At 35.3% G+C, this 57,671-nt stretch carries 55 protein-coding genes (1 of these 55 only partly in view); 48 read left to right on the forward strand and 7 right to left on the reverse strand.

What is annotated here, in order from left to right:
- The first annotated feature begins 31 nt into the window (after nt 1-31).
- The 17 genes from JF76_RS03280 to whiA all read left to right on the forward strand — a co-directional run bounded on the left by JF76_RS03280 (nt 32) and on the right by whiA (nt 20,883).
- A complete protein-coding gene (locus JF76_RS03280) occupies nt 32-1,315 on the forward strand; it encodes a helicase-related protein (protein WP_045927790.1) in 1,284 nt (427 codons plus the stop codon).
- Nucleotides 1,312-2,001: a ComF family protein gene (locus JF76_RS03285; protein WP_045927791.1), complete on the forward strand. Its 690-nt coding sequence runs from the start codon at nt 1,312-1,314 to the stop codon at nt 1,999-2,001. Before JF76_RS03280 ends, JF76_RS03285 begins: the two co-directional genes overlap by 4 nt.
- A 93-nt stretch (nt 2,002-2,094) precedes the next feature.
- Nucleotides 2,095-2,643 (forward strand): ribosome hibernation-promoting factor, HPF/YfiA family, encoded by a 549-nt coding sequence (hpf, locus tag JF76_RS03290; protein WP_034977454.1) that lies wholly within the window; start codon nt 2,095-2,097, stop codon nt 2,641-2,643.
- A 130-nt stretch (nt 2,644-2,773) separates the two neighbouring features.
- Nucleotides 2,774-5,173: a preprotein translocase subunit SecA gene (gene secA, locus JF76_RS03295; RefSeq protein ID WP_045927792.1), complete on the forward strand. Its 2,400-nt coding sequence runs from the start codon at nt 2,774-2,776 to the stop codon at nt 5,171-5,173.
- 79 nt (nt 5,174-5,252) lie between these two features.
- Nucleotides 5,253-6,369 (forward strand): peptide chain release factor 2 gene (prfB, locus tag JF76_RS03300; RefSeq protein WP_122052151.1). Its coding sequence is split into 2 segments (ribosomal slippage): nt 5,253-5,324 and nt 5,326-6,369, totalling 1,116 coding nucleotides; the frame shifts between segments, so codons are not numbered across the junction.
- Between the two features lie 8 nt (nt 6,370-6,377).
- The gene (locus JF76_RS03305; RefSeq protein ID WP_045927794.1) at nt 6,378-6,653 is read left to right on the forward strand and encodes a hypothetical protein; all 276 of its coding nucleotides are present in this window, start codon (nt 6,378-6,380) and stop codon (nt 6,651-6,653) included.
- A gap of 17 nt (nt 6,654-6,670) precedes the next feature.
- Nucleotides 6,671-7,633: an HPr(Ser) kinase/phosphatase gene (gene hprK, locus JF76_RS03310; RefSeq protein ID WP_045927795.1), complete on the forward strand. Its 963-nt coding sequence runs from the start codon at nt 6,671-6,673 to the stop codon at nt 7,631-7,633.
- Nucleotides 7,630-8,466, forward strand: coding sequence for a prolipoprotein diacylglyceryl transferase (gene lgt, locus JF76_RS03315; RefSeq protein ID WP_045927796.1), 837 nt, complete (start codon nt 7,630-7,632; stop codon nt 8,464-8,466). The genes hprK and lgt overlap by 4 nt, the downstream gene beginning before the upstream one ends.
- A gap of 30 nt (nt 8,467-8,496) precedes the next feature.
- The gene (locus JF76_RS03320; protein WP_045927797.1) at nt 8,497-9,516 is read left to right on the forward strand and encodes an NAD(P)H-dependent glycerol-3-phosphate dehydrogenase; all 1,020 of its coding nucleotides are present in this window, start codon (nt 8,497-8,499) and stop codon (nt 9,514-9,516) included.
- A 57-nt stretch (nt 9,517-9,573) separates the two neighbouring features.
- Nucleotides 9,574-10,509 carry a thioredoxin-disulfide reductase gene (trxB, locus tag JF76_RS03325; RefSeq protein WP_045927798.1) on the forward strand — a complete coding sequence of 312 codons (936 nt, stop codon included), beginning with the start codon at nt 9,574-9,576 and terminating at the stop codon, nt 10,507-10,509.
- Between the two features lie 127 nt (nt 10,510-10,636).
- The gene (locus JF76_RS03330) at nt 10,637-12,361 is read left to right on the forward strand and encodes a phospho-sugar mutase (protein ID WP_045927799.1); all 1,725 of its coding nucleotides are present in this window, start codon (nt 10,637-10,639) and stop codon (nt 12,359-12,361) included.
- A 100-nt stretch (nt 12,362-12,461) separates the two neighbouring features.
- Nucleotides 12,462-14,504, forward strand: a complete 2,043-nt coding sequence (gene uvrB / locus JF76_RS03335; RefSeq protein ID WP_034977480.1) for an excinuclease ABC subunit UvrB — start codon at nt 12,462-12,464, stop codon at nt 14,502-14,504.
- Nucleotides 14,494-17,346 carry an excinuclease ABC subunit UvrA gene (uvrA, locus tag JF76_RS03340; protein ID WP_045927800.1) on the forward strand — a complete coding sequence of 951 codons (2,853 nt, stop codon included), beginning with the start codon at nt 14,494-14,496 and terminating at the stop codon, nt 17,344-17,346. The genes uvrB and uvrA overlap by 11 nt, the downstream gene beginning before the upstream one ends.
- Before the next feature lie 29 nt (nt 17,347-17,375).
- Entirely contained in the window at nt 17,376-17,939 is a 564-nt protein-coding gene (locus tag JF76_RS03345) for an HdeD family acid-resistance protein (protein ID WP_255358030.1), read from the forward strand.
- Nucleotides 17,940-18,032: 93 nt separating this feature from the next.
- Nucleotides 18,033-18,911 carry an RNase adapter RapZ gene (gene rapZ / locus JF76_RS03350; RefSeq protein ID WP_045927801.1) on the forward strand — a complete coding sequence of 293 codons (879 nt, stop codon included), beginning with the start codon at nt 18,033-18,035 and terminating at the stop codon, nt 18,909-18,911.
- 4 nt (nt 18,912-18,915) lie between these two features.
- Nucleotides 18,916-19,941 (forward strand): gluconeogenesis factor YvcK family protein, encoded by a 1,026-nt coding sequence (locus JF76_RS03355; protein WP_045927802.1) that lies wholly within the window; start codon nt 18,916-18,918, stop codon nt 19,939-19,941.
- Between the two features lie 6 nt (nt 19,942-19,947).
- Nucleotides 19,948-20,883 carry a DNA-binding protein WhiA gene (whiA, locus tag JF76_RS03360; protein ID WP_045927803.1) on the forward strand — a complete coding sequence of 312 codons (936 nt, stop codon included), beginning with the start codon at nt 19,948-19,950 and terminating at the stop codon, nt 20,881-20,883.
- A 31-nt stretch (nt 20,884-20,914) separates the two neighbouring features.
- Here the strand turns inward: whiA and JF76_RS03365 are convergent, their stop codons facing one another.
- A complete protein-coding gene (locus JF76_RS03365) occupies nt 20,915-21,697 on the reverse strand; it encodes a DeoR/GlpR family DNA-binding transcription regulator (protein ID WP_045927804.1) in 783 nt (260 codons plus the stop codon).
- Between the two features lie 338 nt (nt 21,698-22,035).
- Here JF76_RS03365 and JF76_RS03370 point away from each other — a divergent pair, with 338 nt between their 5' ends.
- From JF76_RS03370 to JF76_RS03390, 5 genes are read left to right on the forward strand one after another with little or no spacing between them, the layout of a single operon-like run.
- Entirely contained in the window at nt 22,036-22,503 is a 468-nt protein-coding gene (locus JF76_RS03370; protein ID WP_045927805.1) for a PTS sugar transporter subunit IIA, read from the forward strand.
- Nucleotides 22,504-22,514: 11 nt separating this feature from the next.
- Nucleotides 22,515-22,832: a PTS sugar transporter subunit IIB gene (locus JF76_RS03375; protein WP_045927806.1), complete on the forward strand. Its 318-nt coding sequence runs from the start codon at nt 22,515-22,517 to the stop codon at nt 22,830-22,832.
- 19 nt (nt 22,833-22,851) lie between these two features.
- Nucleotides 22,852-24,396 (forward strand): PTS galactitol transporter subunit IIC, encoded by a 1,545-nt coding sequence (locus tag JF76_RS03380; protein ID WP_045927807.1) that lies wholly within the window; start codon nt 22,852-22,854, stop codon nt 24,394-24,396.
- A gap of 15 nt (nt 24,397-24,411) precedes the next feature.
- Nucleotides 24,412-24,672: a hypothetical protein gene (locus JF76_RS03385; RefSeq protein WP_045927808.1), complete on the forward strand. Its 261-nt coding sequence runs from the start codon at nt 24,412-24,414 to the stop codon at nt 24,670-24,672.
- Nucleotides 24,673-25,416 (forward strand): class II aldolase/adducin family protein, encoded by a 744-nt coding sequence (locus JF76_RS03390; protein WP_045927809.1) that lies wholly within the window; start codon nt 24,673-24,675, stop codon nt 25,414-25,416. It begins immediately after the preceding gene.
- A 110-nt stretch (nt 25,417-25,526) separates the two neighbouring features.
- Here JF76_RS03390 and clpP read toward each other — a convergent pair whose 3' ends face one another.
- The gene (gene clpP, locus JF76_RS03395) at nt 25,527-26,111 is read right to left on the reverse strand and encodes an ATP-dependent Clp endopeptidase proteolytic subunit ClpP (protein WP_034977497.1); all 585 of its coding nucleotides are present in this window, start codon (nt 26,109-26,111) and stop codon (nt 25,527-25,529) included.
- Between the two features lie 160 nt (nt 26,112-26,271).
- On the opposite strand from clpP, the gene JF76_RS03400 reads away from it, so the two are divergent.
- From JF76_RS03400 to JF76_RS03435, 8 genes are all read left to right on the forward strand, one after another.
- Nucleotides 26,272-27,978 carry an SH3-like domain-containing protein gene (locus JF76_RS03400; RefSeq protein ID WP_045927810.1) on the forward strand — a complete coding sequence of 569 codons (1,707 nt, stop codon included), beginning with the start codon at nt 26,272-26,274 and terminating at the stop codon, nt 27,976-27,978.
- Between the two features lie 524 nt (nt 27,979-28,502).
- Nucleotides 28,503-29,477, forward strand: coding sequence for a zinc ribbon domain-containing protein (locus tag JF76_RS03405; RefSeq protein ID WP_045927811.1), 975 nt, complete (start codon nt 28,503-28,505; stop codon nt 29,475-29,477).
- A gap of 23 nt (nt 29,478-29,500) precedes the next feature.
- Nucleotides 29,501-30,910 carry a zinc ribbon domain-containing protein gene (locus tag JF76_RS03410; RefSeq protein ID WP_045927812.1) on the forward strand — a complete coding sequence of 470 codons (1,410 nt, stop codon included), beginning with the start codon at nt 29,501-29,503 and terminating at the stop codon, nt 30,908-30,910.
- 91 nt (nt 30,911-31,001) lie between these two features.
- Nucleotides 31,002-31,493, forward strand: coding sequence for an SLAP domain-containing protein (locus JF76_RS03415; protein ID WP_045927813.1), 492 nt, complete (start codon nt 31,002-31,004; stop codon nt 31,491-31,493).
- A gap of 70 nt (nt 31,494-31,563) precedes the next feature.
- Nucleotides 31,564-31,992, forward strand: a complete 429-nt coding sequence (locus JF76_RS03420; protein ID WP_045927814.1) for a GtrA family protein — start codon at nt 31,564-31,566, stop codon at nt 31,990-31,992.
- Nucleotides 31,993-32,327: 335 nt separating this feature from the next.
- Nucleotides 32,328-33,491 carry a hypothetical protein gene (locus JF76_RS03425; RefSeq protein WP_156962747.1) on the forward strand — a complete coding sequence of 388 codons (1,164 nt, stop codon included), beginning with the start codon at nt 32,328-32,330 and terminating at the stop codon, nt 33,489-33,491.
- Nucleotides 33,488-34,447, forward strand: coding sequence for a glycosyltransferase family 2 protein (locus JF76_RS03430; protein ID WP_045927815.1), 960 nt, complete (start codon nt 33,488-33,490; stop codon nt 34,445-34,447). The genes JF76_RS03425 and JF76_RS03430 overlap by 4 nt, the downstream gene beginning before the upstream one ends.
- Nucleotides 34,448-34,501: 54 nt before the next feature.
- Nucleotides 34,502-35,554, forward strand: coding sequence for a hypothetical protein (locus JF76_RS03435; RefSeq protein WP_156962748.1), 1,053 nt, complete (start codon nt 34,502-34,504; stop codon nt 35,552-35,554).
- Nucleotides 35,555-35,894: 340 nt separating this feature from the next.
- On the opposite strand, the gene JF76_RS03440 is transcribed toward JF76_RS03435, so the two are convergent.
- On the reverse strand, nt 35,895-36,341 hold the full coding sequence (locus JF76_RS03440) for a Fur family transcriptional regulator (protein WP_244267922.1): 447 nt from the start codon (nt 36,339-36,341) through the stop codon (nt 35,895-35,897).
- Between the two features lie 79 nt (nt 36,342-36,420).
- Complete coding sequence (locus JF76_RS03445; protein WP_045927818.1) at nt 36,421-37,863, reverse strand: APC family permease; 1,443 nt, start codon at nt 37,861-37,863, stop codon at nt 36,421-36,423.
- 164 nt (nt 37,864-38,027) lie between these two features.
- Here JF76_RS03445 and JF76_RS03450 point away from each other — a divergent pair, with 164 nt between their 5' ends.
- From JF76_RS03450 to JF76_RS03510, 13 genes are all read left to right on the forward strand, one after another.
- Nucleotides 38,028-39,554, forward strand: coding sequence for an LBA0864 family S-layer associated protein (locus JF76_RS03450; protein ID WP_045927819.1), 1,527 nt, complete (start codon nt 38,028-38,030; stop codon nt 39,552-39,554).
- 245 nt (nt 39,555-39,799) lie between these two features.
- Nucleotides 39,800-40,792: an ornithine carbamoyltransferase gene (gene argF, locus JF76_RS03455; protein WP_045927820.1), complete on the forward strand. Its 993-nt coding sequence runs from the start codon at nt 39,800-39,802 to the stop codon at nt 40,790-40,792.
- Between the two features lie 422 nt (nt 40,793-41,214).
- Nucleotides 41,215-42,246 carry a sugar-binding domain-containing protein gene (locus JF76_RS03460; protein ID WP_045927821.1) on the forward strand — a complete coding sequence of 344 codons (1,032 nt, stop codon included), beginning with the start codon at nt 41,215-41,217 and terminating at the stop codon, nt 42,244-42,246.
- A 63-nt stretch (nt 42,247-42,309) separates the two neighbouring features.
- Entirely contained in the window at nt 42,310-43,326 is a 1,017-nt protein-coding gene (gene gap / locus JF76_RS03465) for a type I glyceraldehyde-3-phosphate dehydrogenase (RefSeq protein ID WP_034977515.1), read from the forward strand.
- Between the two features lie 106 nt (nt 43,327-43,432).
- Nucleotides 43,433-44,644: a phosphoglycerate kinase gene (locus JF76_RS03470; RefSeq protein ID WP_045927822.1), complete on the forward strand. Its 1,212-nt coding sequence runs from the start codon at nt 43,433-43,435 to the stop codon at nt 44,642-44,644.
- A gap of 24 nt (nt 44,645-44,668) precedes the next feature.
- Complete coding sequence (gene tpiA, locus JF76_RS03475; protein WP_045927823.1) at nt 44,669-45,424, forward strand: triose-phosphate isomerase; 756 nt, start codon at nt 44,669-44,671, stop codon at nt 45,422-45,424.
- Between the two features lie 156 nt (nt 45,425-45,580).
- Nucleotides 45,581-46,159 carry a hypothetical protein gene (locus JF76_RS03480; protein WP_045927824.1) on the forward strand — a complete coding sequence of 193 codons (579 nt, stop codon included), beginning with the start codon at nt 45,581-45,583 and terminating at the stop codon, nt 46,157-46,159.
- 135 nt (nt 46,160-46,294) lie between these two features.
- Nucleotides 46,295-46,936 carry a hypothetical protein gene (locus tag JF76_RS03485; RefSeq protein WP_045927825.1) on the forward strand — a complete coding sequence of 214 codons (642 nt, stop codon included), beginning with the start codon at nt 46,295-46,297 and terminating at the stop codon, nt 46,934-46,936.
- Between the two features lie 124 nt (nt 46,937-47,060).
- On the forward strand, nt 47,061-47,666 hold the full coding sequence (locus tag JF76_RS03490) for a hypothetical protein (protein WP_045927826.1): 606 nt from the start codon (nt 47,061-47,063) through the stop codon (nt 47,664-47,666).
- A gap of 65 nt (nt 47,667-47,731) precedes the next feature.
- The gene (locus JF76_RS03495; protein WP_045927827.1) at nt 47,732-48,301 is read left to right on the forward strand and encodes a GDSL-type esterase/lipase family protein; all 570 of its coding nucleotides are present in this window, start codon (nt 47,732-47,734) and stop codon (nt 48,299-48,301) included.
- Between the two features lie 82 nt (nt 48,302-48,383).
- Nucleotides 48,384-49,238: an aldo/keto reductase gene (locus JF76_RS03500; protein WP_045927828.1), complete on the forward strand. Its 855-nt coding sequence runs from the start codon at nt 48,384-48,386 to the stop codon at nt 49,236-49,238.
- A gap of 12 nt (nt 49,239-49,250) precedes the next feature.
- Nucleotides 49,251-49,616 carry a MerR family transcriptional regulator gene (locus JF76_RS03505; RefSeq protein ID WP_045927829.1) on the forward strand — a complete coding sequence of 122 codons (366 nt, stop codon included), beginning with the start codon at nt 49,251-49,253 and terminating at the stop codon, nt 49,614-49,616.
- 216 nt (nt 49,617-49,832) lie between these two features.
- Nucleotides 49,833-51,401: an ATP-binding cassette domain-containing protein gene (locus JF76_RS03510; protein ID WP_045927830.1), complete on the forward strand. Its 1,569-nt coding sequence runs from the start codon at nt 49,833-49,835 to the stop codon at nt 51,399-51,401.
- A 57-nt stretch (nt 51,402-51,458) separates the two neighbouring features.
- Here JF76_RS03510 and JF76_RS03515 read toward each other — a convergent pair whose 3' ends face one another.
- Both JF76_RS03515 and JF76_RS03520 read right to left on the reverse strand, forming a co-directional pair.
- Entirely contained in the window at nt 51,459-51,980 is a 522-nt protein-coding gene (locus JF76_RS03515; RefSeq protein WP_045927831.1) for an LURP-one-related/scramblase family protein, read from the reverse strand.
- Between the two features lie 10 nt (nt 51,981-51,990).
- Nucleotides 51,991-52,866: a Cof-type HAD-IIB family hydrolase gene (locus tag JF76_RS03520; protein ID WP_045928916.1), complete on the reverse strand. Its 876-nt coding sequence runs from the start codon at nt 52,864-52,866 to the stop codon at nt 51,991-51,993.
- A gap of 196 nt (nt 52,867-53,062) precedes the next feature.
- On the opposite strand from JF76_RS03520, the gene JF76_RS03525 reads away from it, so the two are divergent.
- From JF76_RS03525 to tsaE, 3 genes are read left to right on the forward strand one after another with little or no spacing between them, the layout of a single operon-like run.
- Nucleotides 53,063-53,758, forward strand: a complete 696-nt coding sequence (locus tag JF76_RS03525) for a uracil-DNA glycosylase (RefSeq protein ID WP_045927832.1) — start codon at nt 53,063-53,065, stop codon at nt 53,756-53,758.
- Between the two features lie 11 nt (nt 53,759-53,769).
- Nucleotides 53,770-54,768: a phosphate acetyltransferase gene (gene pta / locus JF76_RS03530; RefSeq protein WP_045927833.1), complete on the forward strand. Its 999-nt coding sequence runs from the start codon at nt 53,770-53,772 to the stop codon at nt 54,766-54,768.
- A complete protein-coding gene (tsaE, locus tag JF76_RS03535; RefSeq protein ID WP_045927834.1) occupies nt 54,758-55,231 on the forward strand; it encodes a tRNA (adenosine(37)-N6)-threonylcarbamoyltransferase complex ATPase subunit type 1 TsaE in 474 nt (157 codons plus the stop codon). Before pta ends, tsaE begins: the two co-directional genes overlap by 11 nt.
- Before the next feature lie 75 nt (nt 55,232-55,306).
- On the opposite strand, the gene JF76_RS03540 is transcribed toward tsaE, so the two are convergent.
- On the reverse strand, nt 55,307-55,840 hold the full coding sequence (locus tag JF76_RS03540; protein WP_045927835.1) for a 3'-5' exonuclease: 534 nt from the start codon (nt 55,838-55,840) through the stop codon (nt 55,307-55,309).
- A 98-nt stretch (nt 55,841-55,938) separates the two neighbouring features.
- Here JF76_RS03540 and murB point away from each other — a divergent pair, with 98 nt between their 5' ends.
- Both murB and cdaA read left to right on the forward strand, forming a co-directional pair.
- Entirely contained in the window at nt 55,939-56,838 is a 900-nt protein-coding gene (murB, locus tag JF76_RS03545; protein ID WP_045927836.1) for a UDP-N-acetylmuramate dehydrogenase, read from the forward strand.
- A 43-nt stretch (nt 56,839-56,881) separates the two neighbouring features.
- Nucleotides 56,882-57,671, forward strand: the 5' portion of a protein-coding gene (gene cdaA / locus JF76_RS03550) for a diadenylate cyclase CdaA (protein WP_045927837.1). 56 nt of this gene lie beyond the right edge of the window; the window shows 790 of its 846 coding nt (coding positions 1-790); the start codon lies at nt 56,882-56,884; the stop codon falls past the right edge of the window.

Here is a 57,671-nt window from a genome sequence, read left to right on the forward strand (position 1 = left end):
CTTTTTTGCGTATTTATTATTGGAGGACAAAATGGAAAGTATTTCAAATCTTGCAGGCCGCCAATGGGTTAGTAGTCAAATGGATTTTAGCACAAAGGCTGGCTTAACCAAAATCGAGGCAATTAAAAATGGTCGCTGCTTGCGCTGCAATGCCAGGGCTTATGCCAAACTGCCAAGTGGCAAAAAATATTGCAGAGCTTGCATTGGTCTGGGAAGAATTGTGGAAGGCGATTATTTGATTCGCAATAAACAAAAAATAAATTTTTCGATAAAAGCAAATGGTGGATTAACGTGGAAGGGTAAACTAACCTCACTACAAGCTGAAATTGCACGTAAATTAGTTGAAAATTATATCAACGGTCAGGACTCACTAGTTCATGCGGTAACTGGTGCAGGTAAAACAGAAATGCTTTTTCCTTTAATAGCACACTGTTTAGCAGAAGGAAAAAGATGTTGTATATCAACTCCAAGAATTGACGTTGTAAACGAGTTGTATCCTCGTTTTCAAAATGCTTTTAGTGAAATTAAAATCGGTAAATATCATGGCCGTGAGTACCAAGAGCCAGGCCTAGAACAATTAACTATTTGTACGACACACCAATTATTAAAATTTTTTCATGCTTTCGATTTACTTATAATTGATGAGGCTGATTCTTTTCCCTATGTCCATAATTCAGAATTACATTTTGCAGCGAAAAATGCGATTAATGATAAGGGACAAAGGGTCTACTTAACAGCAACGCCTACTATAGATTTATTAGCATCCGTAGAAAAAGGTAAATTGCAGATACTAAAATTGAAAAGAAGATTCCATGGAAATCTTTTACCTGTACCAAAAGAAAAATTATTTCTCCGTCCATTTCTGCATCAAAACAAAATTAATGTTAATCTCCTTAAAGAAATTATAAAAGTTGTAGAAGCAGGCCACCCTTTATTGCTTTTTGTACCTCGTGTTGATCAAATAAATCTTTATATTGATGCCTTAAAAAAGGATCCAAAACTTAGTAAGATTGAGATTTCTGGGGTTCATGCAAACGATACAGATAGAATTAAAAAAGTTGAAAAGTTTCGAGCAGGAAAAACTCGGCTATTAGTGACAACTACAATTTTGGAACGAGGGGTTACTTTTAATCATGTCTGGGTAATTGTTGTTCAAGCGGATGATAAAATTTATTCTGCTTCGAGCTTAGTGCAGATAGCCGGTAGGGTCGGAAGAGACAAAACTGATTCCAGTGGTTTGGTTTTATTTTGTTATCATAAATATACCAACAGCATTCGTAATGCAATGAAACAAATTCGCGAGATGAACAAATGAGAAGGTGCTTACTGTGTGGGCAGCTTTTTGTTGCTAAAGTGTCATTTATCCAATTATTTTCTTGGCACAAACAGGAAACCAAATGTATTTGCTCTAATTGTCAAAGTAAATATATGCGCATCCCTGACAAACATTGTCCAAATTGTTTTGGTAAGTTGAGCCAAAATAAATTTTGTTTAGATTGTATTAATTGGCAGAAAATCTATGGAAAAAAATTACTAAAAAATCATTCCTTATATTTATATAATGAAGCTTTTCATGATTTAATGGTTAATTATAAGAGGTATGGTGATTATGCTTTGCACAAAGTATTAGAGGAATTATGTCGGGAAGATTTAACTAAACGTCAAGCAGACCTCTATGTTCCTGTGCCCACTTCTCCAGAGCATCTTGAACAAAGACAGTTTGATACTATCAGTTCAATTTATAGTAATCTGGTTTCATTAACCTGTGTATTGGGTAAAAAAGCAGGGCTAAGTGCACAAGGAGAAAAAAATCGCGCTGAAAGATTAAGAAGTGAGCAAAGTTTTTTTGTTAAGAAAAACTTTACGATTAATTTGAAGAAATACAAGATACTTTTATTAGATGATATATATACTACGGGCAGAACGCTTTATCATGCACGGGATGCGTTGGCAGAAGTTTTTCCTAATGCAAAAATTAGTAGTTTTACCTTATGCAGATAAAACTAAATTGTTCAGCGCTTTCATGTTTTGCTATAATTTTGCTATAATATAGGTAACATAAGACTGCATAAGCAGTTGAAAGGAGAATCTCATATGTTAAAGTATAATGTCCGTGGTGAAAATATTGAGGTAACTGATGCTTTAAGAAGTTACGTAGAAAAACGCCTAAAAAAATTAGAGAAGTATTTTGATTTGAATCAAGATATGATTGCACATGTAAATTTAAAGGTGTATCGTGATCACAAGGCTAAAGTCGAGGTAACTATACCACTGCCATACTTAGTATTGAGAGCTGAAGAAACAACTGACGATATGTACCGCAGTATTGATTTTGTTTCAGAGAAACTTGAAAGACAAATTAGAAAGTATAAGACTCGAGTGAATCGTAAGAGTCGTGAAAAAGGATTTAACGACTTCTTCGTTGAAAGTGCAGAAGAGGATTCTAAAGATAAAGAGGTCAATGAGTTTTCTATTGTGCGCAATAAGCAAATAGGTCTGAAACCGATGAGTCCTGAAGAAGCCATTTTGCAAATGAATATGCTTGAACATGATTTCTTTGTTTTCCAAGATGGTGAAACTAACGGTACAAGTGTTGTCTATCGCAGAAATGATGGCCGTTATGGTTTGATTGAAACAAAATAAAAATAGTATTATCAAGCAAGGGCCCCACATTTAGTGTGAGGTCTTTGTTTTGTTTATTTTTCATTTAGCGTCAATCATGGTAAAATTATTATGTGTTTTTATACTTTAACTACATATAAGGATCGATTAAATGGTAAACATTTTAAAGAAACTATACAATAATGATAAAAGAGAACTGAAAAAGTTTGAAAAAATTGCTAGTAAAGTTGAAAGTCATGCAGAAGAGTATGGCCAACTTTCTGATGAAGAATTGCAGGCAAAAACGCCTGAATTTCGTGATCGGCTAAAAAATGGTGAAAGTTTGGATTCACTTTTACCAGAAGCTTTTGCAGTTGCTCGTGAAGGTGCCAAAAGAGTTTTAGGACTCTACCCATTTCATGTTCAGGTTTTAGGTGGTATTGCGCTGCATTATGGTAATATTGCTGAAATGATGACCGGTGAAGGCAAGACTTTGACTGCAACCATGCCGGTATATTTGAACGCACTAACAGGAAAAGGTGTTCATGTTGTTACTGTCAACGAATACTTATCTAGTCGTGACGCAGAAGAAATGGGTCAGCTATATAAATGGTTAGGCTTAACTGTTGGTCTTAATCTTAATGCAATGTCGCCAGATGAAAAACGGGAAGCTTATAATTGTGATGTAACTTATTCAACTAACTCTGAACTTGGTTTTGACTATTTACGTGATAACATGGTTGTTTACAAAGAACAAATGGTTCAACGAGAGCTTAACTATGCTATTATCGATGAGGTCGACTCAATTTTAATTGATGAAGCTAGAACGCCATTGATTATTTCGGGTGAAGCCGAACAAGCTAATGGTGATTATATTCGTGCAGATCGTTTTGTCAAAACCCTTAAAGAGGATAAGAGTGATGATGATGCAGATGATGACAAAGACTATGGTGATTATAAGATTGACTGGCCTACTAAGACTATTTCGCTAACCAGAACAGGTATCCAAAAGGCTTGTGATCATTTTGGACTTAAAAATTTATACGATGTTGAGAATCAAAAACTAGTACACCATATTGATCAGGCTCTGAGAGCAAATTATATTATGCTTAAAGATATTGATTACGTTGTTCAAGATGGTGAAGTCTTAATTGTGGACTCGTTCACTGGTCGTGTTATGCAGGGACGGCGCTATTCTGATGGTTTGCACCAAGCTATTGAGGCAAAAGAAGGCGTTAAGATTCAAGAAGAGTCCAAGACTCAGGCTACAATTACCTACCAGAACTTCTTTAGAATGTATAAAAAACTTGCTGGGATGACTGGTACAGCTAAAACGGAAGAAGAAGAGTTTCGTGAAATTTACAATATGCAGGTTATTACGATTCCAACTAACCGCCCGTTAATTAGAAAGGATAATCCTGATATTCTTTACCCAACTTTGTCATCTAAGTTTGCGGCTGTTGTCAATGAAATAAAAGACCGTCATTCTAAAGGTCAACCAGTTTTGGTCGGTACTGTTGCGGTTGAAAGTTCTGAAAGACTAAGTAAACTGCTTGACCAAGAAGGAATACCGCATGCAGTTCTGAATGCTAAAAACCATGCTAAAGAAGCTCAGATCATTATGAATGCTGGTCAACGCGGTGCCGTAACTATTGCTACTAACATGGCTGGTCGTGGTACTGACATTAAATTAGGGCCCGGTGTCAAAGAATTAGGTGGACTGTCTGTTATTGGTACTGAGCGTCATGAATCTCGTAGAATTGATAATCAGCTCCGTGGACGTTCTGGTCGTCAGGGTGACCCTGGTGTTACACGTTTTTATCTTTCACTTGAAGATGATTTGATGAAGCGTTTTGGTGGTGACAGGGTAAAAGATTTTCTTGATCGTTTATCAGATAATGACGATGATAAAGTGATTGAGAGTCGTCTGATCACCAGGCAAGTTGAGTCAGCTCAAAAACGGGTTGAAGGTAATAACTACGATACTCGTAAGCAAACTCTGCAATATGATGATGTTATGCGTATTCAACGTGAAATTATTTACGGTGAAAGGATGCAAGTTATCGGCGAAGAAGATTCCCTTAAGGATGTTTTAATTCCGATGATTCGTCGTACTATTAACAGTCAAGTAGATATGTTTACGCAAGGTGATCGCAGCAAGTGGCGCCTTGATTCTTTGCGGGACTTTATTTCTTCCAGTTTAACCAACGAAGAAGAGACAGATGCAATTGACTTCAAAACAATTACAGTATCTGACTTAAAGCAAAAACTATATGATCTTGTTGAAGCTAATTACGAAGAAAAAGAAGAAATTTTAGCTGATCCTTCAGAAATGCTTGAATTTGAAAAAGTAGTTATATTGCGAGTAGTTGATGACCGCTGGACTGATCATATAGATGCAATGGATCAATTACGGCAATCAATTAGTTTGCGTGGTTACGGTCAACTTAATCCGTTGGTTGAATACCAGGATTCTGGTTACAACATGTTTGAAGAAATGGTTTCAAATATTGAATTTGACGTAACTCGTTTATTTATGAAAGCTGAAATTAGACAAAATCTTAGTCGTTAACAGTTAAGATTGAAGAGAAAGCAGCTGCTTTCTCTTTTTTACTGAAATTTTATTAAGAATAAAGGTGTTATGCTTAAAAATGGAAATAAGTGAAATTCAAAATGAATTAGATAGTTTAAAAAAGCGGTTAGACCACTTTAGGGGGTCTCTTTGACTTAGATTCAATTACTGAAAATATTATTGTTAATGAAAACAAGATGCAAGATCCCTCTTTTTGGGATGATCAAGAAAAAGCCCAAAGCTTGATCAGTGAAACAAATTTGTTAAAAGAGAAACGCGATTCTTTTGATAAATTAAAGTCTGATTATGAAAATGAAATAACTGCAGTAGAGTTGCTGAGAGAAGAGTCAGATAATGATTTACAAAAAGAAGTTGAAGCAGATTTACAACAGTTGCAGACTGAATTTCATGATTACGAATTAGATTTGCTCTTATCTGGTAAATACGATAGTCATAATGCGCTTATTGAAATTCACCCTGGTGCTGGTGGTACTGAGGCTATGGACTGGGGGCAAATGCTTCTTAGAATGTATCAGCGTTATGCTGATATTAGGAATTTCAAGTTTGAAATTAATAATTATGAACCTGGAGAAGAAGCTGGTCTTAAAAGTGTCAGTGCAAAAATTACTGGCAAAAATGCCTATGGTCTAATGAAGTCGGAAAATGGGGTTCACCGGTTAGTTAGAATCTCACCATTTGATTCAGCTAAAAGAAGACATACGTCTTTTGCGTCTGTTGAGGTTATTCCGGAAATTGATGACAGTATTAAAGTTGATATTAATCCTAAAGACCTTCGTATTGATGTCTACCGTTCAAGTGGTGCAGGGGGACAACATATTAATAAAACTTCAAGTGCCGTTAGAATCACTCACTTGCCCACAGGAATTGTAACAACATCTCAGGCACAGCGATCCCAGCTGCAAAATAGGGAAACCGCGATGAATGAATTGCGAGCAAAATTGTTTCATTTAGAAGAAGAAAAGAAACGTAAACACAAACAGGAACTTAAAGGTGACCAAAAAGAAATTGGCTGGGGTTCTCAAATTCGGTCTTATGTTTTTCATCCTTATAATTTGGTTAAAGATTTGCGTACAAGCTATGAAACTTCTGATACAAATGGTGTAATGAATGGTAAGCTGCAACCATTTGTTTATGCATATTTGCAGTGGCTTTTAAGTCAGGAAAATCCAGAGTAGGTGATTAGATGAGTTTTTGGGGAATTATTGGTTTAGTTTTACTTGCAGTAGTCATTTTGAGTATTATTTACGCCATGTTTCATGTCTTTATTTTGTTATTGCCCGCAGCCCTAGTAATAATTGGCATTATATGGTTGATTAACCATTTTACTAAAAATGATGAAAATAAGAGCGGACACTCAGGGTCTAGTTCCTATAACTGGGACAACTGGAGCCAAAATAATGAAGCCAGACCAAAACGTAAAAAAGTACGTGATGCTAAAACTAAAGATGTCGACAAGTAAAAAGGGGCAATTTAAAAATGACAAATGCGGTCAAATTAAAGAATTTAATTCGTGATAATAAAATTGTCCACGTTGTGCACGGAAAACAATATATTAACGATAAAGAAATTATAGTATCCGATATTTACAGACCAGGGTTGGAATTGACAGGATACTTTGATTTTTATCCGCGCCAGCGTATTCAGTTATTGGGTAGAACAGAAATTTCTTATGCTGCCAGGTTAGATCACGATAGCTTGGTCGATGTTTTTACTAAGCTTTGTACACCTGATACGCCCTGCTTTTTTGTGTCACGTTCTCTGCGTGTACCGCCTGAATTAGTTAAAGCTGCTGATGATGCACAAATTCCAATCCTTTCTTCACCTGAATCAACCACTTATGTTTCTAGTATATTAACGGAATATTTGCGAGAACGTCTGGCCGTTCGCGATACTATTCATGGTGTTCTGATTGAAGTCAAGGGCATGGGTGTCCTTTTGACTGGTGATTCTGGTGTTGGGAAATCTGAAACTGCCTTGGGTTTGATTCATCGTGGTCATCGTTTAATTGCCGATGATCGGGTTGATGTCTATCAAAAAGATGTTGAAACGGTGATGGGCGAAGCTCCGGAAATATTAAAACACCTAATGGAAATTCGTGGTATTGGTATCATTGATGTCATGGATTTGTTTGGTGTTGGTGCCGTCAAAAGCCGTGAAAGTATTCAACTAGTAATCAAGCTTGTTAATTGGGATAATAAGGCAAATTACGATCGTTTAGGCTTTGAAGAGAGCAAACGTGATATTTGCAATGTTGAAGTGCCACAAATTACTATTCCAGTTAAAGTAGGCCGCAACATGGAAGACATTATTGAAATTGCCACAATGAATTTCCGTGCCAAAAGGAGTGGATACAACGCCACGAAAACTTTTGATAATAACTTAACGAAGTTAATTAAGAAAAACTCTAAAGAAGATTCAGCAAAGGATAAGAATAAATGACATTGACCATTAGTCCAGTAGCATTTAAATTAGGAAACCTAAGTGTCAAATGGTATGGCGTCATCATGGCAGTGGCAATTATTTTAGCCGTATCAATGGCAATTGTTGAGGGACGCAAACGGCAAATTGAAAGTGATGACTTCATGGATTTGCTGTTATGGGCTGTTCCGATTGGATATGTTGGCGCACGAATTTATTATGTTATCTTTGAGTGGAATTATTATTCCCAGCATCTCGATCAAATAATTGCTATTTGGAATGGTGGCATCGCTATCTATGGCGGCTTGCTAGCAGGCTTGGCAGTTCTTTTGGTATTTTGTTATAAAAGAATGCTGCCGCCATTTTTGATGTTGGATGTTATTACCCCGGGTGTAATGGCAGCTCAGATATTAGGACGCTGGGGGAATTTTATTAACCAGGAAGCCCATGGTGAACCAACAACCTTAGCATTTTTACAAAGCTTACATTTGCCTAATTTTATCATCAGCCAAATGAAAATTGGTGGAATCTACTACCAACCGACTTTTTTGTATGAATCTTTTTTTAATTTGATTGGTTTGTTAATAATATTGTTTTTACGGCATAAAAAGCATTTATTCAAACAGGGTGAAATATTTATGCTTTATTTGGCATGGTACTCTGTGGTGCGTTTTTTTGTGGAAGGGATGCGGACTGATAGTCTTTATTTAATGGGTTCAATTCGAGTTTCACAAATGCTTAGTGTAATATTGCTAATTGTAGTTATTTGTTTGTTTATCTATCGCAGGCGCGTGGTTAAACCGAAATGGTATCTTGACGGCAGCGGCTTGAAGTATCCTTATAGTCGAGACTAATAAATTGTTTTAAATGAAAGAGAGTTAGAAATGACAAAAATTGCAGTTTTAGGAGCAGGTTCATGGGGCACGGTTCTGGGATCGATGCTTGCTGATAAAGGCTATGAAATCGTATTGTACGGTAATAACGCAAAAGTTAATGATGAAGTTAATCAACACCATACTAATGAACATTACATGAAGAATTGGCAGGTAAATCAGACGGTTACTGCAACGGGTGATTTAAATCAAGCACTAAAGGATGTAGAAATCGTTTTATTTGTTCTGCCTACTCAGGCTATTCGCAGTGTTGCTCAAAATGTAAGCAAGGTGTTACAAAAGACTAATGCTAAGCCACTTATTGTGACAGCGACTAAGGGTATTGAGCCGGGATCTAAAAAATTGATTTCTGAAATATTGACAGAAGAAATCTATCCAGATGATGAGGACAAAATTGTAGCAATCTCAGGACCGAGTCATGCAGAAAGCGTTGCTCAAAAAGATTTAACTGCAATTTCATGTGCCTCAACAAGCAGGGAAAATGCGCAAAAAGTCCAGCAATTATTCTCAAATGATTATTTCCGCTTATATACTAACAATGACTTAATTGGCGTTGAAGTGGCAGGAGCAGTTAAAAATGTTATTGCCATTGCGGCTGGTATTTTAGTAGGAAAACATTATGGTGATGATGCAAAAGCAGCTTTAATGACTCGTGGCTTAGCTGAAATTACTCGTTTAGGAGTTAATTATTTTGGTGCCGACCCAATGACTTTCAGTGGACTTTCAGGAATAGGTGATTTAATTGTTACCTGTACTTCAGTTAATTCGCGTAATTGGCGTTGTGGTAAGCAATTAGGAGAAGGAAAGAGTCTTGACTACATATTGCAGAATATGGGTCAAGTTGTAGAGGGTGCTACAACGGTAAAAGCTGTGCATGAATTATGTCAGGAAAAGCAAATTGATATGCCAATCAGTGAAGCAATTTATCGCGTTTTATACCAAAATTCCAACGTTGATGATGAAATTACCAAGATGATGGGCAGGAGTCCTAAACAAGAAATTAGACTTTAGCGATCAATTCGTTGTAACATTACTTACGAAAAATAAGAAAATACTGGGGGTAAAACTATGACGGAAAAATATGATGTGATCATTATAGGAGCAGGACCAGGTGGGTTAACTGCCGCTCTTTATGCTTCTCGTGCAAATTTATCAGTTCTAATGCTTGATCGTGGCTTGTATGGCGGGCAAATGAATAATACCGATGCGATTGATAATTATCCTGGTTTCAGTGAAATAAAAGGACCTGAACTAGGTGAAAAAATGTATAATTCAATCATGAAATTTGGTACAAAATTTGAGTATGGCGATGTTCAAACAGTAACTATAGACGGAGACCAGAAAATCGTAAAAACAGACACTGGTGAATATAGCGCTCCTGCATTAATAATCGCTACCGGAGCTGATCATCGTCATTTAGGAGTTCCGGGTGAAGAAGAATATTCCGGTAAAGGTGTTTCTTATTGTGCAGTCTGTGATGCTGCCTTTTTTAAGGACGAAGACATTGCTGTTATAGGTGGTGGTGATTCAGCTATTGAAGAAGGAATTTATTTGGCACAAAGTGCTAAATCAGTCACGGTTATCCATCGTCGCGATCAATTACGGGCTCAGCCGACTTTACAAAAACGTGCTTTCGCCAATTCCAAAATGCATTTCATTTGGAATGGCTTGACCGAATCTATTGATGGCGATGGCAAAAAGGTTACGGGAGTGACATACAAAGATAAAGAAACAGGAGAAGAAAAACATTTGCAAACTCGCGGTGTCTTTATCTATGTTGGGGTTATTCCTCAAACAGCACCATTTAAAGACTTAGGCATAACTGATGAAAAGGGCTGGATCCCAACTGATGAACATATGAGAACTAAAGTTGATGGCATCTTTGCCTTAGGTGATGTGCGTGCTAAAGACTTGCGTCAGATTGCTAATGCAGTTGGTGATGGCAGCATTGCTGGTCAAGAAGCTTATAATTATCTCCAAGACTTAAATGATCGTCAAATATAAAGATTAAAAAAAGAATTCATTTAAATTGAATTCTTTTTTTGTTTTTACGGCTAGCAATAATGATAAATGCTAGAATAGAATCTATGAAACCGAATTTATTGCTAGAAAAAAGGGGTACTTTAGTGAAATGAATGCAGAAGAAAAATTTCGAGAATGGCAAAATGCACACAATATGCCAAATTACTTGCAAGAACAGTTAGCAAAGCTAAGTCAGGATCCCAAATGGATTAAGGATGCATTTGGCCAGGATATTAACTTCGGTACTGCTGGAATGCGTGGCAGACTTGAGCCTGGGACCAATCGTATTAATTTATATACTGTGGGTCGAGTGACAGAAGGATTGGCCCGACTGATCGATGAAAAAGGTGCAAAAGCTCAAAAAAGGGGCGTGGTAATTTCTTTTGATTCCCGCTACCATTCTCGTGAGTTTGCGGAGCATGCAGCACAAATCCTTGGAGCCCATAATATTCATGTTTATCTCTTTGATGATTTAAGACCAACTCCTGAACTTTCATTTACAGTAAGATACTTGCATTCTTATGCAGGAATTAATATCACTGCTTCTCATAATGCCAAACAGTATAATGGGTATAAAGTTTATGGTGCTGATGGTGCTCAAATGGGTCCTGAAGATGCAGAACGGGTTTTTGAATACTCCCAAAAGGTAACTAATATATTTACAGTTAATACTGCATCGGTAGCTCAACTTCGTGCTCAGGGAATTTTACAGTTAATTGGAGAAGATATTGACGAGGCATATTTGGCAGAACTGAAAACGGTAAATGTTAATGCTAAACTTATAGAGCAAAATGCTGACAGGCTAACAATTATTTACACTCCTTTGCATGGCACAGGCAAAATACTTTATGAACGGGCTTTTAGGCAAAATGGTTTTAGTAAAGTAATACCCGTTCCCAGTCAGGCAATCATCGATCCGGAATTTCCCACTACTAAAAAGCCAAATCCAGAATACCGCGATGTTTTTGATCCAGGGATTAAGCTGGCAAATGAAAAAAATGCCGATTTAATCATTGCAACTGACCCTGATGCAGATCGTATGGGTGCTTGTGTGCGAACAAAAGATGGTGGCTTTCAAGTTTTAACAGGTAATCAGATCGCTACGTTGATGATTTACTATTTATTAGTTAATTTGAAAAATAATGGTCAACTCATCAGTGATTATGAATTGATTACTTCAATAGTTTCGAGTAGTATGCCACTTAAAATTGCTGATGATTTTGGTATCAAAACAAAATCAGTTTTGACAGGTTTTAAATTTATTGGCGAAGAAATTGACCGCATGAATAAAATGCATGATGGCAAATTTTTAATGGGATTTGAAGAAAGTTATGGTTACCTTTTTAAACCATTTGCTCGAGATAAGGATGCTATGCAAGGAGCGCTAATGTTTGCTGAAGTAGCCTCTTATTATGCCTCAAGGAATATGACAGTCTTAGATGGTTTGAGTGAAATCTGGCAAAAATATGGCACATCGTATGAAATTACCCAAGCTATAGAAATGCCAGGAATTGGTGGACAAAAGAAAATGGCCGAATTGATGGCGAAATTGCGTTCTGAAAACTTACAACAAATAAATGGGATCCCAGTCGTTAAAATTCAAGACTTTTTAAAGCAACAGGAATCTAATGAAGATGGCACTAAACCAATGAGAGACTTACCTAAATCAAATGTATTAAAATACTTTTTAGCCGATGAAACTTGGCTGGCTTTGCGGCCCTCAGGTACAGAACCAGTAATTAAAGCTTATGTTGGAGTAAATAAACCAGATATTGCTACTGCACATGAAGCTGCTGAAAGTTATCAAAAAGCATTGGCAAAACTGTTAAAATAAAACAAAAATGATGCGAAAATACGTTCGAGAGTGTAAAATATAATAAGTCAAAATAAGAGTTGGGCTGTTTTGTCCAACTTTTTCTACGAGAGGTTTTTCGATGATTAAACGACAAGAAGAACGTAAATTTGATCTGGTTTCAAAATTTAATCCAGCAGGTGATCAGCAACAAGCTATCGACAAATTAGCTACTGGTTTTAAAAAAGGCTATAAGGAACAGATCTTAGAAGGTGCTACTGGTACAGGTAAGACTTTCACAATGGCCAATATTATTGCAAAATTAAACAAACCCACTTTAGTTATTTCTCATAATAAGACTTTAGTTGGCCAATTATATGGTGAATTTAAGGAATTTTTCCCTCACAATGCTGTTGACTATTTTGTGTCATACTATGATTATTATCAACCTGAAGCTTATGTGCCTCAATCCGATACTTATATTGAAAAGGACTCGGCAATTAATGATGAAATTGACCAGTTGCGTCACCAAGCTACCAGCGATTTAATGGAACGTAATGATGTCATTGTCGTTGCTTCTGTTTCGTGCATTTATGGTTTAGGTGATCCTAAAGAATATGCTGCAAGTGTGATTACAGTTCATGAAGGCGAAGAATATAATAGAAATACTCTGTTGCGTGATTTTGTTAATATCCAATATGATCGTAATGATATTGACTTTCAGCGTGGTCGTTTTCGCGTTCGTGGAGATGTTGTAGAAGTTTTTCCTGCAGGTAATTCTAACCATGCCTATCGGATTGAATTTTTTGGCGATGAAATTGACAGAATTGTAGAAGTTGATGCTTTAACTGGTGAAGTAATTGGTGAAAGAGAAAGTATATCTCTGTTTCCGGCTACTCACTTTATGACCAATGAAGAACAGATGAGAAGGGCTCTTAAAGCAATTTCACAAGAAATGAAAATTCAAGTGAAAAAGTTTGAGGGTCAAGGTAAATTGCTAGAAGCCGAACGTATCAAGCAACGTACGACTTTTGACATGGAAATGATGGGCGAAGTCGGTTATACCAATGGTATTGAAAACTATTCTCGCCATATGGAAGGACGTAAAGAGGGAGAACCGCCGTATACTTTGCTGGATTTCTTCCCTGATGATTTCTTGATTTTAATTGATGAGTCTCATGCTACAATGCCGGAAATAAGGGCAATGTACAACGGAGATCGTAATCGCAAAAAAACATTGATCGATTATGGTTTTCGTTTACCGTCTGCTCTTGATAACAGACCTTTGCAACTCGCTGAATTTGAGAAGCACGTTAACCAAATTCTTTATGTTTCGGCAACTCCAGGTGATTATGAATTGCAGAGAACAAATCACAAAGTCGAACAAATTATCAGGCCGACAGGTTTGCTTGACCCTAAGATTGAAGTAAAACCGGTTGAAGGACAGATTGATGATCTTGTTGCCGAAATTAACAAACGAATTGAAAAGAATGAACGTGTTTTTGTTACTACTTTAACGAAAAAAATGGCAGAAGATTTGACGGATTATTTGAAGGATCTAGGCATCAAAGTGCAGTATCTGCATTCAGATGTTAAAACGTTGGAACGTATGCAGATATTGCGTGATCTGAGAACCGGTAAATATGACGTTCTAATTGGTATTAACTTGCTGCGTGAAGGCATTGATGTACCGGAAGTATCGCTGGTTGCAATCCTTGACGCAGATAAAGAGGGATTCTTGCGTTCATACAGACCTCTCGTTCAGACAATGGGTCGTGCTTCTAGAAATTCTGATGGTGCAGTAATAATGTATGCTGATACGATTACTGATTCAATGCGACAAGCCATTGAAGCAACGCAGAGAAGACGTAAATTACAGATTAAGTTTAATGAAGAACACGGCATGAAACCGAAAACCATTGTTAAGCCTATTAGAGATGTGATTTCTGCCACAAAAGTTGCTGATGAAGACGCTCAAACTGACAGTTTTGCCGATTTGAATTTTGATGAATTAACTGCTAAACAAAAGAGAACTATGATTAAAGACTTGCGTAAACAAATGCAGGAGGCTGCTAAGAAACTTGACTTTGAAGGAGCCGCTACTTTACGGGATGCGATCATGGAATTGGAGAGCTCAACTAGAAGCCCAATTAAGAAAAAAGGAAAAGCATTAAATGGTAAATGATAAGATTGTTATTCGGGGTGCCCGTGAACATAATTTAAAAGACATTAACCTGTCAATTCCTAAGGACAAATTGGTCGTTATTACTGGTTTGTCAGGTTCTGGGAAAAGTTCTTTAGCTTTTGATACATTATATGCTGAAGGACGCAGAAGATATGTTCAGTCATTATCAAGCTATGCACGGCAATTTTTGGGTCAAATGGACAAACCTGATGTTGATTCTATTGATGGTTTAAATCCTGCGATTTCAATTGATCAGAAAACTACCTCACATAATCCCAGGTCAACAGTTGGCACAGTGACTGAAATCAATGACTATCTGCGATTATTATGGGCTCGAGTTGGGCATCCGGTTTGTCCAAATGATGGCACCTTAATTGAGCGCCAGTCAGTCGAGCAGATGGTAAATCGTATTTTAGCTTTACCTGAGCGAAGTCGTATACAAATCTTGGCACCAGTAATTAGATCTAAAAGAGGCGCTCATAAAGAAGTTTTTAAACGGGTACAACGCGCCGGATATGTGCGTGTCATTGTCGATGGCACTATGCATGAGATTGGTGAAGAATTCGATTTAGAAAAGAATAAACGTCATTCGATTGATATCGTTGTCGATCGTTTAATTGTTAAAGAAGGTATTCGCTCGCGACTTTTTGATTCAGTAGAAGCTGCTTTGCGTTTATCGGACGGTTATATGAATGTTGATGTTATCGGTGGTGATATGATCAATTTTTCAGAGTACTATGCTTGTCCTAAATGTGGTTTTACTGTAGGTGAAATGGAACCGCGTCTATTTTCTTTTAACGCACCATTTGGAGCCTGTCCTGATTGTGATGGCTTGGGTGTGAAGTTATCAGTCGATGAAGATTTAGTTGTCCCAGATAGAAATAAAACTTTGGCAGAAGGTGCAATCGCACCATGGAAGAATTCGAAGTACTATGGGGAAATGCTTGAACAAGCTTGTGCAGCGTTAAAAATTCCCCTAGACAGACCTTTTGGAAAATTAACTAAAAAGCAAAGAGAGACGATTTTGCATGGCTCAACTAAGAAAATTAAATTTCATGTAACTGGTGATTTTGGCGTTAATGACACTACTGCACCTTTTGAGGGTGCCATGGAAAATGTTGAAAGACGCTATTACCACCCAATGTCCAAATTCATGCGTGATGTTATGGGAAAATATATGACTGAGCTGACTTGTTCAACCTGTCATGGCAAGCGGTTAAATCGTAAAGCCCTGGCTGTCAAAGTCAATGGCAAAGACATTGCTGAAGCTTCTGATTTGGCAATTAGTCATGCTCTTGAATTTTTCACAGATATCAACCTTGACGAGCAGGAGTCAGTAATTGCAAAACCGATATTAAAAGAAGTGCGCGATCGACTCAATTTTTTGAATAGCGTAGGCTTAGATTACCTGACACTGTCACGTTCTGCTAACACTTTGTCTGGTGGCGAAGCTCAAAGAATTCGACTCGCAACTCAAATTGGTTCTAATCTTTCAGGTGTTATGTATGTTCTCGATGAGCCTTCAATCGGTTTACATCAGCGTGATAATGACCGGCTGATAGCTGCTTTGAAGCGCATGCGTGATTTAGGTAATTCCTTAATTGTAGTTGAACATGATGACGAGACTATGAGACAAGCCGATTACCTGATCGATATGGGTCCGGGTGCTGGGACTTACGGCGGTGAAGTCATGGCTGCTGGTACGCCAGAAGAGGTTGAAGAGAATGACAAGTCTTTGACTGGACAATATATGGCAGGTAAAAAGTTTGTTCCAGTTCCGTTAAAAAGGCGCAAAGGCAATGGTAAAAAAATTACAATTACCGGTGCAGCTGAAAATAATCTCAAAAATTTAAAGGTTGAATTTCCTTTAGGCAAATTAATTGTGGTTACCGGAGTTTCCGGATCCGGCAAGTCAACTTTAGTTAATATGATATTAAAGCGTGCCTTGGCACAGAAATTAAATAGAAATCAAACCAAACCCGGCAAATATAAGAGTATTAGCGGCTATCAAAATATTGAAAAAATTATTGATATTGACCAAAGCCCAATCGGACGCACTCCACGTAGTAATCCCGCCACATATACAAGCGTTTTTGATGATATTAGAGCGCTGTTTGCTCAGACAAATGAAGCCAAACTTCGCGGCTATACCAAAGCACGTTTTTCATTTAATGTTAAAGGTGGTCGTTGTGAAGCCTGTCATGGCGATGGTATTATTAAAATAGAGATGAACTTCCTACCAGATGTTTACGTTCCATGTGAAGTATGTCATGGCAGTCGCTACAACTCTGAAACTTTAGAAGTTACATACCGTAAGAAGAACATTGCACAAGTATTGGATATGACAATCAGTGAGGCTTGTACCTTTTTCAAAAAAATTCCTAAGATTGCTCGTAAATTGCAGACAATCGTGGATGTTGGCTTAGGCTACGTAAAATTGGGTCAGTCTGCTACCACTCTTTCTGGTGGTGAAGCTCAAAGAATGAAGCTGGCTGCTGAACTGCAAAAGTTGTCAACGGGAAAGAATTTCTATATTCTTGATGAACCTACAACTGGATTACATACTGATGATATCAAGCGTTTATTGGAAGTATTGCAAAGATTGGTTGATCAAGGAAATACCGTTTTAATAATTGAACACAATTTAGATGTGATTAAAAATGCTGACTGGCTGATTGACCTTGGACCCGAAGGAGGGGAAGCTGGTGGCAAAATTGTTGCTACCGGAACCCCAGAGCAAGTAGCCAAAGTTAAAGAAAGCTACACGGGACAATATTTAAAACCAGTGTTAAAAAGGGATACAGCATTAACTAAAAAGGCTAGTGAAAAACCAGGTAAATAGTATTAATTATTCACAATAAAGTGTACAATATAGCGCAAGGAGGAATAAAAATGGATAATTTTTCTAGTTACAGAGGAAATCGCGGGTTTAACTGGGCCGCATTCATTTCCGGTATATTAATGATAATTGCTGGACTATTTTTATTGCGTCATCCTGGTAAAGCACTACATGCCTTTGTTTTGCTTTTTGCTATCGTTTCCATTGTCCAAGGTTTTGTTTGGTTAGTATTTTACAGTCGTTTTAGGTATTTTATCCCTTCTAGCTGGTTGTCAATAGTTTCAGGAGTGCTTGATATTATCGTAGGAATTTTATTTCTCTATTCCTATGATGCTGGTGGACTAACTATTGCATATTTATTTGCATTTTGGTTTCTATTTGACTCAATCTCTGGCATTATTTTTTCTTGGAATATGAGAAAGGTTTCTACCTTTTTCTTTTGGATAAACATTATTTTAAACATTTTGGGATTGTTAATAGCAATTAGTTTGATGTTTAATCCGGCATTATCCGCATTAACCTTGATTTGGCTAGTGTCCTTCTGGCTGTTGATCTTTGGAATTAATGAAATTATTGCTGCATTTGTCAATAGATAATGTATGAAAAAGTTCAAATGAACTTTTTTTTTACCCAAAAAAGTAAGGGAACACCTGGTATGTTATAATTTTAGTAATAGGAGGTCAGCAAAAATGGCTAAGCAAAAAAAGCAGCTACTGATTGTTACTGGAATGAGTGGTGCAGGAAAAACCGTAGCTTCTCATGCTTTGGAAGACATGGGCTATTTTGTAGTAGATAATTTGCCTCCAACGCTTTTGCCAAGTTTTTGGGACTTGATCGTGAATTCAGATGGTTTTACCAAAGTGGCCGTGGTAATTGATTTACGTGTTAGGCGGTTCTATAAGGATTTGGATAATGAAATCAATTCATTGGAAGATAACGGCAATGTCCAAACAAGAATAGTTTTTTTAGATGCGACAAATAATACTTTAGTAGCACGTTATAAAGAAACAAGGCGTGTACCACCTTTGGCCAATAATGGTCGTTTACTTGATGGTATTTTAGAAGAGAGACGAATTTTAACCGGCATCAAAAGTCGTGCAAATGACATAATTGATACTTCTAATTTAAGTCCAAAAGAATTGAAACAAGAAATGGCTAATAGATTTAGCGAACAGCATAAACAACCCTTTTCAATTGAAGTATTATCTTTTGGCTTTAAATATGGCATGCCGATTGATGCTGATATTGTGATGGATGTCAGATTTTTGCCTAATCCATTTTACATACCGGAATTGCGACCATTTACCGGTCTTGATAAGAGAGTTTTTAATTATGTGATGGAGAAAAAAGAAACTCGCAGCTTTTATCAGAAATTTTTGGATTTATTAAAAGATGCTTTACCAGGATATATCAAAGAAGGTAAAAGCAAGTTAACTATTGCGATTGGTTGTACAGGTGGACAACACCGCAGTGTAGCAATCGCACGCCAATTAGCAAAAGATTTGGCTGAAGATTACACGGTTGACATCACCCATCGTGAAATTAGTCGTTACGCTAGAAATAGGTGATTATATGACATTTGATGAAAAAGCAATTCGTACTACGAAAAGCAGGAGACCTAAGGTTGTAGTTATCGGTGGCGGTACAGGGTTGCCGGTTGTTTTAAATGCGCTCAAAGAGAAAAATGCTGATATCACAGCGATAGTGACAGTATCAGATGACGGAGGTTCTTCTGGTTCTATTCGCAATTTTATTAATGTTGTTCCACCTGGTGATATCCGCAATGTTTTAGTTTCGTTAAGTGAAATTTCCCAAGAAGAAAAAGATGTCTTCCAGTATCGCTTTGATTCTTCCGATTCATTTTTCTCTGGTCATGCCATTGGTAACTTGATTATTGCTGCTTTGAATGAAATGCACGGCAACATTTTTGATGCCGTACAGTCTTTATCTACAATGATGAGAGTGGACGGACATGTTTTTCCAGCCTCTAATGAGCCCTTAACTCTTAATGCAGAATTTGTTGATGGTTCTATTCAAGATGGTGAAAAAGAAATTACTGATAAAGACAAAAGAATTAAACGAGTATGGGTTACAGATACAAATTCCAAGTCTGAACCACAAGCTGTACCGCCAGTTTTGGAGGCAATAAAAAATGCTGATGCTGTAGTCTTAGGACCAGGAAGTTTGTTTACATCAATCTTGCCTAATCTAATGATTCCTAATTTAGGAGATGCCGTCAAAAAAACTAATGCAGAGGTAATTTATATATGCAATATTATGACCCAATTAGGTGAGACCGATCATTTTTCAGATTGTGATCATGTAAGAGTAATCAATGCCCATCTTGGCGGATACTACATTAATACGACTTTAGTTAATGGTGCCAAAATAGATATGTCTAAGTTCAATCCTAAAGATTATGATGCCTACCTTGAACCTGTTAAAAATGATTTCAAGGGATTACGTGAGCAGGGGTGTCGCGTGATTACTGATGATTTTATTGACCAGCATAGTGGATTGGTTTTTCATGATGGTAAAAAAGTAGCTGAGGAAATCATCAACTTGGCATATGCCGCAATGTCTCGCAGGAAGGAATAACAAACAATGGCAAGCTATGCAAGTAATGTGAAAAAAGAGTTGACCTCATTACCTATTCATCCTGAACATGCTAAAGCAGAATTGGCTGCTTTTTTGCGCATGAATGGTGTCTTAAATTTTCACGAGCATCAGTTTAGCCTTGATATAACTACTGAAAATCCTGCAATTGCTAGACGTATATTTTCTTTAATAAAAACTGCATATAAAGTTGAGCCACAATTAATAGTTTCACGCAAAATGAAGCTTAAGAAAAATAATCAGTATTTGGTACGACTGCAAAATCATGTCAAAGAAATACTGAATAATTTAGAAATTTTAACACCCTCGTTAAATTTAATCACCAGAATCCCAGACCGAATAATTAAGTCACGTGAAGGAGCAATGTCATATCTTAGGGGTGCGTTTTTAGCCAGTGGCAGTGTGAATAATCCCAATACGAGCAGGTATCATTTAGAGATTTATTCTATTTATCAAGATCATAATGATGATTTACTTAAGATTATGAATGTTCGTTTTAATTTGAATGCTAAAAGTACGAAAAGACGACGAGGTTATATTGTATACCTAAAAGAAGCTGAAAAAATTGGTGACTTTTTACATATTGTTGGAGCTTTAAATGCTATGCTGTCTTTTGAAGATCTGCGTATTATGCGTGACATGCGGAATTCTGTGAACCGGCTTGTTAATTGTGATACAGCTAATTTAAAAAAGACGGCAAATGCTGCAGCGAAACAGGTTGAAGACATTGAGCTAATTGATCGCAAAATTGGCTTAGAGAATATTCCTGAAAAATTGCGGGGTTTGGCTAGACTAAGATTAGATGAACCGGAACTTTCACTCAAAGAAATAGCACAGCAAGTTCCGGATGGTCCGATATCAAAATCAGGAGTCAATCATCGTTTTAAAAAAATTCATGATATAGCAGAAAACATAAAGAAATAAAAAAGAAACCCATCCATGCGGATGGGCTTTTTTATTGTGTTGAAGTGACAATAAGGTCTATGCCGCTGCTAGTTATATTTTTAGCAATAGCAGTAGATGGAGTCTTATCAGTAATAATGGTCTTAATTTTTTTTGAATTGAAATCCGATAAAAGAATATAATCTTTTTTTCCAAACTTCGTATGGTCAATTAGTAATATTGTCTTCTCTGATTTTGCAATGGCTGCTCTCTTCATGTATGTTTGGCTTTCGTCAGCCATATATATCCCATTTTCATCAATTGAACTACAAGAGATGAAGTTTAAATTTGGTCGATAATTATTGTTAAGATCATAGATTGCTTTTGGACCTAGTATTGAATTGGAGCGATTAGAAATTTGTCCTCCCAACACAGAGATGTCAATATTCCTTAATTGTGTAACTTCATCGACAATATTTATATTATTTGTAATAATATGCAGATTTTCTTTTCCAGCAAAATACTTGGGCAAAAAAGTTAAGGTTGAAGACCCATCCAAAAATATAGCAGCTCCATTAGTAATCAAATCTGCTGCATATTTACAAAGCTTATTCTTAACTGCCACATTTTCACTTCTTCGAGTTGCATAAGCGATTTCTACGTTGGAATTTTCAAGCAAACTGACATAACCATGTGTTCTGCTAATTGTATTTGTTGCTTGTAGACTTATTAGATCTCTTCTTAAGGTTGAAATACTTATTCCTAATTTTTCTTGCAATTCTTTTGTACTTATTCTTTTATTTTTAGCTAAAATTTCGATTATTTGCTGTAACCGATCTGCTTTTGAAACATTCAACTTTGCTCCTCCTGTTTACCCAATAATACAAATATCATATTATCAAAAGAAAATGAATATGAAGATAATAAAGATTTTTTATAGTTTTCGATTTGAACAAAATTGCTGATAAATTATATATATCTTAACAGCTTTCATTATAACGTTTACAAGGCTTGAACACTTAGAAATATATTTTACATATTCTTTTTAGTCCGAGTTCATAAATTTGAACATTTGTGAACAAATAACATATTTTTTTCAAAAAAAACTTGAAATGCTCATGAAAGCGTTTTATAATCATACTTGTAAAATAAAAGTTCAAAAATGTTCGAACAAATGAACAAAGGGAGGATTTAATGAGTAGTTATTCTGATTTATTTGACCGTAATCTCGTATTCTGGGACGTAAATGCAAGCAATTGCACTGAATTATATCAAAAAATTGCCAAAGAGCTTGAAAAATTCAATGTAGTTGAATCAAGTTATTTTAAAGCTTTAACCGAAAGAGAAAAGGAATTTCCTACTGGTTTGAATACCCAGTATTTACCAATTGCACTACCACATGCTAATCCTGAAAATGTCAAAAAAGCATTTATAGCTGTTGTGAAAACGGCAGGTAAAGTCAAGATGAAGCAAATGGGAACTAATGAAGATATGGAAACGAATTATTTCTTCTTTTTAGGAATTGTTAAAGAAAAGCAAGATTTACAAGTCAAGTTATTGCAAAGATTTATGCAGCTGATGAATGATGAAAGTTTCGTTAGCTCATTTAAAAAACTGTCAAAGCCAGAAGAAGTTTATGAATTTTTAGTAAATAGATTTTAAAGGAGTTTATTATGTTAAAAATTGTTGTTGCGTGCGGCAGTGGTATTGCTACTAGTGAAACAGTTGTAGGGACAGTGAAGTCATTTTTAGAGGATCATTCGGTAAAGGGAGTTGATGTTGAAGCAACAGATTTTAAGCAACTAGCCAGTGTGTTACCTAATTATGATATCTATGTATGGCTAGCAAAACCTACACCAGAAATTCATGATATTTGCAAAAAAGAGGGAATTCCGGAAGTAAACGGAGTTGATATTTTGACAGGGTCAAAAGGTGACAACACTTATTTAGAACTAGTTAATGCCATGATGACATTAAAAAACAGGTCATAAAGAAAGGGAGTGATTCTAAATGGAAATATTAAAAAACGTAGTCAATTATGTTCTTAACTTAGGAGCAGCGGTCTTTGTACCATTGATTATGTTCGTCATCTCTATCATAGCAAGATTAAAGTTGAGTAAAGCAGTTAAAGCTTCCCTTACTTTAGGTGTGGCCTTTAGTGGAATGACTTTGGTTGTTAATTATATGACTGATTCAATTTCGCCGGCTGCCAAGGCAATGTCAAAGATGTTACACTTAAGTCTTAACGCTATTGACCAAGGATGGCCTGGTGTTGCTGCAATCACCTGGTCATACAAAGCAGCATTTTTGTTCTTTCCGTTCTTGTTACTAATTAATTTTGTCATGCTGACATTTAATTGGACAAAAACTTTGAACGTAGATATGTGGAATGTATGGAACAAGATTTTCACTTATGTTGTAGTCTTATACTTTACCCATAATGCCATTTATGGGTTCATTGTTGCCGGCATTCAAATCATTTTAGAACTAAAAGCAGGGGACATGTGGCAAAGACACATTCAAGACCTGACAGGAATTCCGGGAGTTACTGTTCCTCATTTCGTGACCTTATTTGCAGTTGTACTAATGCCACTTAATAAATTGTTAGATTTTATTCCAATAATGAATAAACCAGCTGATGCTAATGCTATCCAGAAGAAAATTGGTATTTTTGCTGATAACTCAGTAATGGGAGCAATTATTGGATTGTTACTAGGTTTTGGAGCAGGTTATTCTGTTTCGGGTTCCTTAAAACTTGCCATTGAAGCCGCCGCAGCCATGACAATGTTTCCCATGATTTCAAAATTGTTCATGGAAGCATTAAATCCAATTGCTAATGCTATGAATGAAATGATGAAGAAACATTTCAAAGGTAGGCAAGTATTTATTGGCTTAGATTGGCCAATTCTCGCAGGAAGAAATGAGTTATGGGTAACAGTAATTATTTTAGTACCAGTAATGCTAATTATGGCCATGATATTACCGGGCAACACTGTCTTACCGTTCGCTGGAATAATTAATCTTTCATTTGTAGTTGCAGCCCTGTTACTAACTGGAGCTAATCTGTGGAGAATGTTGACATTAGGCATAATTACTACCCCAATTTTCTTATACGGTGCTACTTATTTTGCTCCAGTAATCACAAATCTCGCAAAGTCTACAGGAGCAGTACATGTTAATCCTGGTCAACAATTATCTTGGTCAACTTTTGAAGGCCCAGATTTTAGATTATTTTTTGCACAAGCCTTTAATGGCAAGTGGTGGGCAATAGCTGCAGCTTTAGTATGGTTATTAATTTTTGTTTGGCTTTATAAAGATCAAAATAAAATTGCCTTGCCTAGCAAACGTTATGCCCTAAATAATGGCCAGGTTAACAAAGTAGAAAGTACTCAAGATGATCTTGAAATTAATGAAGAAGATAAATCATGGAGTATTTCCAGTATAGACGGTATTGATTTTGCTAATGTGCATAAAAAGATTCCGAGTCCTGCAACAAAAGGCAACTTCACAATCAACGATATTAATGACGTAGATTTTACGAACTTTAACAAGTAAAACGGAGTAAATCAAATGAAAGATAAAACTCCAAAATCAAAAAAATTAACCAAAATATGGTGGTCGTTTGCTTTATTCATTAACATCATTTTAACAATTCAAGCAATTTTGACTCAAAATATTATTGGTTGTATCAGCGTAACCTTATTTGGTCTTTTTATAGCTAAATATGGTGACCCAGTAATTTTTGAAAATTATAACCGACAAAAAGAAATTAAGTATCAGGCTGCCTATAAAAAGCGCAGAGAATATGAAGTAAGGAAAAGAGATAAATAAATGATAGAGAATTACAATATAACTAAGGAAAGACTTCCTTTTGAAAATGAACGTAAAGATATTGCTGAAGTAGCACGCGAAATGTTTAACCGGAAGATGACAAATATCGCGGGTGGAAATATTTCCGTAAAAATTACTCCAGATGAAACTTTCTCTTATGATAACCAGACTTATTATGCTAACCACGATTACTTACTAATGACTCCTACTTTTATGTCAGAAGCGTGGTTTTCAAAACTAAATGCTTCTCAAATTTTAGTCATTGATTTGGAAACAGGCGAAAAAATGGCTGGTGAAGGTAGATTAACCCGTGAAATCAACATGCATATAGGAGCATACAAAGCAAATAAAGACATTAGAGTAGTTTATCATTCTCATGCTCCAAAAAGCATGTTTTGGGCAACACTGGGTCAGGATATGCCTAATTTAACAGAGATTACCTCTTTTAATGTTCCTCTTGGCAAAATTAAATGCTTACCTTATCGAGTAGCATGCAGTAAAGAACTTGCAGATTTAGTGCACGATGAACTGGTAAAGCTTGGTGATAACGCTAAAGAAAATATTTTTCTATTAAACAGCCACGGAGTTTTAATTACTGAAACAGATCTGCATGCTGCAGCTCAAGTTTTAGAAACAGTTGAGTGGAATGCGGAGATTGCATATAAACAGGCAATCTTTAAGAAATTAGGAATCATAGATCAATATCAATCACGTGGCAAAAGTACTGATGGTATGGTTGGTTAAACTGCCAGGCTAAAAGTAAATATCTATTCAAACAAAAAGGAAGTCAAATACAATAATTTGACTTCCTTTTTCACTCTTAAAGAGCATCAATTTTTTAGTTGATAATAAATTTATTTCTTTTGGTTAACCATGATTTCATCGATTAAGCCATAGTCTTTAGCCTGCTGTGCGGTCATGTAGTTATCGCGCTCAGTGTCCTTTTGAATCTTTTCTAAAGGTTGGCCAGTAGTTTCATGTAAAATTCTGTTAATCTTTTCACGGCTCTTTAAAATCTCATTGGCTGCAATTTGAATATCAGTTTGCTGACCCTGTGCACCACCTAAAGGTTGATGGATCAAAACAGTCGAATTAGGTAATGCAAAACGTTTACCTTTTGCGCCACTAGTCAGTAAAATGGAAGCCATAGAGGCTGCCATACCGATAGCGATGGTTGAAACATCAGATTTAATAAAATTCATGGTATCCATGATTGCTAAACCAGAAGTGATTACACCACCTGGTGAGTTAATGTAAAGTGAAATATCCTTGGTGTTATCTTGAGCATCAAGAAATAGTAATTGTGCAATAATTGAATTTGCCATATCATCGTTAATTTCACCACTTAACATGATGATTCTGTCTTTCAATAAACGTGAATATATGTCATATGCGCGTTCGCCGCGTGCAGTTTGTTCAATAACTGTAGGTACAAGCATCTTTCTACCTCCTAAATATAATTAGCACTCTATCAAGTACAGTGCTAATTAAATCACTTACATTACGTGCTGTCAATGAAAGTGTATTAATTTTGTATTCTTTTTAATGAGGTTTTTATTATATAATTTAAAGGTAAACTTAAATATTGGAGGATATATTTTGAAGCTTTGTAATAAAACAATAACCTATTTACTGACTATAGTTGCCGGACTATTGATCTATACCGGTTTGTCAACTACATCAGTTGCGGCAGATTCCAGTAGCACTCAGCCGCCAGTTCAAGATGATAGTAATAAATCATCGAATAGCTCAACTGATGCAAATTCTGATAATACTGATGCCAATAAATCAGGTCAAACTGATCAAAATGACACAGGTGATCAGGATAATACTAAACCTAAGCCAAAACAGGTTGTTACTGGTTTTGCTATGATGACAAAAGTTGCCGGTAATAAGAACTATAAGGTTTGGAAAGAAGTTAAAGACGGCAAAGTTAATACTAAAGTAGCTGATGGCATTAATTTTCAGTACAGTCACATTCAGTCGGATCAACTGATCGAAACCAAGAAATATCGCTATTGGCGTATTTATGTCAATGGTCGTGAAGTAGGTTATGTAAATGAAAATTACTTTGACAGAAACAAAATCGCCGTTCCTAAGACTGTTACTTTGGTTCGCAATGAGTTTTATGACTTTTCAACAAAAGATGCAATTTCATATGTTACAAATAGCATGGGAACTGTAATTGACAATAGTCAGGTAATTGTTTCTAAAGATAGTATAAATTGTGGTACTCCTAAAACATATAAAGTGAAATATACATATGGAGACGCAACTGCCACCGTTAAAGTGACTGTAAGAAAGAGTACTAAAGAAGGAGTTGTTGATGCAGATACATTTAATTCCTTCCCTGCTCAACCGGGCACAAATGATTATCAAGCTTGGAAAACTCATTATGGTTCATCCTTAAATTATGTTAGTCCAACAGAGTATAGCCCTGAAGATAGTAAACATACCTTAACTAGTGGTGATTTAACTTTAAAGACGAAATTTTACCAGCCAGTTTTACTCAGTGTGGCAGATCCGACAGATGATAACATTAATCGTGTCGGTCATATTCCAGAAGGAGTAACCGTTTCTGATGGTTGGGCCTATACCAGTCTTTTGAGCCACACAGATGTGATGTCTGGTCACATTGTTGGTTATGATTTGAACAAATTAACTAATCCATATAATTCACAACACTTACTTGATATGACCCAAAAGAAGTTTAACAATTATGTTAAACATATTAAAGTAAGTCCATATATTCCAATCGGTCACGGTCAAGCTATGGGCTCAAGTGACAAATACATTTATGTTTTAAACAACGACAATACGTTAAAAGACACAAATAATTCTGAAGAATTAATTCAAATACGTAAAAGTGACTTGCAGATTAATAAAATTTGGACAATCAAAACGTGGATTGATGACGGCAAGACTAATCGCTATTTCCAAAATGGCGTGATGATTTCTGATTATGATATGTACACCGTTTATCATGATACTGAAAATAATTGTTATGAATACTGGGAATTTACTCGTACCGGTGATAACTGGTATCCAAAATTAGTAGGAAAAACTGATGGCAACTTTGTTAATAACAACGCTCCAGTACAGGGTTTTACTTATGATGCTAAAAACAAAAACTTTTATTTAGCCTTTAATGATTTAATCTTTAAGATTGGACGCAACGGTAAAATAAAGGATACTTATTCATTTGATACTGGTCGTGAAATCGAAGGACTATCAGTAAGTGATAATAAGTTATATGTAAATCTAGCTCAAAGAGCTGAATTACTCGTAAGTATGAATATCAATTAGACAAAGTAATTTGAAATAAGAGCTGAAAAGCTCTTTTTTTGTTTGCGATTAAAAAAATTCCTTTAATAAAAATAAAATTACACGTTTAGAAATCCTAGAGTTAATTATATCTTACTATTTTATTGCTTTATAATCATACTTATAAATTATGAATAAATAATAATATTGTATAAAAACAAAAAGCTAAATAGCATTTTTAGTAGTCAAAATGCTAAATTTGGTCTAAACCGTTTTTGTATGTTCATAAATGAAAAGTATACTCTCACTATAATCTTTATTTTTATTATTTTTATATGATGTTCCAAAACCGCTACAGCAGTTTTATTATAATTTATAGCACTTTTAAAATTAGTTTTACGTATTAACTAAAGTAATGGTGTACAGTATAATATTTGGTTATTTTGGTAGGAAAAAGACATATTAATTAATCTTCTATTTATATAATATAATAGAAATAATCATAATAGATATATTTAAGTTAAAAATGCCGGATTTGAATACTTGTTATTTATAGGAGAAAATAAATGAAAAAATGTCCCAATTGTGGTGCCTTAATGGAAGCTGACGTTAACTTTTGTACTAAATGCGGTACGGACTTGCGTAACATCAACAATGCTCAAGCTAATAAATCAGAACTTAAGCCAAATGTTAACTCACCAATTATTCCGGAAAGAATTGAGCCGGAGCATATAAAACAAAGTACAACTCTAAATGATCAGCAATCTACTTCTGAGCGAAATAGTCAAATTGAAAGCCAGTTTGCACAGCCTAGAATAACGCCGCAACGTTCACAGTACAATTCTCAGCCAACTTATTCAAATCAAGGACAAACTATTAATCAATATCAAACTTCAAATAGTGCAAGAAAAGAAAAGTTCAACAACTATTGGCAATGGTGTGTGGCATCATGGAAACGCCCATTCTCAGAACTTACTGGGGAAAGTTGGTATGGTTGGGTGACTATCCTCGCAGAAGATATTGTGCTGGTTTTAGGAATATATTTTGGAATGAAAGCTGTTGCTAATAGGTATGGTGCAAGTACTTTTGGTCTAGGAGATACAGTTTCTGGAATTGCCTTTAATTCTACAATTGCATTATTATTTTTCTCAGTCCTTTTTGAAGTGATAGTTATTGGTGGCTATTATGCTGCTTATAGATTTATTTATGGTCACGGGAAAAATTTGCTTGAATTTGTTAATTCTGGTGTTCATTGTAGTAATTTGAATTTGATCCTATCCGTTTTAACTTTTATTATTATGCTATTAGGGTCAAATAATGGCTCAATGGCAGCTTTATTGTTTTTGCTAATAATTGCAAACTTCTTTATGGGTTTTCAGGTGACTACTTTAGGTGAAAATCTTAAGCCGGTACGTGATAAAATGTACGGCTACATTATTTCCTTCTTTATTATCATTATCGCGCTAATAATTTTGTTCTCTCTGATATATAGTTCAGCCTATGATTCATTAATGAATCAGTTGTTTTCAGCCTTTAGCTGATAAGGACAGAGGAGCAAGAAATAATGAGTGGAAGAAGATTTTGTCCCAATTGTGGCACAAAGTTAGAGAGCAACGTTGAGTTTTGTCCCAACTGTGGTTTCAAATTAGCAAAAAAAGAGCATGCCAGTCCGTCAAGACAAGCATATCAGCAGACAGCTAAGAAACAGACCTCGTCTCAAGGACGTCAAGCTTATCATGCCCAACCCATGAAGAAGAAAACGAAAGTTTTGCTTACTCTGGGTGCAACATTTTTAGCAGTTTTTACAATTTTTTATGCTTGGGGCTCAAGCCATTATTCAAAAGAAAATCAAATTAATAGAATTAAAGCAGATTTAATTGATACTAAAGCCGGATTAGCTAAAGATGTTGTTGCAGATGATTCTGCTATGCAGGTAACAGATACGGCTTTAAAACCAACTCAGACTTATTTTGCGGAACATCATAAGGCTGCTAATGAGCTAATTAATTATTTAAAAGAAGATGCTTCATTCAATAGAATTCATCTTGTTCAATCTGGTCATCATATGTTGCTTTTTCCGAAATATGTTCTAAGAGTGCCTACGATTTATGCAGCTGTAGCCACTAATCATTCAAATTCTTCCATAACTGTCAATGGTAAATACATTGGTCAGGTTAAACCCGGGAATTTTGCTAGTGAAAAACAAGATAATAAATATGGTGTTAAATTAAGACACTTGTTCGTAGGAACGTACCACATAAAAGTCAAGTCTAATATTTCAAACAGGAATTTGTCGACAACTTCAAATTATGACTTGTGGTCCAGTGGCACAGTTGATATGGGAATTAGGACTGAAAATTTTACGGTTAAAAGTACTCCTGGTGCAATTCTTTACTTGAATGATAAAAATGTTGGCACTTTAAACAAAAAAGGTCGACTTACGTTTAAAGACTATCCAGTAACCGATAAGTTGAAAATTTATGTTAAGGCTAAAGTTGGTAGTAATACTATTAAATCTCAGGAATTGAATTATGGTGATGTGCAATATGATGATGCAAATGATAGTCATAAGACCATTGAGCCTAAGTGGGATGGTTTAATTGCCAAAGAAGATGCCCAAGAAATATTAGAGGACAATTTTAAGGATCCCGATGAAGATGCTTTTGTTAATGGTGCGGAAAACAAAAGTTATCAAGAATTACGCAAAATGGACAAGGGGTATGACGAAGATGACGACATTGACAGTTATGATATGTCATGTTCTGTTATTTCTGTCAGTCCTGCACCAAATAAGTCTAGCAATGTAGTTTATAAAATTACCTTTACTTTTGAAGTTGGTGATACTGAAAGAAAACAAGTTTTGCTATATAAAGGTGCTTCATTCCGTTCTTCTGATAGTGATGATGAAGATAATGAAAGTCAAAAGATTAAATCAATTGGAACTGGTAAAATAGTTAGTGATAAAAGGTATTAGTTAAGAAATTCAATTTAGAAGTAATAATATATAAATGTGTTCATTTTCTTTACCGGTATGTTTATCTCAAACACTAAACAGGAAAAATAATATGGAATCAAAAAATATACACAGAATAATTTTCAGTTTTTTAATTGTTATAACGTTAATAACATGCGTAATTGGCATCCTGCGAAATAATGTTGCAGCTTCCAGTAGAATTCATCATGGCTCTCTTTTGCATTGGGAACGTGTATTCAGTTATCAAGGAAAAAAGGGACATCGAAAACTAGATTATGTCAAAACCGGTAAAAAAGTTCTTTTACCGGGAGATAAAGTTCGTATATATGGTAAAGAAAACAAATATATGTATAAAATTGGCAAAAATCGATATTTACCGATTGTAGCAGTTGACGGTGTTAAACGTATAATTAAGAGAAACACTTACTATTACAACGATAAAGAAAGGCCAATTAAAAGCTGTAAACTGTATAAGGGGCAAACGGTTAGAACCTATGTGCAGATGTCTTTTCTAGGTAAAAAAGATCATCTTTACTATGAAACTCATTATGGCTGGGTTAGGGCAAAGGACATAAAAAAATAAGCTGAAATAACTAGCCCTAATATAAAAATATTATTTTGCTTAATTTTTTAATTGTATAAAATACTTAGTAATGAAAATAAAAACTTTGATTGTGAAATATTGGCAGATGATCGCATACCTGATTTTTGGTGGCTTAACTACTTTAATTAATTTGTTATTATTTAATTATTTATATACTTGGAAACATATGACTGGCTACCAGATGGCCACCTTTGTGGCTTGGCTGGTGTCAGTCATTTTTGCTTATGTTACCAATAAACTATACGTGTTTCATGCACATTCTCGTACAAAAAAGCAAATGATTAGAGAAATTTTTTCTTTTTTCTTCTGGAGAATTCTCAGCTTATTAATAGATTTTTTAATTCTGAAGATTGGCATTGGTATCATGAATGCAAATGCTTTTTGGGTAAAAATTGTCGATAACGTAATTGTCATTATTGCTAATTATCTATTTAGTAAAGTATTTATTTTTAAAGACAAGACTCGGCCAGGTAATTAAAAGGTATGGTTAGATTTAGGAAGAATGTAAATCGTGAACAAATGAATATAAATTTTTCAAATTGGATATCTAAACTTTTAAAACTTTGTTTTTTATTATTTAGCTGTCTTGTGACACTAGGAATTTTAACTTATTGCTTCCTTTTATATCAAATGAGGGGACTAAAAAGTAGTGTATTATTAATTTTTTGTATGATTTGTGCCTTTTTAGCAATAGCTTTTGCGTGTTATATTTTGGCTATAATTCCTGAAAGCGAGAGAAATAATATAATTGTTTTGTCTATCTTGCTTATTGTCTTTGTTTTGATTAGTTGTCTTTGGATCTATAAAACACCTATGCAACAGACAAGTGACTATGAAACATTTTGGCAAACAACACTTAAAGCATTAAAAGGTAAAGCAATATATCAAACTGACAATAATTATTTTGCCAAATGGGCATATCAAACTGGGTTTTTAACTTATTTAATGTTGGTTGTCAAGTTTTTGGGGACTCATATTAGAATTTTGCAATTACTGAATATTTTCTATCAAGTTATTATTTTGATTCTTTTATACTGCATAACTAAAAGGCTTTGGCAGAAGATAATCTTTTGTCGCTGGTGTGTTTTCCTAATGGCAATAAATATGGAATGGTTCTGCCTAAATAACCGCTTGAGTAATCAATATATTGCTATGATGTTCTTTTTAGCAAGTTTGTACCTCATTATGTGTAATTACTCAATTAAGACCTGGTTATTAGCTGGTATTTTTTTAGCAATAGGAAATTTTTTAAGACCTATAGGCGTCATTTATCTTGCAGGAATAATAGTTTTCGAAGTGATTTATAGTATTATTGATGATTTAAAAAATGGTAAACAGAATTTTTTAAGGTTACTTACATTTATTTTGACATATTTTCTGCTTTTGACTGGATTTAGTTTAGCAGTGAAAGCTACAGGTTTGAATGAATATGGTTTAAGTAATCGTGATAGTTTATGGAAGTTAGTTACCGGCTTAAATTACCAGTCAGCTGGCACTTATAGAAAATTTATAGATGAAAAATTTAACTTAACTGAATCACGCGTGGAAATGGCACAAAGGGAGGAAGAGGTAACAAAAGAAAACGTGCAGTACCTGAATCATAATCATCTATGGCTAAAACTTTTTATTCGGAAATTTAATTGTTTATGGTCTTATCCATCTAACAGTTTAAACTATGCCTTATCTCGCAAAAATTGCGGGTACCTGACCTATTATCTGCTCCTAATTTTGGCCTACTCCATTAATGCTGTAGAAATGATTTTTATGTTAATAGGAGCTTTTAGTCTTGTTACTAAGAAATTACCAGATAAAGCATATTTATTAATATTAATTCTTTTTGCGTACGTTGCAGCGCAGTTAATTATTGAGGTCCAGGGTAGGTACAGAATTGAATTTACGCCAATACTAATTATCTATTCCTTGTTTGGAATTCAAACAGTTTTACAAAAATTTGAGAAAAAGGAAGTACAACTATGAAAAAAGGTAAATTGTGTATAGTTGTACCTTGCTATAATGAGCAACAAGTTTTGCCCAAATCGGAGCCAATTTTTAAAAAAGTAATTGAACGACTAATTGGAGATCATCAAGTAGCAGAAACTAGTCAAGTGGTTTTTGTCGATGATGGTAGTACTGATAAAACTTGGCTTTTGATCAAGCAGTATAGCAATGAAGAACATGTTTCAGGCTTAAAATTAAGTCGTAATTTTGGTCATCAGGCTGCTATTTTTGCGGGTATGTCTGCGGTTAGTGATGCAGATATGGTAGTAACGATTGACTCAGATTTACAGGACGATCCTAATGTTATCATCAAAATGGTGGCTAAATATTATGAGGGTGCACAGGTAGTTTATGGAGTGCGGAATAATCGTCAAACTGATAGTCGTTTTAAACGTATTTCTGCCAAAATATTTTATAAGCTAATGAACTGCTTAGGTGTCAAAATGATACCAGATGCAGCAGATTTTCGTTTACTGAGTCATCAGGCAGTAGTGACTTTAATAAATTATCCTGAGCGAAATTTATTTTTACGAGGTTTAGTTCCACTGATAGGATTTCCTTCAGCAAAAGTATATTACAAACGGACTGAAAGAGTAGCTGGTAAATCAAAGTACCCCTTGCGGAAAATGATTAACTTAGCCTTAGATGGGATTACTTCTTTTTCAATAGTTCCTATTAGATTAATCATGAATTTAGGTTTATTAATTGTCTTAATTGCACTAATTTTGTTAATTTATACTTTTATTCAAAATGCTAAAGGCAATACCGTTTCAGGTTGGTCATCCTTAATGATCTCAATTTGGGCTTTAGGCGGGGTTCAACTTATTTGTATTAGCATAATTGGTGAATATGTTGGCAAAATTTTCAAAGAAGTAAAAAAGCGTCCGCGATATACAATTGAAAAAGATCTTTATCATAAAAATAATGCTGACTAACTTATGATGATATATTAAAATTTAAAAATTAAAGAAAGAGTTTAAAATTCAAAAATGAAGTTCTTGAAAATGTTAGGTAAGTTAAAAAGGTTAAAAATACTGCAATTTTTGGCTTTTTCATCTTCAGTGCTTTTATTGTTATCTGCTTGTAGTCAGCAAAAACAAACAAAATCTGCTTTTGTTCCCAAAATAGTAAAATCAAAACCAAGTGAATCTAATTCTAAGACTAAATCTACACCTACCAAAGGTAAAGCAATTGATTCCAGCATAAATCCTAAAAGAACAGCTACTGTCATAGCGGTATATGCTGCCAAAAAGTATGGCAGTGACTGGCAAAAAACATTAACTGAAGAAAAAGAAAACGGAATTGCTGTGGCTGTTAAAAACAGCGAATATTTTCCTCATGTACCTTCGAGCTTTGGTGTAGTTTACCAAATAGGCGATCACGAAGTGCTTTATACATTAAAACAAGTGGGTCAAGATAATGTTGTCTATTTATATACGAACAATGGCGTGAAAGAGTTGGGTCAAGCAACTTTTAGAACTATGAGTCAATACTTGAAAGAAAATGGCTGGGATTATTTAATTAGCAAATATGTCCGTAAAACTAAGATTTTTGATTTAAGGATCAGTCCCAAGCTGATGAGCCAAAAAATGCAGGGTGATGTCGGGGCTTTTATCATGCCGCTTGCTATGCGAGGTAACTGGTATAGTTATTTTAATAAGCATATGAATACTACGACAATTGGCCTAAATTATACTATTGACAATGGTGAAAAATATGAACTGCATCGAATCGATGATAGATTTTTTGAGCATAAAACTTACGGAGAAATGTCTAAAGACTATCAAATAAGAACCGAAAATTGGAAAATGACAGGAGAATTGAGCAGGAAGATCCATGGCATCAGATGGATTAATTTTCGAGCTTGGATGCAGGGAGCAGGAGATGGCATATATTTTGGTTTGCATTCAGAAATGGGTCAACCAGTTTTAGTTGCTGCAAGCGGTGCCTCAATAGCAACTGATCAAATTTATTGGAAAACACCACAACTTGCCTTGCAAAATAAAAATAAAGAATTTAGCGATTTATACTATCTTAGGTAACCCACAAAATTTAAAAATGAAAATTATGATGTAATTAATAGTTATGAATTTAAAAATATCATGATTAAAAGAGATTCATTAAGTAGGGTAGAATTAATTTTTATTTTGTCACATTCCTCTGAAGTAACTTACTTTTAGTCCAGAACAAAAAGGTTGTACTCTGATCTACTTTGGTTCTTAAATTTCAGCTTGTAGAAGCAAAATTGGATCAATTAGCAAAAAGCAATGGTAAATAAATCTGGTTAAAGAAAGTTACCAATAAATTATTTATCATAAATAAAAAAAGAGCCACTTTGATGTGAACCTCCATATTTTTCTTAAATTTAGGGAGTCGTATCATTCAGCTCTTTTTTTCTTTCTTTTGGCATTCAGGACAGATACCGTATATTTCAACATGGCTAGAGGATGTGACGAACCCAGTTTGCTTTTCGGCTTCTGTTCTCATGCGGTTTTCAATTGTATCAAATTCAGGATAATAGACGTCAGCAATTTTGCCACATTTTTTACAGATAATATGAAAGTGTGGTTTGACAAAGTAATCGTAGTGCAGAGAATCATCGCCATTTTTTATTTCAATCACAATTCCGGCATCAACTAATTTGTTTAGAGTATTGTAAACCGTAGCACGATAAGTAGGTTCATCACCACTAATTGCCGAAAAAATTGTGGCTGCAGTAGGATGATTATGATGTGCCATTAAGTATTCTAATATTTTTAAACGGGGTTTAGTTGCTTTTAAGTGATGGTTACGCAATAAGTCTTCAGCTTCATTATGAAAATCAGGCAAAGTTCTCATCTCCTTTATTATTTAGTTATAGTTTAGCATTTTTGGCAAAGAAAAAACCGCCTTAAGCAAGGCGATTTTTTTAATTATTATTTTCTTCTTGGTGGTGTCTAATAGTCGGCATAATCAAACCAAGTAGCAGTAATACTACAGGGGTAGCGATATTTAGACATAATGTAAATGGATCAGATGAGTACATACCCATTAAACAGCATGCAATAGTAACTGCCAATCCCCAAAGACCAGCTATATATGCCAGCCACTGGTGCTTGGTCATTTGGTAGTTGTCAAAACCCTTGTGGAACTTTTCATGTTGTTTTCGTAAAGCCAAATATGCAATGAAAACCCATAGATAACGCATTGGCATTACAATAGAATTAAGCTTGACCAGTTGCGCCATTACTGCTTGTGCATCAGGCATAACGGCTTGAAGTGCTATAATTCCACCCGAAAGTATAACAATCATCCAAATACCATTAATGTAGGCACCATGTTTGTTAACTTTTAAGAGCTTTTTAGGAATGAAATCTTTAGCTTCTTTGCCGCCTAGCAGCATTCTTAAAGGAGCATCAATACTTATAACCAACGCGGAAAATTGACCTATCACATTGCACCAGGCATAAATGTAGAGGAATAATCCACCAACCCCGTAATATTCACCCAATTTTTGAAAGGCAATGTATGGACCGTTTGAAATGTATTCATTCAAATTGCCATTAACGGTCTTTGGATCAAACATTAATGCTAAAGCTATTGTGCCCAAAATAGCTGAAATCATTACCATTCCGGCCAAGCCCAACATCGCTTTTGGAAAATTCTTTGAAGGATTTTTCAATTTATTAACATATGGCGAAATCTTCTCTGCGCCACCTACAGCAAATACTAAAATGGAAAGAGAAGTAAAATACTTAATGTTAAAATCTGGCACAAAGTTTTGCCAATTCCAGTTAATAGTATTGAAATTAGTGTGCGGATTAATCATTGGCGCCGCAAACATCATGATAATAAATAAAATTGACATGATGAACATTGAAGTACCAGCGATTGTTGACAAAGTTTTAATTACTGGAATTCCCCGACTGGCTACCCAGCAAAAGAATAAAAAGACTACTAGTGTAGCTAATTGTGTCCAAACTGTTGGCAGACTGTCGTACCAGTTAGTATTTCCAAATATACCCCAGGCCATGCCTCTCAGGCCACCTGTACCTTTACTGGAAATGTAAACTACGTGAACAGCCCAAAAGGTCCAGCCAGCATAATAAGCCCATTTAGGTCCAATGGTGGCGTTAATCCAAGAGGCAACACCACCTTCAGAATCCTTAAAAACAGACCCCAGTTCACCAACCATTAATGCATAAGGAATAAAGAAAAGCAGGAAAATAACAATCCAGCTGAAAATTACCTTAGTACCGTCAAAATATATAAATCCGTTAACAACGTTGCCGAAGCTCCATACTATAGAAAAAGCCATAGTAGCAAGCGTTGTCCACATCATCTTTTTAGAATTGTTTGGTGTTTCACCCATGAAACTACTCCCTTATTTTAAGATAACAATTTTATTATTTTAGCTTAAATGGTTATAAAAATCTAATAAAAAGTAGTTTATTTTTATAACGGCGGTAATTATTGATTTATGCCTGAAAAAGTGCAAAACTGTTATTATATTATAAAGAAGGGTTGTAAGCTTTAATGGAAAAAAAATTTAAAAACAAATTGCTAGTTGCTGGAACGATAGCAGCAGTTGGCTTATTTGTTGGGAGTAATAATTCATACATTTCTGCTAAAAGTTATCATAAGGCTGTTACTAAGATAGCTGGCAATGGCAACTACGCAGTTTATCATAGTGCATCAAAGAAGGGACCATCTGGCAAATTCACCTCTACGAAGTATTTCAAACACGCACAGATTCAGTCTAAGAAGTCTATTGCTACTAAGAAAGGCAAGTTTTGGAAAATAATTGTTGATGGTCGCACAGTTGGTTGGGTTAACCAAAACTTTTTTGCCAGAAATAAGATTTCAGTAGCCAACAAAGTTAGTTTAGTACAAAATAATCAATATTCATTTAATACTAAAGATGCGATTAATTATGTGACTGATGGTACTGGAACCGCTGTTGATGCAAATAAAGTTAATGTTTCTAAATCTAAGATTAACTCGGGTACGCCAGGAAAGACTACTGTAGATTACAGTTATGGCAAAGCTAAGGCTAGCGTAGACGTCACAGTTCGCTCTGACAAGAATGAAGGTATTGCAAGGGCAAATAAAACTCCTAAGAATGGTCCAAAGGAAGTTTCTACGTGGAAGGGCAGTTCTAAGTCTTCATCCAGAAATTGGAATGCAGCTCATCACTATACTCCTGAAACCAGATCTAATACTTTTAAAGCTAATGGTTTAACTTTGAGAACTAAGTTGTTCCAGCCTCGATTTGTGAGTCTTGACTACAATAAGGCAGGAGATAAAATGGGTCAGGTAGGTGTAATTCCTGAAGGAATTACTGTTCATGGCTCGAACTTCACAGTTGCAGTCTTTAACTCAAGCAAAGCACAAAACGGTCACTTAGTTTCTTATGACTTAAAACACATTAACAAGTTTAAGGCACAAAACTTATTAACCCTAAACTGGTCAACTTTTAAGAAATATGCATCACATATTAAAGTTAGTCCTTATATCAAACTAGGACATGGTCAGGCTATTGGTTCATCTTCTAAATATGTTTACGTAATTGCCAATAATAATACTTCAAGCAATTCAGATGCTTCTGAAGAAATCTTGCAAATACGCAAGTCAGATATGAAGATTAATCAAATTTGGACCTTTAGAATTTCTAATTATGGTAGTCCAAGATATATTCACAATGCTACATTTGCCGGTGACAATACAATGTATTGCCTGTTCCATAATGGTGGCCACGGTTATTATGAATATTGGAAAGTTACCCGCAGTGGTGACACCTGGACTCCAGTTGAAGTTGGCGCTACGAAAGGCAACTTTGTAAGCAATCATTCTCCAGTTCAAGGATTCACTTATGATCAAAAGCACAGTCAATTCTATGTTGGCTTTAATGATTACATCTTTAAAGTTGATAAAGATGGTACATTTAAGAAGACCCACCATTTGAATGTTAGACGTGAAATTGAAGGGCTATCCTCTTATGGCAATAAGCTTTATGTTGAGTTTGCTCAAAGAGGGGAATTAACAGCCGGTAACACGAATTAAAAATATATACTGAGCAGCTTGATAATCAAGCTGCTTTTTTTGTTTATCATTTTTGAACTTGAGATAAATGAAAAATACTTTCAATTATAAGTTTAATTTAAAATTTATACTTCAACTCTTACTTTAAAATGTTTTAAAAGTAATTAAGACTTTTTATATTCGCCTCCAATTAGTTTAAAAAAAAGCCGAATTCCTGTATTATGGTATGCAACAACATAAATAGAAGTTATTTTAAGGAGGATTTTTTGGTTAAAAGAGACTTTATTGATACCTGTAGCTTTTCAAAAGATGAAATGCAATATTTAGCTGAGCTGGGTATTAAAATTAAAGCAACTATTAATCATGGATATTACCCATCGTTATTAAAAGGAAAAAGTCTGGGTATGATTTTTGATCAGGTATCTACAAGAACACGTTGTTCAGCTGAAACTGCCATGACTGAACTTGGCGGTCATGCATTGTATTTAGCACCTGGTCAAATTCAATTGGGAGAAAATGGTCATGAAGGCTTAGCTGATACGAGTCATGCCCTAGGTGATCTGGTTGATATCATTGGGGTTAGAACTGCCAGTCATGAAGATATTGTTGAAATTGCTCAAAATTCGCCTGCACCCGTAGTTAATTTTATGAGTGATAATGATCATCCAACACAAGCCCTTGGAGATTTAATTACAATCAAGGAATTTTTGCCTCAAGGGAAAAAACTATCTGATGTTAAGCTGGTTTTTGTGGGGGATGCAACTCAGATTACAGTTTCAGCACTATTTTTGTGTGCACAAATGGGGATGCACTTCGTTCAGTATGGTCCAAGATCAAAGTGGGTTCCTTCAGCCGTTTATGATAAAGCAAAGAAGTTAGCGCAGGAAAATGGTGGCACAATTACACTATCTGATGACGAAAAAGTTTTAGAGGATGCTGATTTCCTTTATACAGATGTCTGGTATGGTCTGTATGAGCAAGAACTTGATAAAGAAGAGTATATGAAGATTTTTTATCCTAAGTATCAGGTTAATGATGATCTGCTAGCTAAGACAAAAAATTCGTCCGTTAAGTTCATGCACTGTTTGCCAGCAAACCGGGGCGAAGAAGTAACGGCTTCTGTACTTGATGGCAAAAATTCAATTATCTGGCAGCAAGCTGCAAACAAAAAAACAGCAATGAGAGCAGTATTCACTTATCTACTTAAAGACCGACTTAATAATGACGGCCAAGAAGCTTTACAAAATTTATTAGCATAAAACAGAAAGAGTATCTTTTGCTAAATTGCAAGAGATACTCTTTTCATTCCAATGGGTCCCCTGAGAGTCGAACTCAGATTTTAAGAACCGGAATCTTACGTGCGATCCATTACACTAAGGACCCAGAATTGGCACAACAACAAGTATAACAGAAAAAGACTAAAAATTGAATTGTTTTTTCTTTGATAAACGAAAAAGACAGTAAGACATTTTAAAACAAAAGTTGGGTAAAATATTAAGACTTTCTAATTGGTTTGATTTCACTTGAATTATTTTTTGTGTGTTGCTATACTATAGTTGTCGATTGAGAAATGAGTAACTTGATTAGCGTCAGGTCACGTTTCTCATATATTTTTAGACAATCTGGGACACCTAATGACAATAAATGGGTCAATTTGGTCCCAGAAGAAGGAGAGATATTGATGTACTCGGAATTTCCCGTGCTTGAAGCTCTCGTTCCTGACATCTTAAAAGTTTTTCGACAAAGATATCTTGTTCTTGAGCAAATATCACTTAATGCACCAGTAGGACGCAGAAGTGTGGCTCAGTCACTAGGACTTTCTGAAAGAAATGTGCGAACAGAAACTGAATATCTTCGTGATCATGGTTTGATTGAGATCAAAAGTTTTGGCATGTTTATGACAGAAAAGGGCAAAAAGATATTGCAGGAGGCTGCTCCTCTGATAGATCGTTTGTTTAACGCTCGTAAAACAGAAATTGATTTGGCGCGTAAACTTGGTATCGAACGGACAATTATTGTACCGGGTGATAGCGATTTACAGGACTTGGTTTATGAGAGAATGGGTGAAGAGCTTAATGCAGCTCTGGACCTTCTTTTGCCGTTAGGACATTCAATTATTACTGTTCTTGGCGGTGAAGCTCTTGCAAAATCGACTAGGAATTTGTCTAAAAGTTTAAGTAAAAATCGACAACTGGTATTTGTACCGGGTCGTGGAGCTTTGGGCGAAAATGTTGCTATTCAAAGTAATACTATCGTTCAAGAAATGGCTGCTGAAACAGGTGGTAAATATAAAACGTTATATTTACCAGAACAGATTTCATCAGCTGCATACAAATCTTTAATTCGTGAATCTACATTTACTGATGTCCTTGAAGATATTTCACAAACTGATGTTGTAATTCACGGAATTGGACTAGCTCACGACATGGCAAGACGCAGAGGATACGATTCAGTTCGTTTGTCCGAGTTGCGTGAAAAAAAAGTAGTCACCGAGTGTTTTGGGTGTTTTTTCGATGGCGAAGGAAAGATTGTTGACCGCGTGCATCAGGTTGGCTTGCAGTTTGAGAATCTAAATAAAATACCTCACATATTTGCATTTGCTTGCGGTGGTCGCAAGGCTAAAGCAATCAAGGCTTATATGCCCAATGCTCCTCATCAAACCTGGTTAATTACTGATGAAGGAGCCTCAGAGAAGATTTTAAAGGAGAAATAATTCTCATTTAAAATAAATTGATGTTTACAGTTCTTACATAGTTCTTAAGGAGGACTTTAGAATATGACAGTTAAAATTGGTATTAACGGCTTTGGCCGTATTGGTCGTTTGGCATTCCGTCGCATTATGGATTTGGGCGAAAAGTCAAAGGATATTGAAGTTGTTGCTATTAACGACTTGACTACTCCAGCACTTTTGGCACACTTGCTAAAATATGACTCAACTCATGGCACTTTCAACCACGAAGTTTCAGCTACTGAAGATTCAATCGTTGTAGATGGCAAGAAATACCGTGTATACGCAGAACCTCAAGCTCAAAACATTCCTTGGGTTAAGAATGATGGTGTTGACTTTGTTCTTGAATGTACTGGTTTCTACACAAGCAAGGCTAAGTCACAAGCTCACCTTGACGCAGGTGCCAAGAGAGTCTTGATTTCAGCTCCTGCTGGTAATGACTTAAAGACTATTGTTTACTCAGTAAACGATGATACTTTAGATGCAAACGACAAGATCGTTTCAGCTGGTTCATGTACTACTAACTCATTAGCACCAATGGTTGACGCTTTGCAAAAAGAATTTGGTATTAAAGTAGCTACTATGACTACTATCCACGCTTACACTTCAACCCAAATGCTTTTGGATGGTCCTGTTCGTGGTGGTAACATGCGTGCCGCTCGTGCTGCTGCAGTTAACATTATTCCTCACTCAACTGGTGCTGCTAAGGCCATTGGTCTTGTTGTTCCAGAATTGAATGGTAAAGTTAACGGTCATGCACAACGTGTTCCAGTTACTGATGGTTCATTAACTGAATTAGTTTCAATCCTTGACAAGAAAGTTACTGCTGATGAAGTTAACTCAGCATTGAAGAAGTACGAGAGTCCATCATTTGGTTACAACGATGACGAAATCGTTTCAAGTGATGTAGTTGGTATGACTGCTGGTTCAATCTTTGACCCAACTCAAACCATGGTAACTACTGCCGGTGACAATCAGTTAGTTAAGACTGTTGCTTGGTACGACAATGAATACTCATTCACTTGCCAAATGGTTCGTACTTTGTTGAAATTTGCTACTCTTTAATCTGTAATATTTGATTACTGTTAGGTGGTAAAAGAGAAGGCGGAGGGAAATTCTTCCTTCCGCCTTTTTTTCAAAATTAAATAAATAAAGTTATCGGAGGATATAGATGGCTAAATTAATAGTTTCTGACCTTGATGTAAAAGGCAAAAAAGTTTTAGTCCGTGTTGATTTTAACGTACCAATTAAAGATGGTGTCATTGGAGATGACAACAGAATTGTTGCTGCACTTCCTACTATCAAATACATTATTGAAAATGGAGGTAAAGCAATTTTGCTTAGTCACTTGGGTCGTGTAAAGTCTGATGACGATAAGAAAGAATTGTCATTAAAACCTGTTGCAGAACGTTTAAGCGAACTTTTGAAGAAACCAGTAACTTTTGTTCCAGCTAACGAAGGTAAAGAAGTTGAAGATGCTGTTGCCAAAATGCAAGACGGTGACGTTGATGTTTTGGAAAACACTCGTTTCCAAGATATTGATAATGATTTTGGCAAGCGTGAAAGCAAGAATGATCCTAAATTAGGTGAATACTGGGCTTCATTAGGTGACATGTATGTTAACGATGCTTTTGGTACAGCTCACAGAAGCCATGCTTCAAATGTTGGTATTGCTGAAGCCATGAAGAAGGACGGCAAGCCAGTTGCTGCAGGTTTCTTAATGGAAAAAGAAATCAAGTTCCTAGGTGATGCTGTTGCTAACCCTGTACACCCATTTGTTACCATTTTAGGTGGTGCTAAGGTTTCAGACAAGATTGACGTTATTACTAACCTTATTCCTAAATCAGACCACATTTTAATTGGTGGCGGCATGGCTTATACATTCTTAGCAGCCCAAGGCCATGAAATTGGCAAATCTTTGTTTGAACCAGATAAAGTTGATCTTGCTAAAAAATTGTTAAAAGACGCTGATGGTAAGATTGTATTACCTGTTGACAACGTTGCAGCAACAGAATTTTCAAACGATGCTGCCCGTAAAGTTGTAGAAGATGACATTCCTGAAAACATGATGGGTCTTGATATCGGTCCTAAGACTGTTGCCAAGTTCAAGGATGTTTTAAAAGATGCTAAGACTGTTGTTTGGAATGGACCAATGGGTGCCTTTGAAATGTCTAATTTTGCTGAAGGTACATTAGAAGTTGGTAAGGCTCTTGCTGATTTAACTGATGCTACTACTATTATCGGTGGTGGTGACTCAACAGCAGCTGCTAAACAACTTGGTATTGCTCCTAAGATTACCCACATCTCAACTGGTGGTGGTGCTTCCTTGCAATACCTTGAAGGTAAGGAATTACCAGGAATTGCCTGCATTTCAGACAAGTAAACTTTAAGAAAGGACATTATTTACATGCGTACACCAATTATTGCTGGTAACTGGAAATTACATATGAATCCTAAGCAAACAACTGAATTTGTTGCTGCTGTAAAGGATAAATTGCCAGAAGCAAGTAAGGTTGAAGCACTAATTTGTGCTCCTGCCGTCGATCTTGAAAGTTTAGCGAACGCAGCTGCTGGCACAAACCTGCGCGTCGGTGCAGAAAATGCTTATTTTGAAGATGAAGGTGCCTTCACTGGTGAAACTTCACCTAAAGTTTTAAAAGAAATGGGCATGAACTATTGTATTATTGGTCACTCCGAACGCCGTGGCTATTTTCACGAAACAGATGATGACATTAACAAGAAAGCTAAGGCTTTATTTGCTAATGGCGTTACCCCAATTATTTGCTGTGGCGAATCACTTGAAACACGTGAGGCTAATAAGCAAGAAGATTGGGTAGTTAGTCAAATCAAAGCTGCACTTGCTGGCTTATCTGCGGATCAAGTTGCCAGTTTAGTTATTGCCTATGAACCAATCTGGGCTATTGGAACCGGTAAGACTGCCAGTTCAGATCAAGCTGAAGAAATGTGCAAAACTATTCGTGACACTGTTAAAGATCTGTACAACGAAGAAACTGCTGAGAACGTTAGAATTCAATATGGTGGTTCAGTAAATCCAGGTAATGTTAAGGAATTAATGGCTAAACCTGACATTGATGGTGGTTTAGTCGGCGGTGCTTCACTTAAACCTGATTCATTCTTAGAATTAGTAAATTATCAAGATTAGTTTTAAATGCAATTTAGCAAAAAGTTTCTGCGATTCACAGAAACTTTTTTTGTTTAACCGAAAAATATAATTATTTTGTGCTTGATTTGTAATAAAATATAAAATACTATAAATTCATAAGTAATAAATATATAAATAATAAGATCAGGTAGCGAAATGAAAAAGAAAGTTAATTTTAAACTAGCAGAAATATTGGTAGCACTCTTGGGTGTGCTAATTTTAGGATTCTGTATTCAAGATAGTAACAATTTTACTGGTTTTAGTAATACTGTAGACGCAAAACCTGTTAAGGGAGACTTAGGAAAATTTACTGTACCTAAAAAAATGCGCGGCACATGGTATGGCAAGTATTTTGACATCAATGGTATTAAAGCAAAGAAAGTTGATAAGATTAAAATTACTGCCCACACAATTGCCGGGAGTTCATTGCATAAACAAGAAGCTAATTTTAAAGGTACCAAAATACCTAAGGCGGCTCGGAACTGGTCGAGAACATATTATCCAGTAAAGTTTAAAAAAGATAAGGGTATAAAATACATATCCATGTATCCGTGGGTAAGCCCGGTCTTGTCAGGCGAGAGTCTTGGCTTGTATCATTATAAGGGCCATAAGGTTTTAATTGATAGAACTACATCTTCATTTAGAATTACTAATGTTTATTGGAAAACGCGCAAACTGGCTCAAAAATATGGCGGTCATAAACCTAAAGAGCTTAAAAGATACGGGGAATGGTAATTTCATGTATTTTTCCTAAGTAATCGAGGTCACTACTCATAGTGGCTTTTTGTTTACTTTCAATGATATCGCTTGCAATAAGGGAAATACCTGTCCATAATATGAGGTAAAAGTTCTAGTAAGGGAGGCAATACTATGAAACTTCATAAAACTGCGATTTGGACAGCAGCAGTAATTGCTTTAGCTGCAGCTGGTGGAATTATTAATAGCCAGACAAATCAAGCTCAGACTGTTAAGGTGCAAAAATCCGTTAAGAAAATCAGTAATAAAACTAAGTATGGCTTTAAAAGAGATTTCAAGTTTCCACAATCATGGCGGGGCAAGTGGTTTAGTAATACACATGGTCACTTAAGCAACATGATTATTAAGAAAAATGGTTTCAACACTCCTTGGACTGGAGAATACGTTGAATTAGTTTCGGTCGGCAAAGTTAAAGGTACTAATAAATACTTATGGCAAATGCCTCACAGTTGGTTTACAAAACACAATAAAATATTCAAAAATTTGGGACGAGTAACAACTAAAAACTTAAAAAATAAAAAGTGGATAGTTTTTAGTCCGATTGATGAAAATAATATCAAAATAGGATATGCTTTCAGTTTACAAAATAAAAAAATTGACGGTAAAACCCAGAAAGTAATGTTTGAAGCTAATCCTAAGACTGGCGAAATCTATGATCAATTTTATCGTTCACCAAAATTAGCACAGAAATACCAAAATTATCATTTTAAGAATGAAACGTATGCTCCTGTTTTTAATCAATATCAAAAAAAGTAAATATTTCAGAATAAAAAACTGGTTTTTAATGGAACCAGTTTTTGCTTTAAAAATGTATTTCTTAAATTGAGCAGCCATCTTATAATTATTACTATATAATAAAAAGTATTTTAGGAGAAAATGAATGTCTAAAAAAATCACTGCATTAATTGCTATAGCATCTCTCACTCTATCACTTAGTGTATCGATTAAAGCAAACGAGCCGCAAACAGTGCAGGCAGCGCAAAAACAGAAGAGCCAGTTTAAGCTGGGAAAGCAATTTAAATTTCCAAAGACATGGCAAGGTAAGTGGTTTAGCAACAATAATCTTACACCAAGTCCCATGTTTATTCACAAGTCTGCTTTTAATACTCCTTGGGCAAATGATTATGTTAAAGTTGTGAAAACAGGTTTCGTTAAAGGGACAAAAAAGTATCCCTGGCAAATGTCCAATGGATGGAAACAAAGTAATAAAAATGAACTTGCTAAATACATGCGTGTTACTACTAAAAAAATAAATGGTAATAAATGGATTATTCTATGCCCAGTTCAAGAGAAATCTTTTAAAAACGGTTTTGCTTTCACAATCAAAAATGAAAAATTAGCTGGTAAAACTCATAAAGTACTATTTCAAGGTAATCCGCAAAATGGGATAGTTATAAATCAGTATTTTAAATCTAAAGCTTTAACTAATAAGTATAGTGCGCATGAATTTAAAAATATGAAATATAGTAAAATTAATCCACGTTAAGATATTAAACTGTAGTCCCAACTATTTGTGATTACAGTTTTTTTATGAAAAGTTAGGAGAAATTCGTGAAACTATTGTTAACAGGGGATAGTATTATTGCACGCAAAGAAGGCTTAAAAGAGCCTCGTATTAATGCAGAGATAAAAGAAAAAATGCCAGGCGCAGATTTAGTTAATACGGCAGTTTCTAGTATTAACGCAGGAGCATTTTACGCATTATTGCCAGATTTAGTATTAAAAGTTGAGCGTTGTGACAAATTGATTTTACTCTTGGGAACTAATGACTTGGCCCTGCACAAAAATGTTCCGGTTACACAATTTAGTAAAAATATGTCTCTCATGATTTCCAGCGTAATTTGTTTATATTATCCGCAAAATTTAATTTTGATTTCACCGCCTGCAGTTGATGAGACCAGACAAAAAAAGAGAAACAATCGTGAAATAGCTATTTATACTGCGGAATTAATAAAACTAGCCGAAACTTATAATCTGCATTTTATTAACCTGTTTCAAGCTATGATTAAACATGGTGACTTAAAAACTCTTTGTCAGGGACAATTGAATGATGGCTTGCATTTTGGAACAGAAGGATACAAGTTATTGTCAGATTTACTGGTAAAAGAATTACAAAGTTAAAAAATACTCCTTTATTTTGTTTGCTATAGAGTTAACTCTAAGGTTTACAATTTGTTTGTAATCTTATAAAGGAGCAATAATAATGAAAGAAATAAAACTAGATAATGGTATTACAATGCCTATATTGGGCTTTGGACTTTTTCAAATAACTGATTTGGGTATTGCTGAACGTGTGGTTGAGGATGCAATTAGATCTGGTTATCGCTTAATTGACACAGCTGCTTCTTATGGCAATGAAGAAGCGGTAGGAAAAGCTGTTAAAAATAGTGGAATTAATCGACAAGATTTGTTTATTACCACTAAGTTGTGGGTTTCTGATACTGGGTATGAAGCGACCAAACGTGCAATTAAAACTTCATTAAAAAAATTACAGCTTAGTTATTTAGATCTTTATCTTGTTCATCAACCATATGGAGATGTATATGGCTCTTGGCGCGCAATGGAAGAAGCATATAGAGCGGGAACTATCAGAGCAATAGGTGTTTCTAATTTCACTTCCGATCGTGTACTTGATTTAAGTTTGTATAATGATGTTCTTCCTGCAGTTGATCAAATTGAAACTAACCTTTGGATGCAGGAGACAAATGAAGTTTCTTTCCTAAAAAATCATCATATTCAGCCAGAAGCTTGGGCTCCATTTGCAGAAGGTAAACACCAAGTTTTTACTAATCCTTTGTTGTCAAAAATAGCTGCTAAACATCATAAAACTAGCGGACAAGTTATTTTACGCTGGTTAATACAAAGAGGAATAGTAGTGATTCCAAAGTCAGTTCATCATGAACGAATTATTGAAAACAGTAAAATTTTTGATTTCGAGTTAAGTCATGAAGAAATGGACCAAATTAGAACATTAGATAGAAATGAAAGTCAGTTTTTTGATCATCGTGATCCAGCTGCAGTTCAAAATATTCATGACTTAATTAGACATGTAGATTGAAGGTCAAAAGCGTTGACAATTAAAGAAATAAGTCAGGAATTTGGTTTAACAAAAGATACATTAAGATATTGGGAAAAGGAAAAATTAATTCCTCCAGTTAAACGAGACGAGAACGGCTATCGTGTCTATGACCAGTATGAAGAGAATTGGATTTTCTATATTAAGGTTTTGCGTAAAGCGGGCATGCAAGTTAAGCGAATAAAGTATTTTGTAAACTTATATCGAGACGGTTCATCTTCTGATAGGCGAAAGCGTTTGTTAACTGATCAGCGAGACCAGCTGAAAAAACGAATGTTAGATATTCAAAAAACAATTAATTATCTTAATTATAAAATCGATCATTTTGATGATCACTTGTTAACTTTTGAAAAAGGATAATTGGTATATGAAAGGTCAACCGAAATTTAATTCCGTCCAAAGGTCCTCTTAAAATTAGGTTTTAGGAGGGCTTTTTATATTTTACTGATAGAAAAGGTTTGTAACGACAGCTTGTATCACCAAATTTCTTTTGTTAATATTATTAATAAATTATAAATTAATTAAAATAGCTGTAAAAAACTATTTATTATCTTAATGATAGTTTAGGAGTCCAAAATGTACCAATATTTAAAAAAGCATGCATTCTTAGTTATAGTAGCCTGTTTATTACTACTAGTTAATTCAATATTGCAGGTTTTGGCTGCTACCAAAATGGCTGTACTCGCAAATTATCTTATTGCGGGTAAAATTGCCTCCTTTATTAAAATGTTGTTCATTATCTTCATGCTCTGGTTTTTATCGTTTATTGTTTCCTTTTTTGAAAATTATCTTCAAGAAACCGCAACGCAGGATATTCTAAGTGATATTCGCAATGACATTGTTACCAGTTTAATTAAACTTCCTCAAAATAAATTTAAAGAAAATCCAGTTGATTATTATGAGTCTTACTTGCAAAATGATGTCAATTTAATTCAAAAAGAAGGCTTAAATACCTTTTTTCTAATTGTACGTTTTAGTGGTAATGCGATTTTTGCTTTAGCAGCACTATATCTTTATAGTTATATTCTTTTTCTTGCTGCAATTATTTTAGTTTTGATAATTGTTTTAGTTCCGCGTTTTTGTAAAAAGTTTCTTACTACCGGAGTTGCTAGGATTTCTCAGGCAAATGAAAAATTTTTAAAATTTACAAGCAGCGGTTTGCACGGTTATGATACTTTATATGCCTTTAATGTTCTCAGCGAAATAAAGAAATTAGTAGCTGCTGGTTCACAATCACTAAAAGAGGCGAATGTACATAACACAGTTAGACGTTCAGCTGTTGACATTATAACTGGTGTGATTAATATAGGCAGTCAACTGCTTATTTTAGGAATTACTGGAGCCCTGCATTTTCAAGGAAAAATTAGTGCTGGGGCTATATTGGCCACTGCCGAATTAGCTAATAAAGTGTTCGACTCAGCAGGTATTATTAACCGTTATTTTGCCCAACTTCTTTCTACATCAAGTATCTTTGCCAAGTTTAATAATTTGAAAGAAGAAAGTGAAAATAAGGTTGAAAAATTTGCTAAAACGACTTTTCCAATGGAATTCAGAACTTTGGAATTTCGCAATGTTTCTTTTGCATATCCTCGAGCAAAAGAAGAAATACTGCATAATTTTTCTTTTGTTTTTAAAAAAGGAGATTTTTATAAGCTAAATGGTATTTCGGGACGAGGTAAGTCGACCTTATTAAAGTTAATTACTGGGCAATTAAAGCCTAATCGGGGGAAAATACTGCTTAATGGAGTTGATATTAATACCATACCGCGAAGCATAATTAATTCATTGATTGTTTATATGCCACAAGCAGTTACAATTTTTCCGCGCTCAATTGATTATAATATTTTGCTCGGTCGCAACTATAATGAAAAAGCTCTCGACTTAGTAAAGAAAGATTTTAATATTAGCGATGAATGGCAATTTGATTCTCTTTCGGGTGGGCAGGAGCAGCGTGTTGCATTGGCTAGGCTGATTGATACTAAAGGTAAAATAATTTTGCTTGATGAAAGTTTTTCCAGTATTGATTTGCAAACAGCACAAGAACTATTACAAAAATTACTTAAAAGAGTTGAAACAGTAATAGTAGTTTCCCATCGAAATGAAGAAATTGCTCAGTTCTCTTTTAAAATTTTGTCATTAGATTGAGCTAAAATTAAAATTAAAAAGTTACCAGCAAAATCAGTCTGACTTACTGGTAACTTTTTAATTAAAGTTAACATTATATTTACGGCCAATAGGTGGAAAAGTCGGCAATCTTAGCGGAGTTGTATGCCACTGGGTGAAAAGCGTAGCACATAATAAAATAAATGGAACATCTTCGGGACGTTCAATGTCGCAGATCAAGACTACTCCTTCACTTTGAACAACAGTACGCACTGTGGCGACTTTTTTGATACCAAAGAGGAACTTATAACTTCCCTTTTTGATACTGCCAGAGACTATGTAATTTAATCTAGTAATATAAAAAAGGTTTGCCAATTTATTGTTTAAGCGTTTAACCTTTACTAAAGAATGGTTGATAACATCAATTGTGTAGGAAGAAATAAATCCATTGCCATCGGTATAAAGACGTCCGATTTCTTTACCATTAACTTTTTTTAAGTACAAAGTATGGTTAGGATTATCTAAATTGCCTTGAATAATATACTGAATTTTATTGTTTTCATTTGCTACAGGTATTTGACCATATTCCTGTTTTTGAGTTAATTCCAATAAGTAGCGCATCTAAGCACCTCTATTCTTTAGCGTTATTTTTAATAAATTTCCTTAATATGTAAGCAACTCCATTATCATTGTTTGATTTAGTTTTGACCTGTGCCAACTTTTTGATTGTCGGTATTGCGTTTGCCATGGCTACGCCGGTTCCAGCGTCTTTAATCATACTGGCGTCATTTAAATTATCGCCGATAGCAGCCACCTCTTCACGTTTAAGACCTTTCATTTGGGCATAATCAAGAAGTGCAGGTCCTTTTTGAGCTTTAATATCATTAATTTCAATGTTAGCAGCGGAACTTGAAGTAACAACGACATTGCCTAAAGCATTGATTTCTTTTTTAGCTTTAGCAAAGGCAGATTGTCCGTGAGCATCAAATGCGATGATCTTCATTATCTCAATTTTATCATTAGCTAATAATTGATCAAGATTCTCAACTAAAGTCATACTTAACATCGCATCACTACCAGCAGCTGTAGCAACAGCCCTTTTAAAAGTAACACCTGGATTAAGTATCATTAATGCTCGAGCAAGATTAACTACACGTTTACTAATATCGCTTGAATATATTTTATCAGTAGTTACTAATTCAAAGTATATATTGTTTTCTTTAAGAATCTTTGAAATTGAACTCGCTTTGTCATTAGGCAATTTGTGTTTAACTTTTAAATTATTGTCGGCATCGTAGACTAAGGCGCCATTAATATTGATAAAGCCTGTCTTAAGGCCATATTTTTCAATGGTTCTGCGAGATTGGCGTGGTGTTCGTCCTGTTGCCACTAAAAATTCAATACCGTTTCTTTGTGCTGCACGAATTGCAGCTACATTTTCATCTGAAATAGCCATATCACTATTAAAAAGAGTTCCGTCTAAATCACAAGCTACTAATTTAATCAATGGTAAAATTGCTCCTCTTCCAAGTTTGATAAACATTTTGGTACTTATCATATTAATATATATGAAGAAAACCTTACTTTTTATTTTGTTGAACTTAGCTAAAAAGTAAGAAGAAATTAAAAGTACCAATTTGATTCACTTTGATAATTAATTTCATGATAACATAAAAGTTAGTGAAAGAGAGGCTGTTGAAGTAATGAAAAAGTTTATAGGCAATGACTGGGATAATATTTTGGCTCCTGTTTTCGAAAGTGAAAAGTATCAGCAATTACATGAATTCTTAAAAAAAGAATATGCCACTAAAAAAATTTATCCAGACATGTATCATATTTTTACTGCTTTTAAATTAACTTCGTTTGCAAATACAAAAGTTGTAATATTGGGGCAAGATCCATATCATAATCCGGGCCAGGCAACAGGGATGAGCTTTTCGGTTAATCCGGGGGTAAAATTGCCTCCTTCTCTTCAAAATATCTATAAGGAACTTTATGATGATGTTGGTTGCAGACCCGTTAATCATGGTTATTTAAAAAAATGGGCAGATCAAGGTGTTTTACTATTAAATGCTGTTTTAACAGTCCCTTATGGTCACGCTAACGGTCATCAGGGTAAAGGCTGGGAAGACGTTACTGATGCTGCTATTAAGGCTCTTAGTGATCGCGGTAAAGTGGTTTTTATACTATGGGGTCGCTATGCTCAAAATAAAATCGTTTTAATTGACCAGAATAAAAATTTTGTGATTAAATCAGCTCATCCAAGTCCATATTCTGCGGATAGAGGATTTTTTGGATCGAGACCTTTTTCACGTTGCAATGAAGCACTGAAAAACTTTAACGAAATTCCAATTGATTGGCAATTGCCCTCAAATATAACAAAAGAAGATTTAGCATAGGTAGGAAGTAAATGAGCGTTTTCGATTTATTAAAAAATAAAGTAAAAAAAGCAGAAAAAAATATTCAAATAGTCTTTCCTGAAGCAAGTGATTCCCGCATTTTAAAAGCTGCTAGTAAATTGTCACTTGAAAAGGTCGTCACACCGGTTTTATTGGGGAACCAGAAAAAAATTATCGACTTAATTCAAAAGGAAAATTTAGATTTTGATGATTTGAAAATAGCAAATCCCGTTAACTATGAAAATAAAAAAGCTATGGTTCAGAGTTTTATTAAAGCACGAGGAAAAGATATTCCACAGAGTGAAGTTGAAGAATCACTGAAAGACCCAAATTATTTTGGTACTATGCTGGTAGAAATGAATGAAGCTGACGGTATGGTTTCTGGAGCTGCCCATTCAACAGCTGCAACTGTCAGACCTGCTTTACAGTTAATTCATACGTCAAAGGGAATGAAACGAGTTTCTGGCAGTTTTATTATGGAAAAAAAAGATAAAAAGTATGTCTTTGCTGACTGTGCAATTAATTTGAACCCGGATAGTGAAACTTTGGCTGAGATTGCTTACCAGTCAGTTAAAACTGCCCAAATGATTGATATTGATCCTAAAGTAGCATTTCTAAGTTTTTCAACTAAAGGCTCAGCTAAGGGTGAGATGGTTACTAAAGTAAAACAGGCTGCTGAAATTTTTAAAAATAATCATCCTGAAATTTTGGCAGATGGTGAATTGCAATTTGATGCAGCCTTTGTGCCTGATGTAGCTGCAAAAAAAGCTTCTGATTCTCCTTTAAAAGGCCAGGCCAATGTTTTTATATTTCCTGAACTGCAGTCTGGGAATATTTCCTATAAATTAGCTCAAAGACTAGGAAATTTCACCGCTATTGGTCCGATTTTGCAAGGACTTCGTAAGCCTGTTAATGACCTATCGCGCGGAGCAAGTACTCAGGATGTATATAATATTGCCATATTGACTGCTGCACAGGTATTACTAAGGAATGAAGAAAATGAAGCTTAATGTCAATTCAGCGCAACAAATGCAGGACCTAGGTCGGGTTATAGCTCAGACTGCCCAGGCACATGATCTATTGTTATTAAATGGTGATCTTGGAGCTGGAAAAACGACCCTAACTCAAGGAATTGGCAGAGCACTGGGAATTAAGCGACCAGTCAAAAGTCCTACATTTACAATTGTCCGCGAATATCCCGAGGCCAGGTTGCCTTTGTATCATATGGATTTTTATCGCTTGGAAGATGATGATTTATCTTCGATTGATTTGAATGCATATTTGGCTGAACCCGGCATGGTAGTGATTGAATGGCCAGAAGTTGTACAGGAACAATTACCAGAAACTTTTCTAGAAATCACTATTAAGCGTGTTGATGACAGTTGGGATTCGACTAAGCGAATAGTTGAATTTGATGCAAAAGGCGCGAGAAACAAAAAATGGTCTAAAAGTATTTTACAATCATTAAATTAAAAAACAGGGCTGTTATGATGTGATCCCAGTTTATCCTAATTATAGGGTTCATATCACTTCGTCCTGTTTTTTCTATTATATTTGGTAAACCAAGTTTTTTAATGCTTCGTCACCATATTGCTCATCCTGAGCTATTAGTATACCTGCACATGCCTCACTGTCACTTAATGCATTATGGTGGTGCCATAATTCAACGTTAAGTGCTTTTGAAACTGTATCAAGTCTGTGATTTGGCAACTTAGGTTCAAGCAACTTGCTGGTTTGCAACGTATCAATGACAAAATAGTGTGGTTCTTGTATGTCATAACGGGCTAAACTCTGTCGCATTACATTTGTGTCAAAGCGGGCATTGTGAGCAGTTACTAACATTCCAGGCTGATACAAATCTTTTATTTTAGGCCATACCTCTGCCATTGTAGGAGCATCTTTGACATCTTCAGCAGTTATATCGTGAATTTGAATATTACGTGCATCAAAAGGCATTTGGGGATTAATGACGGTATAAAATCGATCTACGATCTGGTTGTTGCGAACCATTACTAAAGCAAGTGAACAAGCACTTTCTGGATGCCGGTTGGCAGTTTCAAAATCCATTGCAATAAAATTCATTTTCTCACCTTTAAATTTTAATTTTAGTATAACATATGATGAAGCAATTAACTGAATGCGGTAAAATAGAAAAAGATTAGACAAAGGGGATTTTTGATTTGAAATTATCAGATTTAACCAAAAATGGCATAGAAATAAAGAGGCAGGTTCCGCTTAGTAAATATACATTTACAAAAACTGGGGGACCAGCTGAATTTCTTGCATTTCCACAAAATGAAAGTGAGCTAAAAAACTTGGTAATTGCCGCACATGATAACAATATTCCCTTGACTATAATAGGAAATGCTTCCAATTTAATAATTCGTGATGGTGGCATCTCAGGGATAGTTCTAATTTTAACCAAAATGAATCAAATTAAAGTTGATAAAAATAAAGTAATTGCTCAAGCGGGAGCGACTATTGTTGATACGGCTTTTACTGCTGCTCATCATGGTCTCAGCGGTATGGAATTTGCAGCTGGAATACCTGGCAGTGTTGGGGGTGCTGTGTTCATGAATGCTGGTGCTTATGGAGGAGAAACTTGTAGCGTTATTGAAGGTGTCAGGGTAATGACCCGTTCTGGCAACTTTAAAAGTTATTCTCAGTCGGAAATGAAGTTTTCCTACCGTCACTCGTTGGTTCAAGAGAATGGCGACATTGTATTAGAAGCAGTTTTTGCATTAAAAAGATCTGCAAAAAGCCGCATTCTGGCGGATATGAATTATTTAAATGCTTTGCGTCAATATAAACAACCACTGGAATACCCTTCTTGTGGCAGTGTTTTTAAACGACCAGCCGGTCATTATGTTGGTCCTATGATTATTCAAGCCGGTTTACAAGGAAAACAAATTGGTGGTGCTCAAGACTCTACAAAGCATGCGGGTTTTATAGTGAATAAGGGTAATGCCACTGCAACTGACTATCTTGACCTGATTCATTTGATTCAAGAAAAAATCAAAATAAAATTCGGTCTGGATTTACATACTGAAGTTAGAATCATTGGTAAACCTAATGATTAACTCGAAAAATTATTAAGTTTGTCTATGATAGAAGGGAGCATTTATGCAGACTAATGGAGGACACATTTTTACATGGGGGAACTTTTCAATAATTCTTGATGTTCTGATTATTTGGTTTGTAGTTTACCACCTGGTTATTTTGATCAGGGGAACCAAGGCTGTTCAGTTAGCCAAAGGAATTGTCTTGATTTTTATTGTTCGTATCCTTGCAGGCATTTTTCAGTTACACACAACGATCTGGCTGATTGATCAAATAGTTTCATGGTCAGTTGTTGGGATAATAGTAATTTTTCAACCGGAAATTAGACGAGGTCTCGAACACTTAGGGCGCTTGCCAATTTTTGGTGGTCGAGAAGATAGTGCCCGTACTGAATCAATTCAGTTTATTAATGAACTTGATAAAGCTATTCAATATATGTCGAAAAGAAGAATTGGTGCGCTAATTACAATTCAACAGGAAACTGGACTGGAAGACTATATTGAAACTGGGATTAAGCTTAACGCTGATGTTACTGGAGAACTATTAATTAATATTTTTATACCTAATACTCCATTACATGATGGTGCAGTCATTATTAATAAGGATCACAAAATTGCAGTGGCGGCAGCTTATTTACCCTTGTCTGATAATAGTATGATTCCTAAGAGACTCGGAACTCGTCACCGTGCAGCTGTTGGGATATCAGAGGTGACTGATGCAATTACCATTGTCGTTTCAGAAGAAACTGGTGGGGTAACGATCACACGTAATGGTCGCTTTTTAGTTGACATGACACGAGATGAATACTTAAAGTATCTTAATGCAGAACTGGTCCCCAAGAAAAGTGGTAACG

Source organism: Lactobacillus kullabergensis, assembly GCF_000967195.1.
Lineage (GTDB): Bacteria > Bacillota > Bacilli > Lactobacillales > Lactobacillaceae > Lactobacillus > Lactobacillus kullabergensis.

Excerpts from the sequence above, each read along its gene's own strand:
- JF76_RS03280 (WP_045927790.1), top strand. The coding sequence starts at position 32 with ATGGAAAGTATTTCAAATCTTGCAGGCCGCCAATGGGTTAGTAGTCAA.
- JF76_RS03285 (WP_045927791.1), top strand. The coding sequence starts at position 1,312 with ATGAGAAGGTGCTTACTGTGTGGGCAGCTTTTTGTTGCTAAAGTGTCA.
- hpf (WP_034977454.1), top strand. The coding sequence starts at position 2,095 with ATGTTAAAGTATAATGTCCGTGGTGAAAATATTGAGGTAACTGATGCT.
- secA (WP_045927792.1), top strand. The coding sequence starts at position 2,774 with ATGGTAAACATTTTAAAGAAACTATACAATAATGATAAAAGAGAACTG.
- JF76_RS03305 (WP_045927794.1), top strand. The coding sequence starts at position 6,378 with ATGAGTTTTTGGGGAATTATTGGTTTAGTTTTACTTGCAGTAGTCATT.
- hprK (WP_045927795.1), top strand. The coding sequence starts at position 6,671 with ATGACAAATGCGGTCAAATTAAAGAATTTAATTCGTGATAATAAAATT.
- lgt (WP_045927796.1), top strand. The coding sequence starts at position 7,630 with ATGACATTGACCATTAGTCCAGTAGCATTTAAATTAGGAAACCTAAGT.
- JF76_RS03320 (WP_045927797.1), top strand. The coding sequence starts at position 8,497 with ATGACAAAAATTGCAGTTTTAGGAGCAGGTTCATGGGGCACGGTTCTG.
- trxB (WP_045927798.1), top strand. The coding sequence starts at position 9,574 with ATGACGGAAAAATATGATGTGATCATTATAGGAGCAGGACCAGGTGGG.
- JF76_RS03330 (WP_045927799.1), top strand. The coding sequence starts at position 10,637 with ATGAATGCAGAAGAAAAATTTCGAGAATGGCAAAATGCACACAATATG.
- uvrB (WP_034977480.1), top strand. The coding sequence starts at position 12,462 with ATGATTAAACGACAAGAAGAACGTAAATTTGATCTGGTTTCAAAATTT.
- uvrA (WP_045927800.1), top strand. The coding sequence starts at position 14,494 with ATGGTAAATGATAAGATTGTTATTCGGGGTGCCCGTGAACATAATTTA.
- rapZ (WP_045927801.1), top strand. The coding sequence starts at position 18,033 with ATGGCTAAGCAAAAAAAGCAGCTACTGATTGTTACTGGAATGAGTGGT.
- JF76_RS03355 (WP_045927802.1), top strand. The coding sequence starts at position 18,916 with ATGACATTTGATGAAAAAGCAATTCGTACTACGAAAAGCAGGAGACCT.
- whiA (WP_045927803.1), top strand. The coding sequence starts at position 19,948 with ATGGCAAGCTATGCAAGTAATGTGAAAAAAGAGTTGACCTCATTACCT.
- JF76_RS03370 (WP_045927805.1), top strand. The coding sequence starts at position 22,036 with ATGAGTAGTTATTCTGATTTATTTGACCGTAATCTCGTATTCTGGGAC.
- JF76_RS03375 (WP_045927806.1), top strand. The coding sequence starts at position 22,515 with ATGTTAAAAATTGTTGTTGCGTGCGGCAGTGGTATTGCTACTAGTGAA.
- JF76_RS03380 (WP_045927807.1), top strand. The coding sequence starts at position 22,852 with ATGGAAATATTAAAAAACGTAGTCAATTATGTTCTTAACTTAGGAGCA.
- JF76_RS03385 (WP_045927808.1), top strand. The coding sequence starts at position 24,412 with ATGAAAGATAAAACTCCAAAATCAAAAAAATTAACCAAAATATGGTGG.
- JF76_RS03390 (WP_045927809.1), top strand. The coding sequence starts at position 24,673 with ATGATAGAGAATTACAATATAACTAAGGAAAGACTTCCTTTTGAAAAT.
- clpP (WP_034977497.1), bottom strand. The coding sequence starts at position 26,111 with ATGCTTGTACCTACAGTTATTGAACAAACTGCACGCGGCGAACGCGCA.
- JF76_RS03405 (WP_045927811.1), top strand. The coding sequence starts at position 28,503 with ATGAAAAAATGTCCCAATTGTGGTGCCTTAATGGAAGCTGACGTTAAC.
- JF76_RS03410 (WP_045927812.1), top strand. The coding sequence starts at position 29,501 with ATGAGTGGAAGAAGATTTTGTCCCAATTGTGGCACAAAGTTAGAGAGC.
- JF76_RS03415 (WP_045927813.1), top strand. The coding sequence starts at position 31,002 with ATGGAATCAAAAAATATACACAGAATAATTTTCAGTTTTTTAATTGTT.
- JF76_RS03420 (WP_045927814.1), top strand. The coding sequence starts at position 31,564 with ATGAAAATAAAAACTTTGATTGTGAAATATTGGCAGATGATCGCATAC.
- JF76_RS03425 (WP_156962747.1), top strand. The coding sequence starts at position 32,328 with ATGCAACAGACAAGTGACTATGAAACATTTTGGCAAACAACACTTAAA.
- JF76_RS03430 (WP_045927815.1), top strand. The coding sequence starts at position 33,488 with ATGAAAAAAGGTAAATTGTGTATAGTTGTACCTTGCTATAATGAGCAA.
- JF76_RS03435 (WP_156962748.1), top strand. The coding sequence starts at position 34,502 with ATGAAGTTCTTGAAAATGTTAGGTAAGTTAAAAAGGTTAAAAATACTG.
- JF76_RS03445 (WP_045927818.1), bottom strand. The coding sequence starts at position 37,863 with ATGGGTGAAACACCAAACAATTCTAAAAAGATGATGTGGACAACGCTT.
- JF76_RS03450 (WP_045927819.1), top strand. The coding sequence starts at position 38,028 with ATGGAAAAAAAATTTAAAAACAAATTGCTAGTTGCTGGAACGATAGCA.
- JF76_RS03460 (WP_045927821.1), top strand. The coding sequence starts at position 41,215 with ATGTACTCGGAATTTCCCGTGCTTGAAGCTCTCGTTCCTGACATCTTA.
- gap (WP_034977515.1), top strand. The coding sequence starts at position 42,310 with ATGACAGTTAAAATTGGTATTAACGGCTTTGGCCGTATTGGTCGTTTG.
- JF76_RS03470 (WP_045927822.1), top strand. The coding sequence starts at position 43,433 with ATGGCTAAATTAATAGTTTCTGACCTTGATGTAAAAGGCAAAAAAGTT.
- tpiA (WP_045927823.1), top strand. The coding sequence starts at position 44,669 with ATGCGTACACCAATTATTGCTGGTAACTGGAAATTACATATGAATCCT.
- JF76_RS03480 (WP_045927824.1), top strand. The coding sequence starts at position 45,581 with ATGAAAAAGAAAGTTAATTTTAAACTAGCAGAAATATTGGTAGCACTC.
- JF76_RS03485 (WP_045927825.1), top strand. The coding sequence starts at position 46,295 with ATGAAACTTCATAAAACTGCGATTTGGACAGCAGCAGTAATTGCTTTA.
- JF76_RS03490 (WP_045927826.1), top strand. The coding sequence starts at position 47,061 with ATGTCTAAAAAAATCACTGCATTAATTGCTATAGCATCTCTCACTCTA.
- JF76_RS03500 (WP_045927828.1), top strand. The coding sequence starts at position 48,384 with ATGAAAGAAATAAAACTAGATAATGGTATTACAATGCCTATATTGGGC.
- JF76_RS03510 (WP_045927830.1), top strand. The coding sequence starts at position 49,833 with ATGTACCAATATTTAAAAAAGCATGCATTCTTAGTTATAGTAGCCTGT.
- JF76_RS03515 (WP_045927831.1), bottom strand. The coding sequence starts at position 51,980 with ATGCGCTACTTATTGGAATTAACTCAAAAACAGGAATATGGTCAAATA.
- JF76_RS03525 (WP_045927832.1), top strand. The coding sequence starts at position 53,063 with ATGAAAAAGTTTATAGGCAATGACTGGGATAATATTTTGGCTCCTGTT.
- pta (WP_045927833.1), top strand. The coding sequence starts at position 53,770 with ATGAGCGTTTTCGATTTATTAAAAAATAAAGTAAAAAAAGCAGAAAAA.
- tsaE (WP_045927834.1), top strand. The coding sequence starts at position 54,758 with ATGAAGCTTAATGTCAATTCAGCGCAACAAATGCAGGACCTAGGTCGG.
- JF76_RS03540 (WP_045927835.1), bottom strand. The coding sequence starts at position 55,840 with ATGAATTTTATTGCAATGGATTTTGAAACTGCCAACCGGCATCCAGAA.